Here is a 57671-nt window from a genome sequence, read left to right as displayed (position 1 = left end):
GGATCGTCGATGGAGACGAAGGTCGGCTCGCCCCCCATGGTCAGGCGCACATCGCCTTCGAGCAGATCGGCATCAATTTGTCGGCCCAGGGCCTGGATCGCCAGCCATTGCTCCTCGGTGTAGGGCTTGGTGACGCGCGGCGCCTCCCAGATCCGCTCCACCGACATTTCATGGCTGAACTCGCACTCGCAAGGTTCCACCAGGCCACTGATTGGCGCCGCTGACGACGGATCGGGACTACAGGCCAACGGAATATGCCCTTCCCCGGCGAACAGCCCGGAAGTGGCATCCAGGCCGATCCAGCCGGCACCCGGCAGATAGACTTCGCACCAGGCGTGCAGGTCGGTGAAGTCGACCTCGGTGCCGGACGGGCCGTCGAGGGCTTTCACATCGGCGGTGAGCTGGATCAGGTAGCCGGAGACAAAACGCGCCGCCAGCCCCAGGTGACGCAGCAGTTGCACCAACAACCAGGCCGAGTCGCGGCAGGAGCCGGAGGCGTTGACGAGGGTCTGCTCGGGCGTCTGCACGCCCGGCTCCATGCGGATCAGGTAGCCGATGTCTTCGCTCAGGCGCTGGTTGAGGGCCACGAGGAAGTCCACGCTGGGCAACGGCGTGCGGTCGATGCCGTCCAGGTAGGCCTGGAACTTGGGCGTCAGCGGCAGCTTTTCCAGATAGGGCGACAGCTCGTGCTTTTCATCGGCGGCGTAGGTGAACGGGATTTTCTCGGCGTAGGGCTCGAGGAAAAAGTCGAACGGGTTGAACACCGCCATCTCGGCGACCAGGTCGACCTCGATACGCAGTTCCGTGGTTTTTTCCGGGAACACCAGCCGCGCCAGGTAGTTGCCCTGGGGGTCCTGTTGCCAGTTGATGAAATGCTGCTCGGGCTGGACCTTCAGCGCATAGGACAAAATCCGCGTGCGACTGTGGGCCGCCGGACGCAGGCGAACGATCTGCGGACCGAGCTCGATGGCGCGTTCATAGCGGTAATGCGTGACATGGTGCAATGCGACATGGATCGACACGGCGTGCCTCCTGCGAGCCTGGGCTTATACCTGTGCGCGCAAGACTTATGCCACTTGGCCAAGTCCTGCGCTTTCGGCGTGAGTCGTGCTCGCTCAGCTAAGCACAGCACCAGAATGGCGCCAGCTTGAGGGCGTAGTGCAGAGAGTCGCACAGAAACGGGGCGAATGGTCGAACGACGTTCTCAGCGTGGTTTGCGCCGGGCCTTCAGGGCATTTTTCAGGGCTTCGCGTTGGTGGCGAATATCGACGAGCTTGCTGCGCATTTCGCGGTGGCGCTTGCTGTTGAGCAGCAGCAGGCCAATAAGCGGTGCAAAGACAGCCAATCCGTAAATGACTCGATGAGGGTGAGACTCGATGGTCGGCAACACACTCAAAAAACAAAGCGCGAATAACAGAACCAGTCCCCGAACCCATTGAGGACGACCGCGTACAATCATGAAATTGCAGTGAACCACCACCAATGCCAGTGCCACGACCGCGATAAACATGCCGGTCGCCTGCTCGCCTAACGAGGAGTCAGGGAAAAAGTGGTCACCCACCAGCGGCACGCCACAGGAGACGGAGATCAACGCCGCAAAAATCCCGCCGATGAAGGTGGGGAAGTAGTGTGCCAAGAAACGCGGCAGGCTCAGATCTTCCATTATTCCTCGATCTCCTCGTAAAGCCCGACGGCGATGGTTTTCACGTTGCCGGACAAGGCGCTGCCAGTCAGTCCAATGGCGGCCCCCAGGGAGTCCTTGATCTGGGTCACTGTGGCATGTTTGATCTCCGTGGGCGTGAAACGCTTGGGCAACTCGCCGGCCAGCTGTTTCAACTTGAGCATTTTCGGGGTCAGCCTGGGATCGTTGATACTCAACAGTTCCTTGGTCAACTTCGAACGCTCCTGACGGTTAAGCCCGCGCAGCACCTCACGAACGGTCTTGCCGGTGGTGGCCTTGGTCATGCGTACCAGCTTGAGGGTCGTCAGGGATGATGCCCCAACCCCCATCAACGAAGCAGCATCCAGGGCTATCGAGGTGTACTGATACCAGGCCTCGCTATCCAGATTGTCATTGCGCGCAGGATTGACCGCTTCGTTGACCGTTCGGTATCCCCCGATGGCGCATTGCGCGGTACTGGCGACGGCTGCGGTGTAGCCAATGGCAACCACCACCGAACTGGCCCCGGCCGAAAAGGGAACCGCCACCGAGCCACTCAACACCACCACCCAGCCGATCACCGCCCCCGCGCAGGACAAGGTGGTATTGATCGCTTCTCCGACCAGACGCGACTCACGGGGATTGTCCTGCACCTGCTGGGCAAACTGCACCGGCGCGATGTACTTCTGCGCCTCGCGCAGGATGATGCGCTTGGGCTGGATACTGCAGATCGGCTGGAATTCGCGCAGGGTGACGACGTTGAAGTCGGCGTCGATATAGACCACGCCGGCCCCGACGATGCCAGGGTCGGCATCAATCGCCGCAAAGAGCTTCGGCAGGTTGATCTGGCTTTCGATGCGTTGGCGGGCGAGGAATTGCGAGGGGCTGGAATCCATGCCGATGCCAGGGAGCGGGTTGCTCATGCAGTGTTCATCCTTGAATCGAGCGCTGGGAAATTCGCCGCACCTTAGCAAACGGAACAGGTCTCCGATAGAAACCAAAACGCCAGCACCAAGCTAACGCCCGGCTTTCAACGAGGACTTCGAAACTCGCGACGCTCTCCTGAGGGCTCGCAGGTTGACGTAGAGAAATCCGCTGACAAGGTCGAGGCATATTCCATATGGGCGCGATGATATTCTTACGGCCTTCACGATAAAGGTGGGCAACGATGGTCGGCTCAGGAACCTCGATTATGACGCGGCCAATCAAGGCACTCCTCACAGGAAGGATTCGATTGGCATGAGTGAACACCAACAGCGGGAATGGAAGGCCACGTGGCGAGACGATTATCTGAAGTGGATATGCGGTTTCGCCAATGCCGAGGGCGGAGTGCTGGAAATTGGGCGCAGCGACTCTGGAAACCCCGTCGGTCTGGCCGATGCCGCCCGCCTGCTGGAGGATATTCCCAATAAGGTCCGCGACGTACTCGGCATCATGGTAGATGTGAATCTGCGTGAAGAGGCAGGTAAAGACCTATTGGAAATTGTGGTGCCGGCCTATCCCAGCCCAGTCAGTTACAAGGGTGAATACCACTACCGCAGCGGTAGTACCAAGCAGGAGTTGAAAGGCCCTGCGTTATCGCGCTTTCTACTGCGCAAACAGGGCCTGCACTGGGATGGCGTGCCTCTACCGGGCCTGACTCTCGACGACTGCCAAGCCACCGCGTTTCAAGGGTTCCGTGCCAGAGCCGCCAAGAGTGGGCGGGTGGATGAAGCCGTGCTTGGAGACAGTGACATCGTCTTGCTCGCCAGCCTGCAACTGGAAGAAGGCCAATACCTGAAGCGGGCGACCGCGCTCCTGTTTGGCACTCAGCCCGAGCGCTTCGTACCTGGTGCCTATATCAAACTCGGTTTTTTCATCACCGACGACGATTTGCGCTATCAGGACGAAATCCACGGCGACTTGTTCAGCCAAGTGGAAAAGACCCTGGAACTACTGCACAGCAAATACCTCAAGGCGTATATCCGTTACGAAGGTATCCAGCGCGTGGAGCGATATCTGTTCCCTTTGCAAGCCTTGCGTGAAGCTCTGCTCAACGCGGTGATCCACAAAGATTACGCCAGCGGCATCCCAATCCAGATAAGCGTCTATGAACATCAAATCGTGATCTGGAACCCAGGCCAATTGCCGGATCGCTGGACGCAGGAGCAACTGCTGGCGAAACATCCGTCCCATCCATTCAATCCACTTCTGGCGTCAGCATTTTTCCGCGCTGGCTATGTGGAGTCCTGGGGACGGGGGATCGAAAAGATCCTCAGTGAGTGTCGCAAACACGGTATTCCGCCACCTCTATTCGATGACGGTTTGTCTGGACTGATGCTCACTTTCCGAGCCGATCCGGTACAACTGGCAGCGAACCGAGTAGATGCTGCGCTGACCACCCAAGAAACTACCCAAGAAACTACCCAAGAAACTACCCAAGAAGTTCGTCCGGGGACGGTGCGAGAGAAAATTGTAGAGCTATTGCGCCAGCAACCTGCCGCTACCCGCTACGAACTGGCAAGGCAGCTCGGACTGAGCTCTGATGGGGTCAAATATCATCTGAACAAGCTTCGGGTATCCGGGACTATCCGACATGTAGGCCCAACTAAAAGCGGATACTGGGAAGTGCTCAAATAATCAATACCGGCAAAGCTAACGTGGAACACAGGCTCCTGTGACCTGATGCTGTCGAAAAAACCACGTTGAACACACAGCAAAACGCCAGCGCGATGCTGGCGTTTTGTATTTCACTTAGCGTTTGAAGCTAGCGCCTCAGCGCGGCACCACCGGCTTGCGGGTCGGCTTCTTGCCTTTGCCCTTGGCTGCGTCGGAACGCTCCTTGGCGGCTTGCTGGTTGCGGGCAAACGCGGCGGCCTTGGCCTGTTCGCGTTTGTCCCAGGCATTGCCGCCATCGCTGCCACGGGGCGGCAGGCCGGTGTGCTGGGTGAGGATCTTGGTGGTCGTGTCCTTCGCCACCTTGTGGCTGCCGGCCGGTGTCGAGTTCTTCCGGCGCGCGCTCTGGTAGCTGTCGGTCGCCGGCTGGTGCAGCGGAATCAACTGGTCCTTGCCCGGCCCGATCAGGTCGCCACGGCCCATGCGCTGCAACGCCTCGCGCAGCATCGGCCAGCCCTTCGGATCGTGGTAGCGCAGGAACGCCTTGTGCAACCGGCGCTGCTCCTCGCTCTTGACGATGGTCACCGCGTCGCTCTTGTAGGTGACCTTGCGCAACGGGTTCTTGCCCGAGTGGTACATGGCCGTGGCGGTGGCCATCGGCGACGGATAGAACGCCTGCACCTGGTCGGCCCGGAAGCCGTTGCCCTTGAGCCACAGTGCCAGGTTCATCATGTCTTCGTCGGTGGTGCCCGGGTGCGCGGCAATGAAGTACGGAATCAGGTACTGCTCTTTCCCGGCTTCCTTGGAGTACTTCTCGAACATGCGCTTGAACTTGTCATAGCTGCCGATGCCCGGCTTCATCATCTGGTTGAGCGGACCTTCCTCGGTATGCTCCGGGGCGATCTTCAGGTAGCCGCCGACGTGGTGGGTCACCAGTTCCTTGACGTACTCCGGCGACTCGACCGCGAGGTCGTAACGCAGGCCGGAAGCGATCAGGATCTTCTTCACACCCGGCAAGGCACGGGCGCTGCGATACAACTGGATCAACGACGAGTGGTCGGTATTCAGGTTCGGGCAGATGCCAGGGAACACGCACGACGGCTTGCGGCACGCGGATTCGATTTCCGGGCTCTTGCAGGCAATGCGGTACATGTTCGCGGTCGGACCGCCGAGGTCGGAAATCACCCCGGTAAAGCCCGGCACCTTGTCGCGGATCTCTTCGATCTCGCGAATGATCGACTCTTCGGAACGGTTCTGGATGATCCGCCCTTCGTGCTCGGTAATGGAGCAGAAGGTACAGCCGCCGAAGCAGCCACGCATGATATTTACCGAGAACCGGATCATGTCGTAGGCCGGGATCTTCTCCTTGCCATACGCCGGGTGCGGGACACGCTGATAAGGCATGCCGAACACATAGTCCATTTCTTCCGTGGTCATCGGAATGGGCGGCGGGTTGAACCAGACATCGACATCGCCATGCTTCTGCACCAGCGCACGGGCGTTGCCCGGGTTGGTTTCCAGGTGCAGTACGCGGTTGGCGTGGGCATAGAGCACCGCATCGCCACGGACCTTTTCCACCGACGGCAGGCGGATCACGGTCTTGTCGCGGGTCATGCGCGGGCTGGCCAGGATCTGCACGACCTTGGCTTCCTGCGGGTCTTCAACCGGGCCCTTTTCCTGCTCGATGGCGCAGGCCTGGGTGTCCTGGGTGTTGACGTACGGGTTGATGATCTTGTCGACCTTGCCCGGCCGGTCGATGCGCGTGGAGTCGACTTCGTACCAGCCCGCCGGCGTGTCGCGACGGATGAACGCGGTGCCGCGCACATCGGTGATGTCTTCAATCTTGTGGCCGTAGGACAGGCGCTGGGCGACTTCGACAATCGCCCGCTCGGCGTTGCCGTAGAGCAGGATATCGGCGCTGGCGTCGATCAGGATCGAGTTGCGCACGCGGTCCTGCCAGTAGTCGTAGTGGGCGATCCGGCGCAGCGAAGCCTCGATGCCGCCGAGGACGATCGGCACATGCTTGTAGGCTTCCTTGCAGCGCTGACTGTAGACCAGGCTGGCGCGATCCGGACGTTTACCGGCCAGGCCGCCTGGCGTGTAGGCGTCATCGGAGCGGATTTTCTTGTCGGCGGTGTAGCGGTTGATCATCGAGTCCATGTTGCCGGCCGCGACCCCGAAGAACAGGTTCGGCTCGCCGAGCTTCATGAAGTCGTCCTTGGACTGCCAGTTCGGCTGGGCAATGATCCCGACGCGGAAGCCCTGGGACTCCAGCAGCCGGCCGATGATCGCCATGCCGAAGGACGGATGGTCAACGTAGGCGTCACCGGTGACGATGATGATGTCGCAGGAATCCCAGCCAAGCTGATCCATCTCTTCCCGGCTCATGGGCAGGAAGGGCGCGGGCCCGAAACATTCGGCCCAGTACTTGGGATAGTCAAATAACGGCTTGGCTGCTTGCATGGCGATGACCGGTGTCGAGATGAAAATTCGCGGGCGCGGAATATAGCACAAATTTTGATCAAGTCCGACGATAACCGTCGGGTTTTACCCGCGCCCATCCGCCGAGCACAGGCCGACAACTATCTAGTGCAGCCATACATCCACCTTGTCGTTAGCTGGAGCCTCAAAAACCCGGCAAGGCTACCGTCATGATTCCATCCCCTCCCCCGCTCCCGAACCCACAGTCTCATTTCGAGGTGATCAAAGATCATTTGCCCCCCTGGCTGCTCCTGGCTTCCCGCGAACAACGCGACGCCCTGCGCCAGAGCCTGATAGCCAGCAGCAATTCCCGACATGAAGTCCGGCAGATGATGGCCAAACTGCAATCGCCCGTGCAATTCGTCAAACCGTTGCTGGAGCACGCCATCACCGTCAATTTCCAACTCACCCTGGATGTCGAACAGGCGACTTTTGTTCACGAGCATAAAAACGACTATTTCTTCGGATTGATATCGGTCCAGGGCACGACCACCGAGCAAACGCTTCTGTCAGCGGCCCTGCACAATTTCGACGAATCGCTGGCCAGCGCCGAGGCCTTCGGTGCCGGCTCGGGGATTTACCTGACGTCTGGAGCCCGAGACGGCAAAACCCCGATCAAACCCGAGGAGTTCGCCCTGGTCTGTCGCAACCTGGACTTCGGCAGCCTCTATCAGAGTCACCTGCGTTCTATTCTCTCGGAGCCAGCCCAACCCGATGGTGCTGTCGACAGCAGCACCCAGGATGCGTTGATCAGGAGTTACAAGGACGCCTTCGCCGTAGCGATACACTTGGCCATCCTCCAGCACGAGATCTCGGTCGCCTCCCACCGGGTGCTGCTCGACGTACTGCAGGATCGTTATGTTGTCCGCTATGGCACCCAAGCCTGCTCGCTGCTCGAGTTCCTCGGCATGGACGTCAGCGAAGTGCTGGTGATCGGCCTGGACGCCGAAGACGGGACAAATCCGTGCATCGTCTACATACCGCAGGACCCGATCCGTCCCCTGGCACGCTACGGCTCAATCAAGGATTTCGAAGACGAGTTGAACCGCCGGCTGCTGTCGCCCGGCTACCGGCAGTTCTTTTCACGATTCCTCCCGCTCAGCCATCAGGGAAAGCTGCTCGACCAGATGATCAGACGGGCCCTGCGGCAAAAATGGGCGCCGAAGACCGGTCCCGTTCCTTGGCCCAATCCAGTGTTTCTGGCGCTGCACCCGATCAAAGGCAACGTATTCAAAAGCCTGCGCGACCGGCGCGTGCGACAGATCGAGCGACATGGGCGGGAGGTTGTGGTCCCCACGGCGGATATCGATACCCAAGCCCGCCAAGAACTGCGGGCGGCCTACGCAAAGGCCGGCCTCAGTGCCTTGCTCCTCGCGGCCTCGTTCATCCCCGTGATAGGCGACGTCCTGCTGATCTTCACCGGGGCACAGTTGATCCAGGAGGCCTATCTGGGATTCGATGCCTGGCGGCGAGACGAAAAGGTGGAAGCCCTCAACTACCTGATGGACGTCGCCGAACAGGTCGCATTCATGGGCGCGAGCGCGGGCGCCGTCAAGGCCGGGCGCTTCGTCAACTCGTTGCTTCCCGTCAAGCTGTCATCCAATCGATTTGGCTTGTGGAAAGAGGACCTGAGCCCCTATCGCCAATCCCTTGAACTCCCTGAAACACTGCTCCCCGATGAACAGGGCCTGTACCACTATCAAGACAAGCACTACCTGTCGCTGGACGAACAACTCTATGAGGTCGGCACTGTCGGGGCCCCGTCCGGGTGGTCCATTCGCCATCCCGACGCCCCATGGGCGTATTCACCGCCCTTGCTGCAAAACGGCAGCGGGGCCTGGCGTACCGTGCATGAAAGACCACAAGACTGGAGCGACCTGAAGCGGCTCAGGCGCTTGGGCCCGGTCGCAGCGGGTACCCAACCCGAAGATCTGGCGCCGATCCTGCACGCCAGCGCCAGCGATTCGAACCTGCTGCTTGAACTTCACCGCGAGAACCAGGCGCCGCCGGCGCAATTGATCGACACCTTGAAACGCTTCCAGCTCGACCGGAAACTCCAGCATCAGCGATTGCTGGGAAGCCCCCCGGACAACGACAGCGCTGCCCTTTCCCTTACCTCCAGGCAACACACATCGGAACAATTCGAGGACCTTTATCAACAGAGCGAACAGATCGAAGGCCCCTTGCCCGAGCAGATCCGCCAGGACTTTCCGGACCTGCCGAAAAGTTATGTGCAAGCCATGGAGAAATCCATCAGCCCTGCCGAAGCCCGGCAGATCCTGGACCAGAAAGGCCTGCTGCCCTATCTGAAAGACGAAGCCGAGCTCTCCCTGCAGAACGTGGATACCGCCCGACTCCATGAGGGCCTTTATCTGCACACGACCTTCAATCCAGACTCGGACCTACTGGCGTTCCAGACCCTTGAAGCACTGCCGGGCTGGTCGGGCAACGTTCGCCTGGAACTGTATTCGCAGACACTGGTCGAACCGCCTGCCGCCAGTGTCGGGAATGACAGCGCGACGACCGTCAGGCGCCTGCTCCGTGAAGGTTCACGCTATCGGGTCTACGACGCCGACGGCGAACAGATCCTGGCCCCGAGTGACCTCTACTCGGCCATCGGGCAAGCCCTGCCCGAAACCGAACTCGACAACCTGGGCTTCAGCGGTCCGAATCGAAACAACCTCCTCAAGCAATCGCTGGCTCACAGAATCACCCAATTGAGCGCTTCACCGGTGATCGTACGGCGGATTCCTGCCTCCCCCCCCTCACGGTCTTACCAACCTGGCAGCGCACTGGATATTCACTTCGCACAGGAAACACCACCGAGCGACCTGACGCCCATCGGCGATGGCCTTTATCGGGGCGCCCTTTCCCGACACTACATCGAGGAAGAAAGGCGCTATTACCAGGTCGAGTCTTCGGATCTCGGCTGGAAGCTGATCGACGCCCGCAATCCTTTCCGCTGTTATCGCCCGGTGCTGCAGCGCAGGGACGGGCACTGGGAAATCAACACCAACATCGGTTTGAAAGGCGGCGCTCCGGGGCCGGGGCACAGCAAGATCCAACTGAGTGAAACGAGCATGGTGTCGGCACTTGAGTACGTCAAGCCAGAGCCCTTCACCCGCGAAGACCTGCTGCGCATGAAAGCCATCAAGTCCTATCAGCGCCAGCCCAACCGGATGGGCGAGTATGACCGCGTGAACAATGGCCGCTATCCCTTGCGGGACCTGTCGGGTAACCCGTTGCGCATCAGAAAAATCCAGCACATGAGCGAAATCACCGACTCGGGAGTGCGTTACCAGGCCAAGGACATCCTGCCTTACTTGAAATGGGAGAACCATGAAGCGGTTGCCCAGCTCTACGAGGAAAAGCTGCTGCTGCGCCAGTTCACCGCGGAGGATGCCAAGTTTCCCCAGGAAAGCAGCATGATCGGCCAAGCCATGGTGGTGGCCAGAAGGCCGTTGAAAGCCGGGGAGGCCATCGGCGTGTATGGCGGTAACTTCATCCCGTTTCACGTCAGCAATGCCCGTCGCGATCCGTTCGTGATCGATGTGCTGCCCGGCCCCCTCCCCGACAAGCCGACATGGGATCGGCTGGTGCTGACGGGGGACAACATCATTTCACGCATCAATTCCATTTTCGAATACGAGGGCCGCCTCCCGGTCCGGCAAGCCGGCAGCGGCTACAACGTCGAAGGGGCAAGCTTTCCCGTCGATGTGGAGATCGCCGAGGGGCGTCTGGAACCCTTCGTCCTGAGCGGCTTTTTTACCACCCGGGACATTCCCGCCGATGAAGAGCTGCGCTGGAATTACGGTTATAGCGAAGCGGGGACGCGCATCACCTTCGCCGCGCCCGAGACGAGCCTGGAAACCCCAAGCCCCAGCCAGCCACCGTCAAGCCAGGAATGAGCCGCGCCATGCCCACGACATCGGAAGAAAACGATCACGAGGCGCTGCCCCACGCCACCTTCATCAGATCCCGCCTGCCGGCCTGGCTGAAAAACGCCACCGCCGAACAGTACGCAGGCCTGCGCTCGGCCATGCTGGAAAATCATGCATCGAGGACCCTGGCCATGAACATCCTGAGTCAACTCAAAAGCATAGAAATCTTTGCCGAGCCCATTCTGGAGCTTGGCCTGAGCCCCCTCTCTCCCGATCTCACCGACATGCAGGCCGCCACCCTGGCCAAACGCTGGAAAAAGGACAGCCTGCTGGGCATCCCCATCTACGACGCCAGTCCCGAGCACTCATTGCTGGAAGCTGCGCTTTACAACTTCGAGCAATGGGAAACCCACAGCAGTGCTTTCGGCAGCGGCTCGGCCATCTATCCCTCGGGAAAAGCGGCAGGCCTGAAAAGTCGCCTCACCGTCGAAGCATTTGCCCGGTACTGCCGCAATCTCGATCTCGGGTTGCGCTACCGCCATCACCTCAAGCAGATACTGGACCTGGACCGCCCAGCCGACGAGGTCATGCTCTTCGATAGCAAACTTGAGCATTTTGTGCGCCATGAGTGGAGCCGCTTCAAAGTCGCGTTCTGGATAGCCTTCATGAAAAAGGACATCACCTACGCGTGCAGGGCCCGCCTGAAATACTTTCTGTTGCCCGTCAGTAAGAGAACCGGAAAGCTCCCGCTCTATCAGCAAGTCAAACTGCTCGGCCACAGCTTACCCGGCGTCACTCATTTCGCCGCCGATCCAGAGAACAGCAGCGGGCGTTGCGCCGCCTATTTCCCAGGACACCCCGAATCGCCCCTCAAGGAATATTCGTCGCTTGTCGAGCTTCAGGAGGATTACCTGGAGCAAATGCGCTCGGCGGACTTTCGGCAATTGATCAGCCAACTCATGCCGATCGACTATCAGGGCAGCCTGTTGACGGTCAAGCTCAACAACGCCGCCCGCGGACGCTCGCCCACCCAATTGAGGAGCCTCATCAGCCTTGCAAGTATTGAAGGTGAGCTGTTCGAAGAGATTCATTGGCAGCGCCTGCAACGCCTTGAAAGCGATGTCGGCAGACTGGCGCCTCCCAGCGCGCGGGCCAATGCCATCACCCGCGAACAATTGCTGGATGACTACCACACGGCGCGCCTGGACCTGCTGTCCGGCCTGAAGGCATTCATTCCCCGATTCAAGCAGACCCTGTTGGCGCCGCCAGGCAGCCAACTCGCGGCCGCCGTCTATCAGGACCTCTTTACCTGGAGCCCCGGGGAAGTGAACGCCGGCTTGATCCATTTGCTGAATGTGGCCGAGGCGGAGCCAAACAGCCAGACAGCCGCCACGGTAGAGGGGCTGCCCGAGTTGATCCCCGTCCGTTTTCAGGGCCGCACGCTTCTCTGGAAGCCGGACCTGACGCCTTATCAGTCGGCGATCAAGCCCCCCGATGAGCATTGGCAGGCGAACGCACTGGGTTTGTACCCATGGGCGCGGGCGACCGTCCTGAAACTGGACCAGCAGTATTACAAGGTCGAGCACAACGAAGACACCGGCCACTGGCATATCGTGCTGATGGGTTATCCGGACAGTTACTCGCCTCCCTTGCGGCACAACGGCGTCGGCGCCTGGCGGACGATTCACGAGAACGTCTCGACCTGGTCGCAACAGCAGTTGATCGCACGCCTGGAACCCCGCGCCGCCCGGCTGTCCGAACCGCTGGCGAGCGCTGCCCTGACGTTCAGCGGCACCCGCCTCGAGACGCTGCGACAGATTCATCAGTTCAGCCGCCGGACACCGCCCCTGCTGCTCGATAGCCTCAAGCGCCTGTGGATCTTTCAGGAAATCGAACACTTCGATCTCGACCGGGCCAAGGGCGATGTGGTCTCGCAATTGTCTCCCAGGATCCAGTCCTATCTGTTGACCCGACTGCCGGGATGGCCGGCGTACAAATTGCTGGAAGTCTTGCGCGCGGGTTCGCAGGTGGTTATCCAGTATGGCGCCGGGTTGAATCCAGTGAGTATTCCCGAACCGCTCTGGATGGCGGGGAAGTTGCTCGATGCGGTGCTCGCGGAACTCGACCTGGAAGAGATCGACACCTTGCTGGAGAACCCCATTCCCCATCTTGATCAACGCAACCAACTGGCGCTGAATCTGCTGGCCCAGGTGAAACTGAACAGCCTGGCCCTGTTCGAGCACTTGTATAGCGAGACCGAACAACCCGACACCGCGCCGCAACGACGCATGCGCCAAGAGAACACCGAACTGCCCAAAAGTTATCTGGCCGACGCCGTTTTCTCATTGGACATACAGGAGCAAGGCGCGTCCGAAACAGAGCCGACGCTAAAAAAGGAGATTGGCCGGGCCCTGGAGCAGGTTCGCATCTCACGGGTATTCGAAGGCCTTTATCCGAGTTGGCCACACCCCCAGCAAAGTGACCGCCTGGCTTTTTCATTGCTGGAAACCCTGGAAGCCTGGCCGCAGGATATTCGTCTTGAACTGTGGGATCCGGACATCGACACCGCCGCCGTGGAGGCCATCGGCGAGCACCACAGCCTGACCTACAGGCGCCTGAAGAAAACAGGCGCTTTCTACCAGCTTCAAGACCGGCAGGGCAACACGCTGTCCGGCCCGCGAGACCTGTACACGAGCGCCTGGCTGGCGATGCCGAAACTGACGCAACTGGCCCTGAACAACGCACATCACATCAGCCTCGACGAAAAGCGCGCGGCGATGGATCTGAAACAGACCGTCTTCGGTAAAGCCTCGGCACTACGCAGCCAGACGCCGGCATTGCGCGTTCCCTGCCACGCACTGGAGAGACCCGGGCCGGACGCCGACACCCGGCTCCCGGAGAGCTTCGCCGTGCGCGGCACAACCGTGTCCGGCCTCGACCTGCGCGACGACGGTGTTTACTGGAGTCTCCACCACAAGCCCCTCGCCGCCCATGCTTACTCGCACTATATCCGCGACGGCGACCACTACTACCCCGTCAGGCGGACACCCGAGGGTTGGCGGCTGCTGAACGCCAGGAGCCCCTACAGCTTTTATCAACCGTTACTGCAACGCAAAGCCGACGGTGAGTGGGTGTTGCATCAAGATGCCGCCCCCTCAGATCTCACCACGACAGGTAGCCTGCCGGTCCAGGCAACAGACGGTACGCCGTCCAGCCCTCTCGATAACAAGACCTTCACGGCACTTGAACGGCAGCGCATGCGCAGCCAGAAATCCTACCGGTCCCATTTGAATTCCCCCCTCACCTACGACCGTGCCGACAACGGTCGCTATCCCTTGCGCGATCTGGACGGTTACCCCATGACCGTTGTCGCCATTCACTATTCCGACGCTGAAGGGAGTCAGCAGTCAAAGGCTCGCGCTCAACTGATCGTGCCTTATCTGCAATTGCACGGCTATGAACAGGTCGCGCAACTCTACGAAGACAAACTGGAAATAGAACGCTTCGAACGCGAATACATTCGCGCCACGCCGGAAGAGCATCTGGTCGGGAGGTTTCTGGTTTCAGCCAGGCACCACCTCAGGAGAGGCGAAATACTGGGGGTTTATGGCGGCATGCTGATTCCGCTGATCGTCAGCCACCAGCGCCGCGACCCTTTCGCGGCCACGGTCCGACAGGACGCCACGCTGGACCTGATCCGCTTTCGCAACGGCCGACCGGAACCGGCCGCCGTCTGCCTGTCCGGCGATAACATCCTGTCGAGAATCAATACGCGCTACGAATACGACAACGCCGTGCCCATCCGTCAAGCCGCGACCGGCTACAACGTCGAGTCGGTCGCCTTCGCGGTCGACGTCCAGGGCCGTGACGGCAGCATCGAAAAAAACCGCTATTTCATCACGGCCCTGTTCGCCAGCCAGACCATCTTCAGTCTCGCCGAGTTACGCCTGAATCACGGCTATACCCAGGAACAGATTCATACACTGGAGGTTTTATCGCGCGCTCATCAGAGCGCCAAATGAATAACGCGCCTCAACCGCAACGCCCTTACTCGTCGTCGTCGAAGTTGTAGCTACCCGGCGCCAGGTTCTCGAAGCGCGTGTACTTGCCGATAAAGGCCAGGCGGATAAAGCCGATCGGGCCGTTCCGCTGTTTGCCGATAATGATTTCGGCGATGCCCTTGTGTTCGGTCTCGGGGTGATAGACCTCATCGCGGTACACGAACATGATTACGTCGGCGTCCTGCTCGATCGCTCCGGATTCCCGCAGGTCGGAGTTCACCGGGCGCTTGTTCGGCCGCTGCTCCAGGGAACGGTTGAGCTGGGACAGGGCCACCACCGGGCAGTTGAATTCCTTGGCCAGGGCCTTGAGGGACCGGGAGATCTCGGAAATCTCGTTGGTCCGGTTGTCGCCGCTGGAACCGGGGATCTGCATCAACTGCAGGTAGTCGATCATGATCAGGGCGATATCGCCGTGTTCACGCACCAGGCGACGGGTCCGCGCACGCATTTCCGACGGGCTGATACCGGCCGTATCGTCGATAAACAGCTTGCGGTCGTTGAGCAGGTTGACCGCCGAGGTCAGCCGTGGCCAGTCGTCGTCTTCCAGGCGACCGGCACGGACCTTGGTCTGGTCAATCCGGCCGAGGGAGGACAGCATACGCATGATCAGCGATTCGCCTGGCATCTCCAGGGAGTACACCAGCACCGCCTTGTCGCTGCGCAGTACCGCGTTCTCCACCAGGTTCATGGCGAAGGTGGTCTTGCCCATGGACGGACGACCGGCGACGATGATCAGGTCGGACGGTTGCAGGCCGCTGGTCTTCTCGTCGAGGTCGGTGTAGCCGGTGGACAGGCCGGTGATGGCGTTGTCGGTGTTGAACAGCGTATCGATCCGGTCGATGGCCTTGGTCAACAGGTCGTTGACGCTGACCGGACCGCCGGTCTTGGGCCGCGCTTCGGCGATCTGGAAAATCTGCCGTTCGGCCTCGTCGAGAATCTCCGCCGCGGTCCGACCTTGCGGGTTGAACGCGGTGTCGGCGATTTCGGTGCTGATGCCGATCAACTGGCGCAGGGTCGCCCGCTCGCGAACGATCGCGGCGTAGGCCTTGATGTTGGCCACCGACGGAATGTTTTTCGCCAGTTCCGTCAGGTAACCCAGGCCGCCGACCTGGGAGGTCTGCCCTTCCTTGTCCAACTGCTCGGCCAGGGTCACCACGTCGATCGGCATGTTCTGATCGGCTAGCTTGGCGATGGCGCGGAAGATCAGGCGGTGGTCATGTCGATAGAAGTCGCCGTCCGAGACTTGATCGAGCACGCGCTCCCAGGCGTTGTTGTCCAGCATCAGACCACCGAGCACGGCCTGTTCGGCCTCGATGGAATGGGGCGGCACTTTCAGCGCGGCGGTTTGCAGGTCGTATTGCTCGGGAGCGGAGATATCGTTCATGGCCACTTGGAATCAGGGGGTTTGCAAAAGGACGTTACCAAAAAACAAAAGGCACGACCTGAATGAACAGAGTCGTGCCCGATGTTAACCGCCTGGCGCGCAAGTCGCCAGACGATTGGGTACTGCTTAAGCAGCCACCACGACAACGCGTACGGTTGCTTCGACTTCGGCGTGCAGATGCACGGCCACGTCGAATTCACCCACGTTGCGGATGGTGCCGTTCGGCAGACGAACTTCGCTTTTTGCCACTTCAACGCCGGAGGCGGTCAGGGCATCAGCGATGTCGTGGGTGCCGATCGAACCGAACAGCTTGCCTTCGTCACCGGCGGTGGCAGTGATGGTCACTTCCAGCTCAGCCAGTTGGGCGGCACGCGATTCAGCCGAAGCTTTCTTGTCTGCTGCGGCTTTTTCCAGCTCGGCACGACGCTCTTCGAACGCAGCCAGGTTGGCAGCGGTCGCAGCGGTGGCTTTGCCGAATGGCAGCAGGTAGTTACGACCGTAACCGGCCTTAACGTTTACCTTATCGCCCAGGTTGCCCAGGTTGGCGATTTTTTCCAGAAGGATCAGTTGCATGTGGAAATCCTCTTAACTTTTAACCTTCACCGTTCGCGGAACCGTTATCGGCCTCTTTCGACGCCAGGCGTCCGCGAAAATCAATCAGGCTGTCGACAATGGCCAATACCATGAGCAACGGACCGAGCAAGTGCATGAATGGCACGAGCGTGACGTACATCCCCACCAGCCAGAAACTGGCCAGTTTCTTCTTCGCCACCAGCCCGTGAATCAGGGACAGGCCGGCGAAGACCAGCGGAACACTGCACAGCGGCAACAGAATCAATGCATGCAGGCCGATAAACGGCGCGACAAACATGATGGCCAGCAGCGACAGCGCCACCTTCTTGGGGATCCGGATTTCGCGAAACTCGCGTCCGAAACCACCGGGGTTGTACAACAACGCTTGCCAATAGCGCCCAAGAATCAGGCACATCACACTAAAGACCTGCAGCGAGATCGCCGTCGAGGTGATCAAGAGGGGCACGGCCAGTGACGCGAGGAACGCTCGCTGATCTACCGACAACTTCTGGTAGACCTCACCGAGAGCCAGCGGCACGACTTGTTCAAACGTCTGCGCCAACCCTTCGATGAAGGGACTGAAAATCGTCCCCAGACTCACCGCACATACCAACCCTACTGCCATGCTGACCAGCAGCACGCGGTTCCAGGAGTAGCCGGCGCGTAAAACCAGCGCCAGGCTGCAAGACCCGAGCAGCACCAGAAGGGCCGTGGGGTCTTTCTGGATGTTGAAGTGCCAGAACAGCAGCACCGACAACACACCCAGACCAATGACGCCAAGGGCGTCCGAACCGCGCCGCAGGAGCACAAGGCACCCGGCGGCGGCACTCAACCAGAACAACAGCGGCAATGCCGCAGATCCGGCCACGACGAGCATGGCCTGCATACGTCCGCGCATGATGAAACCAGCTAAGGCGCGCATGCATTCAATCCTTTACTGCGTGTCGACTGCCCGGTCTCAGCGGCCGTGGCTGTCGGTGTAGGCCAGCAGGGCCAGGAAGCGGGCGCGCTTGATAGCGGTGGCCAGCTGACGCTGATAACGAGCTTTGGTACCGGTGATACGGCTTGGAACGATTTTGCCGGTTTCGGATACGTAGGCTTTCAGGGTGTTGAGATCTTTGTAATCGATCTCTTTCACGTCTTCAGCGGTGAAGCGGCAGAATTTACGACGACGGAAGAAACGTGCCATGTAATTGGCTCCTCAAAAGGTCCGTGGATTACTCGTCAGCGTTATCGCTGGCGTCGCTGTCATCACCCTCAACGCCATCGGCGTCGGAGTGCTCAGGACGGTCGCGACGCTCACGGCGCTCACTGCGGTTTTCTTCAGCCTTGAGCATCTCGGACTGGCCGGTAACGGCTTCGTCGCGACGGATGACCAGGTTACGGATCACAGCATCGTTGTAGCGGAAGTTGTCTTCCAGCTCAGCCAGGGCCTTGCCAGTGCATTCAACGTTCAGCATCACGTAGTGAGCCTTGTGAACATTGTTGATTGCATAGGCCAGTTGACGACGGCCCCAATCTTCCAGACGGTGGATTTTGCCGCCGTCTTCTTCGATCAGCTTGGTGTAACGCTCTACCATGCCGCCGACTTGTTCGCTTTGATCCGGGTGGACCAAAAAGATGATTTCGTAATGACGCATGAATGCTCCTTACGGGTTGTAGCCTGCCGCTCAAAAACGGTCAGACAAGGAGTGAATGACACTTGTGTGTCTTGCCTGGAGTAGGCACGGATGCGCCAGCCATCACGGCAAGGGGCGCAATTGTAGAGAAGGGGGGCGAGGGGCGCAAGACAATTGGTGATTATTTGAACAACCCATCGCAACAAGCACCGCCGCCTTGACCCTTGAATCACAACCGAGGTGAATGCGATCACTGTGGGAGCCGGCTTGCTGGCGTTGCAGACGCCGCGGTGCTTCAGGAAGACCGCGTAATCGTTCATCGCCAGCAAGCCGGCTCCTGCAAGGGAGGTGCGGATCAGGCCTTTTTGGTGGCGGCCTTGACACTGCGCTGGCGCAGCGCTTCGAACAGGCACACACCGGTGGCCACGGACACGTTGAGGCTGCTGACGCTACCCGCCATCGGCAGGCGCACCAGGTAGTCGCAATGCTCGCGGGTCAGGCGACGCATGCCCTTGCCTTCGGCGCCCATGATCAGGATGGTCGGGCCGGTCAGGTCCTGCTGGTACAACTCCTGCTCCGCCTCGCCCGCCGTGCCGACAACCCACAGGCCGCGCTGCTGGAGTTTTTCCAGGGTCCGCGCCAGGTTGGTCACCGCCACCAGCGGAATCACTTCCGCCGCGCCACAAGCCACCTTGCGCACCGCCGGCGTCAAGGTCGCCGACTTGTCCTTGGGCACCACCACCGCCAACGCACCCGCCGCATCGGCGGTGCGCAGGCAAGCACCCAGGTTGTGCGGGTCGGTCACGCCATCGAGCACCAGGATCAACGGTGCGCCTTCGGTGCGATCGAGCAGCTCGTCGAGCATTGCCTCACCCCAGACCTGGCTCGGACTCACGTCCGCCACCACGCCCTGGTGCACGCCTTCGACCCAGGCATCCATCTCGCGGCGCTCGGCTTGACCGACCGACACGCGGTTTTCCGCGGCCAGCCCCAGCAACACCTGGACCCGCGGATCACTGCGGCCTTCGGCCAACCAGATCTGCTTGACGCGTTTCGGGTGATGACGCAACAACGCCTCTACGGCATGGACGCCGTAGATTTTTTCCAACTGACTCATGACTTGCCCTTGGGTTTACGCGCCCCGCCGCTTTTCGCGGGACCAGCGCCCGCTTTTGGCGGGCCTTTACGATGCTTGCTCGGTTTTTCCGACGACGTCCCGCGCGCGGGCTTTCCCTCGGTCTTGCCTTTACCGCCGTTCTTGGCTTCGGCCAACAACGCCTGCTTCAGTTCGCGACTGCGGCGCACTTCGGCGTTTTTCGCCGCTGCATCGCTGGGGCGATAAGCCTCGTCCGACTTCTTCGCCACCGCGCCACGACGCCCGGCCTTGGCCGGCTCCGGCGCTTTCGCGACAGGCGCGGGGGCAGGAGCGGTGGCTTCAGTGCCACGTTTCTTGCGACCGATCGGCGCGCTGAGGGTTTTCTCTGCCATTTCGAAGTCGATCTTGCGCTCGTCGAGATCGACGCGCATGACCTTCACTTCCACCGTGTCGCCCAGACGGAAGCTGCGACCGGTGCGCTCGCCCGCCAGGCGGTGATGGACCGGATCGAAATGGTAGTAATCGCCCGGCAAGGCAGTGACATGCACCAGGCCTTCGACGTAGATATCGGTCAGCTCGACGAACAGGCCGAAACCGGTCACGGCAGTGACCACACCCGGGAACGACTCGCCCACGCGATCCTTCATGAACTCGCACTTGAGCCAGTTCACCACGTCACGGGTGGCTTCGTCGGCACGCCGCTCGCTCATCGAGCACTGTTCGCCCAACTGCTCCAGCGCCGCCTCGTCGTACGGATAGATCCGCGCCTTCGGAATGGTCATCGCGCCGGCACGACGCACGTGCGGGGTGTCCTGCTTGGAGTGGATGACACTGCGGATCGCGCGGTGCGTCAGCAGGTCCGGGTAACGACGGATCGGCGAGGTGAAGTGGGTGTAGGCCTCGTAATTCAGACCGAAGTGGCCCTGGTTATCAGCGCTGTACACCGCCTGGCTCAACGAGCGCAGCATCACGGTCTGGATCAGGTGGAAATCCGGGCGGCTCTGGATACTGGCCAGCAACGCCTGGTAATCCTTCGGCGACGGACCGTCCTTGCCCTTGTGCAGGGACAGGCCCAGCTCACCGAGGAAGGCGCGGAGTTTTTCCAGGCGTTCCGGCGGCGGACCGTCATGCACCCTGTACAACGCCGGAATCTCGTGCTTCTTGAGGAACTCGGCGGTGGCCACGTTGGCCGCCAGCATGCATTCTTCGATCAGCTTGTGGGCATCGTTGCGGGTGGTCGGACGGATTTCCGCGATCTTGCGCTCGGAACCGAAGATGATCCGCGTTTCCTGGGTTTCGAAGTCGATGGCGCCACGGGTATGACGGGCCGCCAGCAACACCTTGTACAGGGCGTAGAGCTGCTTGAGGTCCGGAACCACTTCCGAATACTCGCCACGCAGCTTCTTCGCTTCGGTGGTTTTCGGCTGCTCCAGGATCGCGCTGACCTTGTTGTAGGTCAGGCGCGCATGGGAGTGGATCACCGCTTCGTAGAACACGTAGTCGGTCATCTGCCCGCTTTTGTTGATGGTCATCTCGCAGACCATCGCCAAGCGGTCGACATGAGGGTTCAGCGAGCACAGGCCGTTGGACAGCTGCTCCGGCAGCATCGGGACCACGCGCTCGGGGAAGTACACCGAGTTACCGCGGACCTGGGCCTCGGTGTCCAGCGCCGAACCGATCTTCACGTAGCTGGAAACGTCGGCAATCGCCACGTACAACTTCCAGCCGCCGGAGAACAGGCGCAGCTTGCCGGGCTTGGCTTCGCAGTAGACCGCATCGTCGAAGTCGCGGGCATCTTCGCCGTCGATGGTGACGAACGGCAGATGGCGCAGGTCGACGCGCTTCTCTTTGTCCTTGTCCTCGACTTCCGGCTTGAGCTTCGCCGCTTCCTTGAGCACAGCCTCGGGCCAGACGTGGGGAATGTCGTAGGTGCGCAGCGCGACATCGATCTCCATGCCGGGCGCCATGTAGTTGCCCACCACTTCGATCACATCGCCCTGGGGCTGGAAGCGCGGCGTCGGCCAGTGGGTGATCTTCACCTCGACGAACTGACCGACACGGGCGTCGGCGTTGCGGCCCGGGGTCACCAGCACTTCCTGCTGGATCTTCGGATTGTCCGCGACCACGAAGCCGATACCGCCCTCTTCGAAGTAACGTCCGACGATGCTCTCGTGAGCACGGGACACCACTTCGACGATCACGCCTTCACGGCGTCCACGCCGATCCAGGCCGGACACCCGCGCCAGGGCACGGTCGCCATCGAACACCAGACGCATTTGCGCCGGGCTCATGAACAGGTCGTCGCTGCCGTCGTCCGGGATCAGAAAACCGAAACCGTCGCGGTGGCCGGCGATGCGGCCGAGGATCAGGTCGAGCTTGTCCACCGGCGCGTAGGTGCCGCGGCGGGTGTAAATCAGTTGCGCATCGCGCTCCATGGCACGAAGGCGGCGGCGCAGAGCCTCGATCTGATCTTCAGTGGTCAGACCAAACTCATCCACCAGCTCCTCGCGACTGGCCGGCGATCCACGCTCGGACAGGTGCGCCAGGATCAGCTCGCGGCTAGGAATGGGGTTTTCGTATTTTTCCGCTTCACGAGCGGCCTCGGGATCGAGGGACTGCCAATCGGCCATTAGATAAATTTCACCTTGTCTATATGCGGGTTAGTTTGGCATACGCGTATTGAAACGGGAAATTTCAGGCACACAGGCGGCCTTAAAACCCATTTGTCCGCGTGAAAAATGCCGGCTGATGCACATTGAAGCGTTTTTTTTGGTTTTTTTCATGACAGGGGTTTACAGTTAAAAGGCGCCTCCGTATAGTGCGCGCCATCGACGACGGAGACGTTGACGATACTGCCCAGATGGTGAAATTGGTAGACACGCCAGCTTCAGGTGCTGGTGACCGCAAGGTCGTGGAAGTTCGAGTCTTCTTCTGGGCACCAATTCAAGTTTCAGGGTAACACTCTGGAATCTCACAGAAACCCGCGAAAGCGGGTTTTTGCGTTTCTACCTCCTGCAAATCTTCCGGCTCCGCCACCCGCCCCTGGCGGATACCGAGCCGCACCCGAGATTTAATTAAAAGCAAAAACAGGGGTTTACAGATCAAAAGGCTCTCCGTATAGTGCGACCCATCAACGGCGCGCAACGCTGCTGATGCTGCCCAGATGGTGAAATTGGTAGACACGCCAGCTTCAGGTGCTGGTGACCGCAAGGTCGTGGAAGTTCGAGTCTTCTTCTGGGCACCAATTCAAGTTTCAGAGTATCACTCTGAAATCTCACAAAAACCCGCGAAAGCGGGTTTTTGCGTTTCTGGGGTTCAATCATTTCAACTCACTCTTACCCCTACTCTCAGCGGCATTGATGGCGCGGCTAAGGCCAGGAGCATGCCTGAAAGTACTTTGGCGCTCTTGAGGCCCTCTTCGCGGGCAAGCTCCGCTCCCACAGTGTCCGCGCCTGACCGTAGATTGGCGGCGCGGCACAAATCCCGTGGGAGCGGAGCTTGCCCGCGAAGAGGCCAGCACTGACACCCCCGCATCAGGCCCGGAACTGCCCCAGGCTCGCCTTGAGCTGCCCCGCCAGGCTGTCGAGCACCTTGCCGCTGGCTGTGGTCTCCACCACCGCCTGCGCCGCGCGCTCGGCCTGGGCATGGATCACCTCGACCCGCCCACGCACCGCATGCGCGCCTTCGGCCTGATGGGCCGCCGCCTTGGTCGCCAGGCCAATCGCCGCATGCACCTGCTCCACCGACGACTGCACGCTCTGCTGCAATTTCACACTGCTGCGCAACACCGCCAAACCTTCACTGGCCTGACGCCCCGCCTGTCCAATAGCCGCCACCGCCTCCCGCGCGCCCTGCTGCAAAGCACCGATATGCGCCTGGATATCGCCGGTGGAGCTTTGCGTCTTGCTCGCCAACGCTCGCACCTCATCCGCCACCACGGCAAACCCGCGACCGGTTTCACCCGCCCGCGCCGCCTCGATGGCCGCGTTCAGGGCCAAAAGATTGGTCTGCTCGGCAATCCCGTGAATCACCGTCAGCACCACTTCAATCTGCTCACTCTGCTGCGCCAGCCGCTCGATTACCTTGGAACCGGTATCCACCTGTCCAGCCAGGGCCTCGATCAGATTGCCGACCTGATTCGAAGTCCGGGTGTTTTCATCGGTCGCCTGGCGAATATCCACCACCTGCTTCAACGCCGCCTGCATCGCATGGCTTTCGGTCTGCGCGTCATCGGCCATCTTCGACAATTCGCGCAAGCTCTGCGCCACTTCGTCACGCTGCAAATTTGCGGCGGCATCGGCACCGGCGTTGCGCAAAGTCATCTGGCCGATTTCCACTCCGGTACGCTGGGCCACATCACCCGCTTCCCGCACGATAGGCTGCAGCTTTTCGACAAAACGGTTCACCGCCGAAGCCATGTCACCAATCTCGTCATTACTGTTGAGCTGGACACGCTTGGTCAGGTCACCCTCTCCCGCCGCCAGATCATTCAAGGCCGCAATCAGCAGGTGCAGCTTGTTGACCACCCGCCGCCCGAGCACCACCGCCAGTAACAGCAGCACGCCGAGACCGACCAGGGCCAGACCCATGCCGATCCGCCAACGCAGGGTCTGCGCCGCATCCTGCACGGTTGCAGTGGTATTGGCCTGCATTTGCGAAGCGGTGGCCTGAGCCGATTGCAAGCGCGCCTGCATGGCCTTGGAACTGTCCGCCGACGCCCCTTGCAGGCTATCGCCCACCAGCTTGTCGCTGCTGGCGATCAAGGCCGTGAAACGCTGGTCCAGCGCCTTCAGTTCGGTCTCGACCGAGGCTGTGGAAACCCCCATCCGCACCTTGCCGATCTCCACACCGTTAGGGCTGATCGACGCTTCGACGTAGTAGACCGATGGATCGTTCTTCGCCGCACTGAGCACCTTGTCCAGCGCCCGCTCACCCTCACCCTTGGCCAAAAGAGCCTGGTTGATCGGGTTTTCACGGTTCAGGTAGCGGGTCAGGTGTTCGCCAGCCGCATCGTCATAGACCACGAACAGAACATTCGGATTGCGCTGGGCGCGACGGGCGAATTCGGAAAGGGTCGGTACATCGTTATCCCACATGGCTCGCGGGGCCACGGAAGCCAATAGCTGCGCCATGTCGTTGGCCGAATCCTGCAGATCCTTCTCCAACGCCGTACGCAACTGGACCTGCTCATCCTTCAGTCGCGAGGACAAGCCGCTGTTCAGACGCTGGCGCGTATTGACCGAAAGGCTATCGAGACTCGACGTCACCTCTTTGCCCGCCTGCTCCAGCTCCCCGGACAGCTTCTGGCTGTCGATACCCAGGCGAGCGCCCAGATCAGCCTCCAGCGCAGTGACCGTGCTTCGGGTCAGAGCGACCGCCACCAGCACCTGCACCAAAAGAGCGATACCCAGAGTAACGAACACAGGCCGCAATAGACGGCTTTGTAACAGTGAGAGAATGGCCGACACTGGAGATTCCTCGACTTTGGCGCCATTAATTTGATAGCACCCTTTTTAGAGGATAATCCCAGCAAGGCCCGTGCCGAACAACAGGCAGAAACGACAAAGACCCCCAAAAGGGGGTCTTTGTGATCTACATCAACGGCTTATCAGGCGAACGGGTGACGCAGAACGATGGTTTCGTTGCGATCCGGACCTGTCGAAATAATGTCGATCGGGGCACCGACCAATTCTTCGACGCGCTTGATGTAAGCACGAGCGGCCGCCGGCAGCTCTTCCAGGGTCTTGGCCCCCAGGGTCGACTCGGTCCAGCCCGGCATTTCTTCGTACACCGGCTCCAGGCCGATATAGCTGTCGGCATCGGTCGGCGCGTCGATGACCGCACCGTTTTCGTTCTTGTAACCCACGCAGATATTGATGGTTTCAAGACCGTCGAGCACGTCCAGCTTGGTCAGGCACAGGCCCGAGATGCTGTTGACGTCGATGGCGCGACGCAGGATCACGGCATCGAACCAGCCGCAACGGCGGGCACGACCAGTGGTTGCACCGAACTCGTGGCCACGCTTGGCCAGGAACGCGCCGACATCGTCGAACAGTTCAGTCGGGAACGGGCCCGAACCGACACGGGTGGTGTAGGCCTTGGTGATGCCCAGGATGTAATCCAGGTACATCGGACCCACGCCCGAACCGGTGGCGATGCCGCCGGCGGTGGTGTTGGAGCTGGTGACGTACGGGTAGGTACCGTGGTCGATGTCCAGCAACGAACCCTGGGCGCCTTCGAACATGATGTCCTTGCCGGCACGACGCAGGTTGTGCAGCTCGGCGGTGACGTCAAGCATCATCGGCTTGAGCATCTCAGCGTATTCCATGCACTCATCGAGCGTCTTCTGGAAGTCGATGGCCGGCTCTTTGTAGTAATTGACCAGCACGAAGTTGTGGTAGTCGAGCAACTCGCCCAGCTTCGCGGCAAAACGCTCGCGGTGGAACAGGTCGCCGATACGCAGGCCGCGACGCGCGACCTTGTCTTCGTACGCCGGGCCGATACCACGACCGGTGGTACCGATCTTCAGCTCGCCACGGGCTTTTTCGCGCGCCTGGTCCAGGGCGACGTGATAGGACAGGATCAGCGGGCAGGATGGGCTGATACGCAGGCGCTCGCGCACCGGTACGCCTTTCTCTTCCAGCTTGGTGATTTCCCGCAGCAGGGCGTCCGGTGCAACCACCACGCCGTTGCCGATCAGGCACTGGACGCCTTCACGCAGTACACCCGACGGGATCAGGTGCAGGACGGTTTTCTCACCGTCGATCACCAGGGTGTGGCCAGCGTTGTGGCCACCTTGATAGCGCACCACGGCGGCAGCATGTTCGGTCAGCAGATCAACGATCTTGCCTTTGCCCTCATCACCCCACTGGGTGCCCAGGACTACGACATTCTTACCCATAACACTTGTCCTCATTCGCGCAAACTTGGTGCCGGCAGCCGCCGGCGGGAAAACTCAAGAAGCCAGCGGCAATACTTGCCAAAGCCCGTTCTGCTGAATCAATTGCCGGTCGCAGTCCGCTTCGCGGGCGGCGGCCGATGGTTGTCCGGGCAAGGCCTGGACCACACGCTGACCCTCGCCGCGCAACTGGCAGACCAACTGCCAGAGTGCCGCATCCGTGCTGTCAGGCATCCAGATACCGCCAGACGGTAGCTCGATTTCGGCACGCCCCAGGGTCACCAGGGTTTTCAAATCGGTGGAAAAGCCTGTCGCCGGACGTGCACGGCCGAAGTCCGCGCCGATATCGTCGTAGCGACCGCCCTGGGCGATGGCCTGGCCGACACCCGGAACGAACACCGCGAACACCACACCGGTGTGGTAGTGGTAACCGCGCAACTCGCCCAGGTCGAAATACAACGGCAATTGCGGGAAGCGCGTGGACAGCCGCTCGGCAATCGCCAGCAGGTCATCCAGCGCCGCCGCGACCTGCGCCGGGGCACCCGCCAGGCGCTCACGGGCCGCCACCAGCACTTCGCGGCCGCCACACAGATCCACCAGCGCCCGCAGCATCGCGGCCAGATCGGCCGGCAAACCTTCGGTCAGTTGGATCACTTCATCGATCGCCTTGCGTTGCAGGGCATCGAACAACTGTTGTTCCACTTCACCGGACAAACCGGCGGCGCGAGCCAGACCACGGTAGATACCGACGTGACCGAGGTCCATGTGTACATCCGGCACATCGGCCAGTTGCAGCATCGCCAGCATCAGGCTGATGACTTCGACGTCGCTGCTCGGGCTGGCATCGCCGTACAACTCGGCGCCCAACTGGATCGGGCTGCGCGAGGACGACAGGGCCCGCGGCTGTGCATGCAGCACACTGCCGGCGTAGCACAGGCGGCTCGGGCCTTCGCGACGCAGGGTGTGGGCGTCGATACGCGCCACCTGCGGCGTGATGTCCGCGCGAAACCCCATCTGCCGACCCGACTGCGGGTCGATCACCTTGAAGGTGCGCAGGTCCAGGTCCTGGCCGGCGCCGGTCAACAAGGATTCCAGATACTCGATATGCGGGGTGACAACGAACTCATAGCCCCAGCTCTGGAACAGGTCCAACACCTGACGCCGCGCCACTTCGATGCGCGCCGCTTCAGGCGGCAGTACTTCTTCGATGCCATCTGGCAGAAGCCAGCGATCTACCGTTGCCATTAACGCCTTTCCCCTATGATCTGGGCAGCAAGCCCACAGGCGAGCCTTGAGTGAAGCAGAAAATGGTTAACACGCGCGCAAGAACGACGCGACGAACAGCCTGAAATCGGCTTCGCCTACCACTTTCCTCGAAAAACCTGTCGGGTCGATCAACCCGCCGTCCGCCAATCAAACATACAGACGCAAAAAAGCCGGGAATTTCCCGGCTGCCGCATCATACACCCGTTTTCCGAAAGGATCACCCCGCCCGGCATTTTAGCTGCCGGGCGGAGGGGGGACACGATACGTCTTGGATCAGGGCTTGGCTTTTTCCAGATAACGGAAAAAGTCGCTGCTCGGGTCCAGCACCAGCACGTCGCTCTTGTCCGCAAAGCTTTCACGGTAGGCGCGCAGGCTACGGTAGAACGCGTAGAACTCCTGGTCCTGGCCGTAGGCCTTGGAATAGATTGCGGCGGCCTGGGCATCACCATCACCGCGGGCTTCTTCCGACTGGCGATAGGCTTCGGCCAACAATACACGGCGCTGGCGATCGGCGTCGGCACGAATGCCTTCGGCCAGTTCGTTACCCTTGGCGCGGTGCTCACGAGCCTCGCGCTCACGCTCGGTGCTCATGCGTTCGAAGACGCTGCGGTTGACTTCCTTCGGCAGGTCGATGGCCTTGACCCGGACGTCGACCACTTCGATACCCAACTCCTTGGCGGCCATGGCGTTCAGCGAGGCGGTGATGTCAGCCATCAGCGCATCACGTTCACCGGAGACCACTTCGTGCAGGGTGCGTTTACCGAACTGGTCACGCAGGCCCGACTCCAGACGCCGGGACAGACGCTCGTCGGCGATCTGCTTCAGACCGGAAGTCGCGGTATAGAAACGCTCGGCGTCCTTGACCCGCCACTTGGCGTAGGCATCGACCATCACGGCTTTCTTTTCCAGGGTCAGGAAGCGCTGCGTCGGAGCATCCAGGGTCATCAGGCGGGCGTCGAACTTGCGCACCTGGTTGACGTAGGGCAGCTTCACATGCAGGCCTGGCTGGACATCGGCCTCGACCACACGGCCGAATTGCAGCAGGACGGCCCGCTCGGTCTGCAACACAATGTAGAAGCAGTTCCAGGCAGCCACTGCCACGATGACCCCGAGGACCAGGGCGATCAGTGATTTATTGCTCATCAGCGGCTCTCCCGGGTGCGAGTGGGTTGCGGCTCGGTGATGTGCGGCGTGACATCAGTGTTGCCACTGGCCATCGACCCCACCACCTTGGCCGGCGTACCGGCGCCGGAACCGCTCTGGATCATCTTGTCCAGCGGCAGGTAAAGCAGGTTGCTCTGGCCGTTCTTGTTACCGGTCACGAGCACCTTGCTGGTGTTGCTGAAGACTTCCTGCATGGTGTCCAGGTAGAGGCGTTCACGGGTGACTTCCGGCGCCTTGCGGTACTCGGCCACCAGCTTGGTGAAGCGGTCGGCCTCACCCTTGGCGCGGGACACCACTTCGTCGCGATAACCGTTGGCATCCTCGAGGATACGCTGGGCCTGGCCACGGGCTTCCGGGACCACGCCATTGGCATAACCTTCGGCCTGGTTGCGCGAACGCTGTTCGTCTTCGCGAGCGCGGATCACGTCGTCGAAGGCTTCCTGGACTTCACGGGGCGCGGCGGCGCTCTGGACGTTCACCTGGGTCACGGTGATACCGGTACGGTAGGTGTCGAGGAAGCGTTGCAGACGCTCCTTGATCTCGCCGGCCATCTGCACGCGCCCTTCGGTCAGCACCTGGTCCATCGCGGTGGAACCCACCACGTGGCGCAGGGCACTGTCGGTGGCCTGTTGCAGACTGATTTCCGGCTGGTCGACGTTCAACACGAAGTCCTGCAGGTTGCTGATCTTGTACTGCACGGTCAGCGGCACTTCGACGATGTTCTCGTCTTCGGTCAGCATCTGGCCCTGCTTGGTGTACGCCCGCTCACGGGTGACGTTCTCCAGGAACTTCTTGTCGATCGGCGGGAAATAGATGTTCAGGCCCGGCCCTACGGTTTCGTAGTACTTGCCGAAGCGCAGCACGACAGCCTGCTCCTGCTCATCGACGACATAGACCGCGCTGTACAGCCACATGGCCGCGAGCACGACGAGGCCAATGCCCAGCAGGCCGAAACCGCCGCCCTTGCCACCGCCCGAACCGCCATCGTCACCGCGTTTCTTACCGCCACCGAACAACCCGTTCAGGCTCTCCTGCAGCTTGCGGAAGGCTTCGTCGAGATCCGGCGGCCCCTTGCGGTCGCCGTTGTTACGGCGCTTGCCACCCCAAGGATCCTGATTGTTCGAGTTGCCACCCGGCTCATTCCAAGCCATAGCGCTCTCCATCTGATAAAGCAAAGACGCGCCCGCGGCGCGCCGACCAATGCTACAGAATGCCTGTCAACGCGGCACAACCGCTTTCCCAGGCTTTTATTGCAAAGTGTGTTGTTCGATGAATTCCGGCGCCTTCATCCCTTCGCGCGAGACCACTCGATTGAGCTCGGCCCTGGGCAAACGGACGGACAGCAGACAACTGCCTTCTTCGTCGTGTTCTTCCTTCTGCACCGCGCCCATCTCGAAGAACTGTGCACGCAGTCGAGCAAAACGCTGCGGCAAGCGCAAGGTGCCGACGAACAAATCGTTGCCCAGCAACTCGGCAATCGCCTGTTCGAGCAGCTCCAGCCCCTGCCCGTCCCGGGCGCTGAGCCAGACACGCTGTGGCTTGCCGTCTTCATCGCGCTGGATCTGCGGCTCGACGCCCTCGAGCAGATCAAGCTTGTTGTAGACCTCGAGGATCGGCAAGTCCTGGGCCCCGATCTCGCCGAGTACCACCATGACCTGCTCGATCTGCAGCATCCGGTCCGGTTCCGCGGCGTCGATCACGTGCAGCAACAGGTCGGAGTTGCTCGACTCTTCGAGCGTAGCCCGGAAAGCCTCGACCAGCTTGTGCGGCAAGTGGCGGATAAACCCCACGGTGTCGGCCAGCACGATCGGCCCGAGGTCGTCGAGTTCGAGACGGCGCAGGGTCGGGTCGAGGGTGGCGAACAGCTGGTCCGCCGCATACACGTCGGATTCGGTGACCGCATTGAACAGCGTCGACTTGCCGGCGTTGGTATAGCCCACCAGCGACACCGTCGGGATATCGGCCCGCTTGCGCCCGCGGCGAGACTGCTCGCGCTGGCTGCGGACCTTTTCCAGGCGCCCCTTGATCTGCCGCAGGCGTACCCGCAGCAAGCGCCGGTCGGTTTCCAGCTGGGTTTCACCCGGACCGCGCAGGCCGATACCGCCTTTCTGCCGCTCAAGGTGAGTCCAGCCGCGGACCAACCGCGTGCTCATGTGCTCAAGCTGGGCCAGTTCGACCTGGAGCTTGCCTTCATGGGTGCGGGCGCGCTGGGCGAAAATATCGAGAATCAGGCCCGTGCGATCCAGCACGCGACACTCGAAGACACGTTCGAGGTTACGTTCCTGGCTGGGCGTGAGGATGTGATTGAAAATCACGATATCGACCTGCTCGGCCTTGACCAGGTCGCGAAGCTCCTCGACCTTGCCAGTGCCAATCAGATACTTGGCGGTTGGCCGATGACGCGGCACGTTGAAGAACGCGACGGTCTCGGCACCTGCCGATACTGCCAACTCCTGAAACTCCTGCGGATCTTCGCGCGCCTCAGGGTCCTGACCTTCCAAGTGAACGAGAATGGTCCGTTCACCACCACCGTGGCGCTCAAAGAACAAAGGAGACTCCTATCAGGCGTTACCTGGCTCAGCGTCACCCTGTTCGGTTTCGGTTGCGCTAGGCAGACGAATTGGACGAACCGGCACCACTGTCGAGATGGCGTGCTTGTAGACCATCTGGCTGACGGTGTTCTTCAGCAGGATCACGAACTGGTCGAAGGATTCGATCGTGCCTTGCAGTTTGATACCGTTGACCAGATAGATGGAAACCCCGACCTTCTCTTTACGCAAGGTATTCAAGTAAGGGTCTTGTAGCGAATGCCCTTTTGACATGTGCCGCACTCCTTTAAGGATCAATAATAAAAAATGGGTAAATGGATGGCTTGTACCGCCTTTCCCCCAAGGATAGACGGCAATTGCAAGGACTCAGCCCAATATGGAGATCGTCCCAAGGTATTTCAAGGCGCGTGGCAGATTGTCGCAGTCCAGGCTGTCGAGCCAGTGCAGATCCGTCCAGCTGCGCAACCAGGTGAACTGGCGCTTTGCCAACTGGCGCGTGGCAATGATGCCGCGCTCCTGCATTTCGGCTGACGTCAGCTTGCCCTCCAGATGCTCCCAGACTTGCCTGTAGCCCACAGCACGTATGGACGGCAACCCGACATGCAGGTCACTTCTCCTACGCAGAGCTACGACCTCGTCTACGAACCCCTGTTCCAGCATTTGTGTGAATCTTTGTGCAATTCGGTCGTGCAGAACCTGGCGATTCGCCGGGGCGATAGCCAGGTTGGCAACAGTATAGGGCAATTGCGGCCGTCCCGAAGCGGCTGCGTCAGTACTTTGCGCAGATTGTCGCTGGCGGTGGGCGGTCATGCTCGATCCGCTGACCCGATAGACTTCCAGCGCCCGACTCAGGCGCTGGGGGTCATTGGGGTGGATGCGCGCCGCCGAGACCGGGTCGATGACCGCCAACTGGTCGTGCAGGGCCTGCCAGCCCAAACGTGCGGCTTCTTCCTCGATTTCGGCACGGATCTGCGGATCGGCCGCCGGCATCTCCGCCAGGCCCTCCAGCAACGCCTTGTAATAGAGCATGGTGCCGCCCACCAGCAGCGGAATCTTGCCGCGCGCGGTGATCTCGGCCATCGCCGCCAGGGCGTCGCTGCGAAACTCCGCCGCCGAATAACTCTGTGCCGGGTCGAGAATATCGATCAGACGGTGGGGAAACTCCGCCAGCAGTGCTTTCGAGGGCTTGGCCGTGCCGATATCCATGTCCCGGTAGACCAGGGCCGAATCGACGCTGATCAGCTCGCACGGCAGCACCTTGGTCAGCTCGATGGCCAGGTCGGTCTTGCCCGCCGCCGTCGGACCCATCAGGAAAATGGCCGGCGGTAGTGCCTTGGAAGCCATCATCAGCGACCGCGCAAGAACAGTTTGTCCAGATCATCCAGCCCGAGCTGGGTCCAGGTGGGCCGACCGTGGTTGCACTGGCCGCTGCGCTCGGTGTTTTCCATATCCCGCAGCAAACCGTTCATTTCCGCCAGGGCCAGGCGCCGGTTGGCGCGAATCGCGCCGTGGCAGGCCATGGTTCCGAGCAATTCGTTCAGGTGCGCCTGGATCCGGTCGCTGGTGCCGTATTCCATCAGGTCGGCCAGTACGTCCTGGACCAGGCGATTGGCCTCGGCCTGCTTGAGCAGGGCCGGGATCTGCCGGATCGCCAGGGTTTCCGGGCCCAGGCGCTGCAATTCGAAGCCCAGGCGCTGGAACCAGCCGACATGTTCTTCGGCGCAATCGGCTTCGCGCTGGCTGACCGCCAGGGATTCGGGCACCAGCAACGGCTGGCCGCTCAGGCCTTCGCTGGCCATGGCGATCTTCAGGCGTTCGTACATGATCCGCTCATGGGCGGCGTGCATATCCACCAGCACCAGGCCCTGGGCGTTTTCGCTGAGGATATAGATGCCCTTGAGCTGCGCCAGCGCATAACCCAGGGGCGGCACATCGCCCTGGCTGTCGGGCAGGGTCGGCGATGCCAGCGCATCCGGCAGCGGCGCGAAAAACTCGCGATAGACGCCCTGGGCCTCGGCGGCGGGCGGCATCTGGGTCGATTGCGGGCGGTACTGATACTGATAACCGGCCCCCGAGCCCGATCCGGCCGCCGGCGCAAAGGCGGACGCAGGCTGCGACTGGGGTTGCTCCAGCAGATTGGCCGCCAGGCGCATTTCACCCTGGGGACCGAACTCGCCGGCCTCGATCCCTGTCGGCCGGACCATGCCGGCCACCGCAGCAGGCGCGGCCAGGTGATCTTCCGGGCGCACGTCGCCCAGGGCGCGGTGCAGGGTGCCGTAGAGGAAATCGTGGACCATGCGCCCGTCACGGAACCGCACTTCGTGTTTGGTCGGGTGCACGTTGACGTCGACCACCGCCGGATCGACCTCGAAAAACAGCACGAAGGTCGGGTGCCGGCCATTGAACAGCACGTCGCGATAGGCCTGGCGCACCGCATGGGCCACCAGCTTGTCGCGCACCGCGCGGCCATTCACATAGAAATACTGCAAGTCCGCCTGGCTGCGGGAGAAGGTCGGCAAGCCGACCCAGCCCCACAGGTGCAGGCCGTTGCGTTCCACTTCGATGGGCAGGGCCTGTTCGAGGAACCCCGCACCGCAGACCGCCGCCACGCGCCGGGCACGGGCCGCATCGTCATGGGCCTCGTGCAGACTGAGAATGCTTTTGCCGTTATGGCGCAGGTGAAAGGCCACGTCGAAACGGGCCAGGGCCAGGCGCTTGATAACTTCCTGCAGGTGATCGAACTCGGTCTTCTCGGCCTTGAGGAACTTGCGCCGCGCCGGGGTGTTGAAAAACAGGTCGCGGACTTCCACCGAGGTGCCCACCGGATGGGCCGCAGGTTGCACCCGGGCGTCCATGTCGCGACCTTCGGTTTCCACCTGCCAGGCTTGGTCGGCGTCACGGGTGCGGGAAGTCAGGGTCAGCCGGGCGACGGAACTGATGGAGGCCAGGGCCTCGCCACGGAAACCGAGGCTCATCACCCGTTCCAGGTCTTCCAGGTCGCGAATCTTGCTGGTGGCGTGGCGCGCAAGGGCCAACGGCAGGTCGTCGGCGGAGATACCGCTGCCATCGTCGCGCACCCGCAGCAGCTTGACCCCGGCCTGCTCGACATCCACATCGATGCGCCTGGCGCCGGAGTCCAGGCTGTTTTCCAACAGTTCCTTGATCACCGAGGCCGGGCGCTCGACCACCTCACCGGCGGCGATCTGGTTCGCCAGTCGCGGGCTGAGCAGTTCGATGCGCGAGTTGCTGTTCAAGGCTTCACTCATTGTTTGGCCGCCAGTTCCGCACCCGGAATCGTCAGGTTCTGCCCGACCTTCAGCTCGTCGCTGGTCAGGTTGTTGGCACTGCGCAGGGTCGACGCCGAGACCTGGTAGCGCACGGCGAGCATGGCCAGGGTCTCGCCCGGTGCCACGCGATGGTCACGCGGGCCCTCGGCGATCTTGCCGGAATCCCGCAGCCAGGCGATATAGGTGCCCGGTGGCGGGTTCTGCTGGAAGAACTGGCGGATGCCGGCACTGATGGAGCGCGCCAGGGCCTGCTGGTGATTCGAAGAGGCCAGCTTGGACGCCTCGTTGGAGTTGGAGATAAACCCGGTCTCCACCAGGATCGACGGAATATCCGGCGACTTCAGCACCATGAACCCGGCCTGCTCGACGCGCTGCTTGTGCAGCGGCGTAACCCGGCCGATGTTGCTCAGGACCTTCTGTCCGACGTTCAGGCTGGAGGTCAGCGAAGCGGTCATCGACAGGTCGAGCAACACGCCGGCGAGCATCTTGTCCTTGTCGTCGAGGCTGACGTTACCGGCCCCACCGATCAGGTCGGAGCGGTTTTCACTGTCCGCCAGCCAACGGGCAGTCTCGGAAGTAGCGCCGCGATCGGACAAAGCGAACACCGAGGCACCGAAGGCCGCGGCCGAAGGGGCGGCGTCCGCGTGAATCGAGACGAACAGATCGGCGCCTTTCTTGCGGGCGATCTCGGTACGGCCGCGCAGCGGGATAAAGTAGTCGCCGGTACGGGTCAGCTCGGCGCGGTAGCCCTTCATACCGCCAACCTGGCGTTGCAGTTCGCGGGCGATGGCCAGCACCACGTCTTTCTCGTGCTGGCCACGGGAGCCGGAGGCACCCGGGTCTTCGCCACCGTGGCCGGCGTCGATCACCACGATGATGTCACGCTTGCCCGCTGGCGCCGGTGGCAGCTTGATCGCCGGTTCCGTTGGCGTCACCGGGACCGCTGGCACGGTTGCCACCGTCGGGGCCGGTGCCGCGGGTGGCGCGGCATCGGCGGGGTTGTCGAACAGGTCGACCACCAGGCGGTTGCCATACTGCGCGTTCGGCGCCAGGACGAAGCTCTTCGGGGTGACCGCCTTTTTCAGGTCAACCACCACCCGCAGGTCGGTCGGTGTGCGCTGGGCCGCCCGTACGCTGTTGATCGGGGTGTTGGCGGTCGGCACATTCAACGGGCCACCCAGGGTCGCGCCATTGATATCGATCACCAGCCGATCCGGAGAAGTCAGGGTGAACACACTGTGCTGGACCGGGCCGGAGAGGTCGAACACCAGACGCGTGTTGTCCGGGGCCCGCCACAGGCGAACACTCTTGACCTGTGTCGCCGCAACGGCGTCAACGGCCAGTGCCGCCAGCAACAATCCCACGACAGCAACCAACGCGCGAATGCGCATACCAAACCCCATCATTTATTTGATTTCCAATGCCAGTTCGGCACACCAGGAGTCGCCTCGGGCGCCCTGGGACAACAGATACAGCGAACGACCGCCATTATGCGGGCTAATGGTAATGGTCAGGTCGGGCTTTGGCAAAAAGCCCTCGCCCCGCTGTGGCCACTCCACCAGGCACAGGGCCGCGCCGTCGAAATAATCACGAATCCCCATGTATTCCAACTCTTCCGGGTCGACCAGGCGATACAGATCGAAATGGAAGGCGCGGATATCACCGATTTCGTACGGTTCAACCAGGGTAAAAGTCGGACTTTTCACCGCGCCGGCATGGCCGAGGCCGCGAATGATGCCCCGGGACAAGGTGGTCTTGCCGGCGCCGAGATCGCCTTCGAGGAAAATCACCCCGATGCCACGGGTGACTTCGGCGATTTTCCGGCCGAAGGCGACCATGGCCTCTTCATCCGGCAGTTGAAGGGTTAGTTCAGACACGGTGATTGCTCCTCCAGCAACTGTCGAATGACCGGGATCAGATCGCTGGCTGCCAGTCCTCGGCCGTTTTTACCCGACTGCTCGCCGGCACTGGCGTGTAGCCATACCGCCAGGCAGGTGGCGTCGTAAGCCGGCAAGCCCTGGGCGCGCAGGGCGCCGAGCAAACCGGAGAGGACATCGCCCAGCCCGGCGGTGGCCATGGCCGGATGGCCGCGCTCGCAGATCGACAAGCGCCCGTCCGGCGCGGCAATCAGGCTGCCCGCCCCCTTGAGCACGCAGACCGCCTGGTACTGCCGGGCCAGCCGGAGGGCGGCGGCGGGACGATCCGCCTGTACAGCGGCCGTGGAAATCCCCAGCAAGCGTGCCGCTTCGCCTGGATGAGGGGTGATCACGCTGTCCGCCGGCAAGGTAAAGCTGCCCGTGGCCAGCAGGTTCAGGGCGTCGGCATCCCAGACTTGCGGCAACCCGGCATTGGCCGCCAGTGACAATAGGCTGCGACTCCACGCGGATTGACCGAGCCCCGGGCCGACCACCAGCACGCCGGCCTGGGCCAGCACCATCATCAGTTGATTGGCCGACTCGATGCCCAGCGCCATCACCTCCGGCAGCCGAGCCAGGGAGGCCGCCACATGTTCCGGACGTGTCGCCAGGGATACCAGCCCGGCACCACCGCGCAAGGCCATTTCAGCCGCGAGCAGAATGGCGCCGCCAAAACCCCGGTCGCCGCCGATCAACAGCACATGGCCGAACTGCCCTTTGTGGGCGTCCAGTTCTCGTGCGGGAAGGCTCGGCAGGGTGGCGAGGGTCAATGACTGAATATCGGAAAAAGGCGGTTTGGTCTGCGGCATGCGTCGTCGAGCTCTGATGTCTGGCAGAATTATACGCACCAAAGCCTAGGTTTCTCCTGTCTCATGCCTGTAAATAGCGTCGACCTCCCCGCCCTCGCCCAATCCATCAAGGAATGGGGCCGTGAACTGGGCTTTCAGCAAGTCGGCATCGCCGGTCTGGAGCTGGGCGAGCATGAGCGGCACCTGCAACGCTGGCTCGATGCCGGCTATCACGGCGACATGGATTACATGGGCGCCCACGGCAGCAAACGCTCACACCCCGACGAGCTGGTGCCCGGCACGTTGCGAGTGGTGTCGTTGCGCATGGACTACCTCCCGGGCGACACGCAGATGGCCCAGCGCCTGGGCCAACCGGAAAAAGCCTATGTCTCGCGCTATGCCCTGGGCCGTGACTATCACAAATTGATCCGCAAGCGCCTGCAACAGCTCGCCGAGCGTATCCAGCAGGTTATCGGCCCCTTTGGCTACCGCGCCTTCGTCGACAGCGCCCCGGTGCTGGAAAAGGCCATTGCCGAACAGGCCGGGCTCGGCTGGATCGGCAAGAACACCCTGGTGCTCAATCGCAAGGCCGGCAGCTACTTCTTTCTCGGCGAGCTGTTCGTCGACCTGCCGCTGCCGGTGGACGCCCCCCACGCCACGGAGCATTGCGGGCGCTGTACGGCGTGCATGGATATCTGTCCGACGGCGGCGTTTGTCGGGCCCTATGTGCTGGACGCACGGCGCTGTATCTCGTACCTGACCATCGAGCTGAAAACCGCGATCCCGGAAGAGTTGCGGCCGCTGATCGGCAACCGGGTGTTCGGCTGCGACGATTGCCAGATGGTCTGCCCGTGGAACCGTTTTGCCCGACCCTCCGATGAGGGCGACTTCAAGCCCCGACACAGCCTGGACAATGCCGGGCTGGCCGAGCTGTTCCTGTGGGACGAAGAGACCTTTCTGAAAAACACCGAGGGCTCGCCGCTACGGCGGGCGGGTTATGAGCGCTGGTTGCGCAATCTGGCGGTCGGGCTGGGGAATGCGCCCTCGACGATCCCCGTGCTTGAAGCCCTCAATACCCGCCGGGACCATCCGTCGGAACTGGTCCAGGAGCATGTGCAGTGGGCGCTGCGCCAACATGCCGAGCGCAGTGCCCTGGGTCCAGTCCCGCTCTGACCTGGAGATTCAAACAGAAACCGCAAAACCGCTGACCGACGCCTGTATCTCAATCTCGCAACGACGAACCTCCCGCCTTAGCAGCAGCAGCGAACGTCCCGTCGAGTTTCTCAGCGTGATCCGTGAGCCCTCCCCCACCACCGCCATCACCGGGTGGGTTTCTCCGCTCTTGAAGCGGATATAGGACGGCAGTTGGACGGTACGTACCACCTGCTCCAGCGCGCAGGCGCCGTGGTCAGCGGCATTCACCAGATCAAGCTTGAACGCACTCTTGTCCTTGAACTTGGCGACCTCCAGCGAAGAGCGGGACAAGTCCAACTCCGCTACGGTCTCGCGGGCATCGTCCTGGCCGGACAGGTCCAGGCTCACTTGAGGCAACCGCTGGAACTCCCCGTCGGGCACGATCAACTCCGTTTGGCTGCCAAAGTTCGAGTCAAAGTCTTTTGAGGTCAGTACGCTCTTTTTGAACTGCAGGGTGTAGGCGGTCTCGGGGTGCAGCCTGACCTGGTATTTGTTGAGGGCCTGCTCCTGCGGTGACTCTCCCGCTGCCCAGCCGAACGGATTGGCCTCCAGCAGCAGATGAGGCGTGGCACCGAACAGCAGGATCGTCGGTGTCGGACCGAAATCCAGTACCTCCAGCCGTGTGCTCGGCGTGGAAGGCATCGTCACCATCAGCTTGCGCTCTCGCCCCCGGCGAGCCTCCTGGCGGCGCAGGTACCAGCCCTTATGGACCTGTTCGGTCTTTTCCTTGTCCTTGGCATCCGCCCAGAACGTCAAGTCATCCGAGGTCAACCCCGACGGCGACAACGTATAACCCCTGGGCTGCTGGCGAACGCTGGTGTCCTGGCTGACCGCACCAATATCCTTGAGCGGGTTGGTCTGATCGTGATCGTCCGCGTCATTGATCATCGGCGTCAGAAGAAGATCAATGCCCTCTTCCCGCAAGCCGGTGAACAATCGATCCGCCGCCTGACGCATCTGCTGCTGGGTCAGGATCCCCGGCAGCGTTGAGGCGCCGAACAGGTTGCTGAAGAACAACCCCACTTTTTCGTCCCAGCGATAGTTCTCCAACTGGGAAAGACTGACGATGGCATTCAAAAGGATGTTCACCACCGCCAGGGCCATCCCCACCAGGATCAGCGCCACCCCCACCCCGGGCACACCCAGCAAGATAAATCCCGCCAGGCTCACCCCAAACGAGGCGCCATCGATCACCGTCATGGTGATATAGAGCGCCTGCTCCTCGGCGGTTTTCGCCAAGCGGGCACCCTCGACGTTGCGGTACAGACTGACCGCCGTGAACAGCACATCCAGGGGCAGCAACACCTTGTTCATCTTGAAGAACAGATGATCAAGCCTCGGCTGCCAGAGCGCTCGCGAAGCGCTGGAGGCCAGGCGCAGGGCCAGCACCGGCCCGATATCCGTGGTGAAATCAAAAACACCCTTGACCACCGCCAATGAATCGCTGGTAGTAAACAGTCCCGATTTGAGCGAAGAAAAATCGAGGTGGAAGGGCTGGGTACGGAAGTCCACAAAGACCCCGAAGGCCCCGAGCAATCGGCTGGAACCGGCGGTCACGCGGGCGGTGGTCTTCAGGACGGCGGGGGACAGCTGCTTTTTCTCGATGGCGGTCTTGGCACGACCGAGGTTTTCCTGGGTCTCTTGCAGGTGTCTCAAGGACGTCGAATCCTGCAGCAACGCCTTCTTTCGTTTCAGACTGTTTTCCAGCTGATCGATGGCGGGAAGAATCTTGGTTTCCTCGCCTGATTCGAGCAGCGCTCTCAGGTCTCGCGTCGACACGCCAAATTGCTCGCTGCCCAAAAGACTGAGATAGAGTGGTGCACCAATCACTATTGCCCTCATGGTCAAAGCGTTAAAGTGCTGCTGAACCTTAGTGAAGATAGAGTCCGGCACACTACTTTCAGGGGACATGTGAATCCTGTCCACCTCAATCCCTGTCATCTCCCTGTACTCTTGCTTGGTAACGACAAAGAGAATCTGCGCCAACTGCTGACTGTAGTAGGACGTCGTTGCATAATTATCAGGTTGCACACCATACAACGGGGAATAGTGCGCACTGTAGAACGGGAAATCCTGAAACTCCCGATAGGCAATACCTAAATGCTCACGAAAGCCCTTGAGTATCAACTGCCGTTTGTAATGATATCCAGGATCGAACGGATCAATCAGAATCTTGATTCTGTTTTCTGCTCTCAAATCCTCCAAGGCCCTCTTGTACTGTTGACTATTGACCTTCGCATCGGCATCAATGGTTCCATCCGGTTTGCGAGAGAGATAGCGATTTTTTATTTCCGCATAATACTCGTGCAACTGGCGCATGGTTTCAAATGTGTTGACCCGTAAAAACGCTTCCGCGCCCTTGGGCCTGATGGAAACCATCTCATAAGCCAAGTGTTCCATGCGGGCAATATGCCGCGCCTCTGCCAAAGGCCCAAGCAGCAACGACGGCATTTCACCAATCGCAACTGTCTCAGCCCTTCTCCTCTTTCGTTCCTCTTCCAGATCGCGCTCATAAACACTATAACCAGACGCTTTTTCCTGCTTGGCCTGGTCAAACTCAGCCTCTGATACAACACCGCCTTGAAAAGCCTCCTTGACCAGACCGGCGACGGAAAACACATGGGTTTCCTGCAAGAAGCGCTGAACCGCGGGCGCAGCAAAATCCCAAGCGCCAGTCTTCGATATAAAATCAATAAACTCGGTCGATTGCATCTCCTTCATGATTCTTAGCACGACACCAGGAAGAGGAGCCATTCTATCCTTTATATCCGTCGCATTGAACGGCACCAGGCCTGAGCTTGCGGACGCCACCAAAGAAGCGTGAGGACTGCAAATAACGGTTATATTCGGGATCCAGCGTCTTTCTACACCGTCCCCGCCCCGTACATTAAAGCGCCCCGCCTCCAGGCAGCGCTCGACAAAAAGCGCCGCGACATACTCCGCCATGGCCTTGGGGAAATTACACGCGGCAAAATTAAGATACCTGATTTCCTTGAACCTGGCAGGTTCCCTTCCAAATACGCTCGTAACATTACTGTATATCCAGCCGGCTACTCTCTCAGCACTGGAGACGCCGGCCAAACCAAAAATATCCGCATGACCGACGATGTTGATGATGCCGTCAAACGGAGCACCTGCCGCCCGTGGGCTGATGTAATCAATCGATAGGACATTAATCGGACTGGGTCGGCCGCGACCGAAGAACGTATCGATATCATGTGATCGCGCCTGATGGTAGCTGCTGATGCTGTGGACGCCCAAGTCCTGATCAAGCCCAATCAACCGATCCAGATTTTCCTTTCTGAAACGTACAAACTCCTTATCCAGATTGCCGATATATCGATGAGCGTCCTCTGGATCCATGGGGATTGCCGCACTGGGGTTCAAGACATCGACAATGGTGGGAAAAGCGATTGCACTGATCTGCCATTCGCTGCCATAGATCCGTCGAAATACCTCTTTAAACGAAATGGAGAACTTGATTAAATCATCGGGATCTTTCAACGCACCTCTATTTTTGTAGGAAAAATAAAAATCGATCAGCGTCAACGGATGTTGATTTTCATAGGTTATAAGTGATTGATACAGCAGGGTACTGGCAATATCCTCACCAATCAGCAGATTGAGCGACGTGCCCACAGCACGTTTCACACGCACACCCGGTCGGGAGGGGCTCACCGGTAAGTTGACACCCTGAAACACCCGCCATTTTTTTTGGACGACACCCAGATAATAGAGTGAGATCAACCCCTTCAAAAAGCTCAACTCTTCCCGCTTTTCAGTCAGGTGATTGCCCTCGGCCTTGGCCATTGCGATGAAATCCTTGAGCAAGGCCAAATGGACCCGCGCGTGCGCAACGCCCTCTCTTGCGGTCAACAAATCCGACTCAAGCTCCGAATAAGTCGCTCTCAGCGATTCATTCATCTCCCGCCAAAGCACAAAGGACTGAATATCCCGGGTAAAATCAAAGCTCCACTGATGTCGAAAACAGGGATAGATCACTCGCTGCTCCCCGCTCCCCTGGGTATAGATTTCGCCCAGGGTGTAAGTCTTCCCGAACAGCGTTGCCCTGATCGTTGTATCCTCCAAATAAAGACTTGGAAAAACAACCGCGTAGCGCTTCAAGACCTTCAGGATGGACTCAAGATAGGCCAGCTTTTCCTTGTCCAGCCCAGCGCCTGATATCTCATATTGATTCAGGCTGTAGTCAAACGATAACTTTTGCATACACCCACCTAAACCTTCAAAGATTTCTTATATTGTTCGACCAGAGGATTGAGCGAACCGGAAAAGCTTAAGTGGGCCAATGTTTTCACGTTATAGTCCTTGTCGACCTTATCCCCGACCGTCAGCACCCCCTCACGGCGCCACAATGCACTACGCCAAAAACTCAAATCCTTGATCGAGATCATCGGGCCGCCTCCCCCTGTACTTCCCAGGCCGAGCGTCAGCATGACTTCATTGATGGTTTGATTGTCTTGAGGCTTGGTTTGATCGGCGGTGGGGGCAATCGCATACGTCAAAGAAGCGTCCAGCCCGCGGGAAAGATCGCTGTCAGTACGGGCAGCGCATACATTGAAGGCCTTTCGATCATCACTCAGAGAAAGCAGCAGGAAACACGGGAAATCCTTCAAGTCTATCGCCCCACGGTCGTTACCCTGGTCGTCATGGAAAACCATTTTCTCTTCATGACTCAGTTCCCCAGTCACTGAGTCGACCTTCATTCGCCTTAGCATTTGCACAGTGAATACGATGCTGTTCTGTGGTACGGAGGTCTTGCAGGTGAGAACGCCAATATCGGCTCGACGGGTGTAAAGGGCCTTTTTATCTTCGTTCAGTTTGGCCTGAAGCTGACTCATGGTTGCCTTCAGTTGCCCCGTCACCTCAAAATTCGACACCCGCAGCTGTTCCATAAAGAGCGGAAGCCTGCTCGCCAATGCGCCGATCTTGATCATTTCCGCAAGGGTTCGATCTTTATAGTGAGCACCGGGAACAAAGGTCGCGGCCGGATCAAAACGCTCCACGTCCTCCACAATTTTCTTAAAGTTCAACCCGTATTGCCGCTTTGAAAAGACCGGCTCCTTGCGACTCCACGTATCAATCAACGAGCCGACCGTCGTGATCTCAAACAACCTCGGCTCCTTCAACAACACATTCAACATAAAACTGCCCGAGGCCCCTTGGCCTGCCGAAGGCGTTAAAGAAAGGGAGACTTTATTTTTAAATGCATCAAAGCACAGCCCCTGAGTCGTTTCGATATCGAAATGGGTATTTTCCACGGCGTAAAACAGCTCGTCATTGAGTGTGCCCCATCTGTTTTTCTGAAACGGATAATAGGCAGACAAGCGTTCCAGAGGTAATTGCCGATATCCAAAGCACTTCAATACCTGATCTTTTTCTTCCAGATAATCCCTGAAATTTTCCACCCCCTCTGGCTGGGCGTTGCCCACCCAGGCCGCCACTCTCTCCAGGCGCAAGGAGTGCTGACCATTTTTAATGGCCACGGGAATGGTATTGAACTGAAACTCACTAAAACCAGAGAAAAAATCATTAAATGCGTCACCGAAATCACTCAGAATATAGGGCGCTTCCGCGTTTTTTTTAGTGTTCCATACCTTGACGGTCGAGAGCCCCTCCCTGGTTTCCAGTTTGATGACACAGGGATCCTGATGGGAGAACATCAGCGGTTCGACTTTTCCCGAGACCACGCGGGTGGCAACTTTCACCGCGCTTTTATTACGCCGACTCGCCGCTGAAACCTTGCCCTCCTTATCTTCCTCCCAGACCCTGAGCATCAGATACAACTGATCGTTCAGGCAGACCAATGTAAAACTCCGGCCTAGCCGATAAGAAAGCACCCGTTCCTCAGCAGCCCCTGGCCGTTGTTCAATAACATAATGATCTTCTTTCTCTTCACCCATCCAGATATTCGGTTTGGCGACAAGACTGGCGGAATCGGCATCATGTGCCTGCCAGACCGCGTGAACAGCGGTAAATTTGAACGTGAAGGCATAGTCCTTTTCTCCATAAAAAGGGCACGCTACCTTATAACGGTCTTCGTTCATCTCCAATAACTTGACTTGCGCAGACATCAGGGCTTCTCCTTATTCCTTTTCGACCACGTCATACCGGTTGATCTGATCCTTCAGATACGCCTTGGAGTGCTTATCCTCAGCCACCCTATCGGCCAATTGAGTAAAGCCTTGTTGAAGAGCCGGCTCCGGTAGAGCCGACTGGAACCGATAAGCCTCCTCTCGATGACTCCACTCCGACTGTTTCAAGAATTCAATCAACTGATCGGCGCTGAACATCCCCTCCTCAAGCAGCAGGCTGAGTCGTTTTTGCGCGGAGCGTTGCCACGCCAGAATGCCTTTCAAGCAAATCGTCAGCAGGTGCTCGTCCGTTTCCAAAAAAAAGAACAGGTCATCCTCTTTTATTTGCGCCGCTCTGAAACTGACAGCGGGGGCTGAAATAAAGTTGACCGCCTCTTTCTTTGTAGACAGGAAGAGCACCTTGTCCCCGCCCAATACGTCGGAAATTTCAATGGTATTTCTATAACCGTTGGCAATCACATTGTCGGTTCCACCCTGGTTGAGGTAGAAAAAGTTCTCGGGTAAATTTCCGACCAGCAGGGTTTCATGCCGACCGCCATGCAGATAGGCCACGTCACCCCGCGCGATCAAAATATCCTGACCGTCTTCGCTGGGATAAAGGGGCGTATTGGCCTGCCCCAGAATGCTGTTGCGCAACACGTACTCTGTCTTGCCACTCCACTGACGCAGAACGGTTTTCTCACCCAGCGTTTCACGACTGAGGTCAACGTGTCGCCGCCAATGGACCTTTCCGTCGTTTTGCGACACTTCCAGGCTGTACCGGCGTCCCCTTATCTCGATTTCCAGAAACTCGCCGATCGGCTCCTTCAAGAAATTGACCAGCGTCAACGAGCCTTCCTTGAGCGACGTCTGGCGCCCCCCCAACCTGGCCAGAAGCACGGAATCCTGAGTCGCGGCCAGCTCCTTTTCAGGATCGACCAGCACGGCCCACTCTAAAACGATACTCCCCCAACGCTCATCCTCCGGCCCCGGGACCTGCATCGTGATGTGCTCCAGTTCGACCCCCATCAGCTTCAGACGAGAAGGCGCCATGCCCTTGCGAAGGTCTTCCTCCGCGGCGAAATCAAAGGTGGTGTGGGAGTCCCACATCAGATAAATCGTATTCGATGAGCCGCGACCTTGAACCTTGCTGCGCCCCTGCCCCACATACAGGATGTTGGAAAAGAGCGGATCCAGTTCATATTCATGGTTGCCTTTCAGGCAGGGAATGTAGGTATACGGATTGAATTTCCCTTCGACGGTCAGAAAATACGGTGCGTCATAAGTGCCCCCTTCAAACTCCCTTTCCGCGCGGTATGTGTAAGGTGAAGGGGTTGCCGAAAGGGCACTCTTTTTCATCCAGATACAGAGCACCAGTATTTCCACACCCTGCCACCAGGCGGGTGTTTCTTCGAGGCTGGCCTTTTTCAGCCAGGCGCTACTGAATAGCTTTCTTCCGCTTTTCGAATAGCCATGAACAGAGACATTCTTCGCCACCGCTTCGGGAAAGCCCCCGCGCATGAACACATCTTTCGCCATTCTTTCAAAAGAGAAAGGAATCTCCGTATAGGCCAAAACATGTTGTTCAAGAAACGCTTCCAGCTTGGAATCCTCGACCACGGGATCTATATCCAGGTCCTCATGGGGGAGATCCGCCCCTTGGGCAATCGCTGAAAATGTCAGCGCGCGATCAAAGTAAAAGTCAATTTCGGAGAAAAACACCTGATCCATTGCCGCCAAGGGAAAGAGAGGCGTCAGAAGGATTCGATAATAACAAACCGAGGTATTTTCTTTTAAAGGGTCCTTGATATCCAACTGAAAAAAGTAGGGATCGCCCTGCCTGTCCAAATTGAACAATCGCGTCGCGTCAGCGTCTTCGATGACTTTTCTAAAGTGACCACGACCTACATAGGGTTCCTCGCTCAACGGCTGATAATGTGCGTCGAGCATCTCATAGGAAAAATTGACGTTTTCCGGTGGCGCCTGTTCAAAATACGCCAATCCCTTCATGCGTAAAAAAGATTTCTGATCAAGATAAGTAACCGATGCGAGCGACGCCATATCAATCAGCAGCCCATGCTCTATTTTCTTGACCGCCGTCGAAAGTTCAAGGTGGTGCACACTGTTATAGGACACTTCACTTCCCGAATCATAAAAGACCCTGAACCGAGGAACGGCGATATTCAAATACTTGAACAGGTCCTGGCCATTCAATAGACATTTCATCTCCAAAAAGTCGAGGCTATGGGTCTTGTTGATGGCCTTCATATCGATAAGCTGATGGCTTGACGCGCGAGCCATGATCAGCAGGAAATCTTTTTTTTCGTCCTCCAAAGAGCTGACTCGAGCGCCCCCACGCGTCGTAATACGGTAGGAAAACTGCAGGGAGCTCAAATGGAAGGCTGACATCGGAACACTCGGAAGAATAACGAAACCTTTTGCTTTGGCTTTCTTTATCTCCTCAAAACTCAGATACCCTGTTGTCGGGATCGTCGGCTGCCCGTCATGCCGGGTCAGCTTGATTTCGTAATTGACCAGGGTGTCGCCTGGGTATCGATCGAGATCCGCCTCCTTCTCTGCATTGAATACCAGCGCTGTCGAGTCATAGGGCCGACTGGCGGCGCTCCCCAACATCACCGGCTGGTTATTCCCGGGAATGGGAAGTTCCGGCAAATCCATTTCCAGAACATTATATAAACGATTTCCGTAATAGAGATCGGGATTCAAGGTAATGGTCTGGTTTTGCAGAATGAGCTTTAAATTATTCTCTATGTTCTTTCTTAGAATCAACTCATCATCTTTGACTTCGCTGACAAAAAAATTGCCCTCCAACGACACCTGCAGCTTGGCTTGATCACGATCCTCCACCTTGAACGATTGCCTGTTAACAGATGTCACCCGTGGGTCCAGCCGGGTGATGAGATCATAATATCTCAGCGAAGTATCCGTCAGAATCAACTCGACCTTTTCCAGCTTCGAGTCCGCCGCGGCGGCATGCCCGGTAATCTTTATTACTTTCCTGTCACTCATCACTTATATTCCCTTAAAGTGCTTAAACTTTATTGAACCGTCAGATTCGTACCTAAACGGAAACTGCAAAACCGCTGACCGATGCCTGTATCTCAATCTCGCAACGGCGAACCTCCCGCCTTAGCAGCAGCAGCGAACGTCCCGTCGAGTTTCTCAGCGTGATCCGTGAGCCTTCCCCCACCACCGCCATCACGGGGTGGATTTCTCCGCTTTTGAAGCGGATATAGGCCGGCAGCTGGACGGTCCGCACCACCTGCTCCAGCGCGCAGGCGCCGTGGTCAGCGGCATTCACCAGGTCGAGCCGGAAAGTACTCTTGTCCTTGAACTTGACGACCTCCAGCGAAGGCAGGGACAGGTCCAACTCCGCCAGCGTTTCGCGGGCATCCTCCTGGCCGGACAGGTCCAGGCTCACTTGAGGCAAACGCAGGAACGCCCCCTCGGGCACGATCAACTCCGTTCGGCTGCCAAAGTTCGAGTCAAAGTCTTTTGAGGTCAGTACGCTCTTTTTGAACTGCAGGGTGTAGGCGGTCTCGGGGTGCAGCCTGACCTGGTATTTGTTGAGGGCCTGCTCCTGCGGGGACTCTCCCGCCGCCCAGCCGAACGGATTGGCCTCCAGCAGTAGATGAGGCGTGGCACCGAACAGCAGGATCGTCGGTGTCGGACCGAAATCCAGTACCTCCAGCTGCGTACCCGGCGTGGAAGGCATCGTCACCATCAGCTTGCGCTCTCGCCCCCGGCGAGCCTCCCGACGGCGCAGGTACCAGCCCTTGTAGACCTGCTCGCTTTTGCCCTTGCCCTTGGCATCCGACCAAACGGCCAAATCAGCCGGACCAAGCCCCGCCGGCGACAACGTGTAGCCCCTGGGCTGCTGGCGAACACTGGTGTCCTGGCTCACCATCCCGATGTCCTTGATCGGGTTGGTCTGATCCTGATCGTCCACGTCATTGATCATCGGCGTCAGAAGAAGATCGATACCTTCTTCAGACAAGCCGCTGCTGATGGCGCCTTGCGTGTGATCAGCATTCCCCTCGAACAGCCGATCCGCCGCCTGGCGCATCTGCTGCTGGGTCAGGATCCCCGGCAGCGTCGAGGCGCCGAACAGATTACTGAAGAACAGCCCCACCTTCTCATCCCAGCGATAATTCTCCAGCTGGGCGAGGCTGACGATGGCATTCAAGAGGATATTCACAACGGCCAGGGCCATGCCCACAAGGATCAGAGCGACTCCTACCCCGGGCACGCCAATCAGGATAAATCCCGCCAGGCTCACACCAAACGAGGCCCCATCGATCACCGTCATGGTGATATAGAGCGCCTGCTCTTCCGCGGTCTTCGCCAACCGCGCGCCTTCGATGTTGCGATACAGACTGACCGCCGTGAACAGTACATCCAGGGGCAGCAGCACCTTGTTCATCTTGAAGAACAGATGATCAAGCCGGGGCTGCCAGAGCGCTCGCGAGGCGCTGGAGGCCAGGCGCAAGGCGAGTACCGGCCCGATGTCGGTGGTGAAATCAAAGACCCCCTTGACCACCGCTAGTGAGTCGCTGGTAGTGAACAGGCTCGACTTGACCGAAGAAAAGTCCAAGTGGAAGGGCTGGGTGCGGAAGTCCACGAAGACGCCGAAGGCCCCGAGCAATCGACTGGAGCCAGCGGCCACCCGCGCGGTGCTCTTCAGGACGGTGGGGGACAGTTGCTTTTTCTCGATGGCGGTTTTCGCGCGGCCGAGGTTTTCCTGGGTCTCTTGCAGGCTTCTCAAGGACGCCGAGTCCTGCACCAGCGCCTTCTTTCGTTTCAGGCTGTTTTCCAGCTGATCGATGGCGGGAAGAATTCTGTTTTCCTCGCCCGACTCGAGCACCGCTCTCAGATCCCGCGTCGACACGCCAAACTGTTCGCTGCCCACAAGGCCCTGCCGCAGGGCCGCGTCCACCACGATAGTATTCGACTGCGGACTCGCCTCTTGAAAAGAATGGAACACCGCCGGAGTGAAATTGACATAGGGTATATTCTTGAAAAACTCACGAGCGGCCGCATCGATATTGATGTTGGTCATCTCGAAGTAATCCTGTTTATCGAGTAAAAACATCTTCCTGTAAGCAAGCTGGTAATTCGTCTCGCTGCTAGGTACCGGGCTACCACACAGCCTGAAAATCACATCCGTAAAACTCCTTATTTTTAACGGACCGACAGGATCATAAGGGTCGATCAGAAATTTTAATTTCGTGCTTGTATACAGATTATAGCCGCCCACGAAATCACGCCGCGCCCTGGCCAGTTTCAAACTCGCCAGAAAAAACACTACTTTTCTGATTGTCTTGACTTCACCGACGGGCAATAACTGTGATCCCTCCGCTATAGAGGCGACCGTGACCAATGAGCGAATTGCGTCAACGCTTTCGGGAAAATGTTCGCTGATGAGCCGGGTATATTCATCAACACCGCGCTGCCGAACATTAAAATACTCCGTTACAACCCCCCTCAAATACCTGAGCGATACGTTTTCCAGCTCAGAACCGGCGATGGGAGATATCCGACTCACCTTGAGAACATTGGTACTCCTCAAGTACTCAACGAATGAAGGATTACTCAAATCGGGATCATGACCCGGCCATTCAAAATGTTCTTTGACCGCCAACTGAATAGTGGGGTAGGTATTGATGAGATACCTGAACGCCTTGAGAACGTGGCCCGGAAAAACCAGATATTGCGCTTGCCAGCGACTCGACAGATGTCCGAGGGGTGGCTCGGCGGTCAATACAAGAGGCGCGGTGGGACTGCTGACGACAAGCACATTGGGAATCTTGTCCGTTTCAAAATGAGGCAGCGCCTTCTCCAGAAGAAGAAGCGTGATGTGGGTGGCCAGACTTTGAGAAATATGGCAAGACTGAAAATTGACAACCTTTAATTTTTTAAACCCAGCCTCGGCATAGGTCGCGAGTAAATTGCTGTATAGCCAACCCGCTACCTTTTCTGCGTCCCCGAGCACACGACTCTCTATATCGATGCCATGCCCTATAATGTTGACAACCCCATCAAAAGGCAGCCCCCCCGTGGTGGGAGAAGCATAGCCTATCAGCAGACGACTATTGCTCAGGGTATAAGCCGCGTCCCAGGTTAAATAAGGACGAGCGCCAGGACTGAGTATACCGGCCAGGATTCTTCCTCTAAGCGTCGTAAACTCCTCGTGGACACTGAGCAACACCCGCCGCCATTCAGCAGAGTTTACGTTAGGTAGAGAAAGAAGCGTTTGGGCCAGGTTATGCTCTCTCAATGCCGTTAATTGGTGAAGCCCGCTAAGGTAACCAAGGGGAATTGAGCGAAGATTGATGGCTGACAAAAAATCAATAAAGTTTTTCCGTGTCTTGATACGCCCTTTCCATCGCCTGTAGTAGGTGGAAAGCAACTGCATGGACGCACGGTCGGTAACACTTTGCGAAGCGATAACCTGATAGAGCCTGATATCGGCAACATCATCACCCACCAGGAGATTCAACGAATGCTCGACGGCTCGTTTGCGTCGACTGTTTTTCGTAGCCGACACCCCGGCATCCGTCAGGACCACCCCTCGCAATGCCCTCATCCTTGCCTGTGCGACGCCCACCTGGTAAAGAGAAAGCAGTCCATTCAGAAACCCCAGCTCTTCTTTTTTCCCCCTGAAATCCCCGCCCTCCAGACTGGCCTGGGTCGTGAAATCCTGGGTCAGCACAAAGTTGATCCGCTGTTCTTCGGCGGCGGGCGCCTTTATCAATTTCGACTTGAGATCTGCATACTCCGCCTTTGACTCCTCACTCATTTCTTTCCAGAGAGAAAAGGTCGATATTTCCTGCATGAAGTCGAATACAAAACGTTCTCTAAAGCAAGGATAAATAATGCGCCGCTCATTCACTCCTTGCGTATAAATCCGCCCCAGGAGATAGGCCTTTTCGCCCAGGGCCGCATAGATTTCCCTATCCTGCAGATAAAGACCCGGCAAAGAAACATCATACTTCTTCAACGTGCGCCGAACCGTTTCCAGATAGATCAGGCTGTCTTTGTTCAAGACGCCACCCGAAATCTCATAGTGATTCAGGTCCGGGTCGAACAGTAGCTTTCCGCCCTGCGCAAGGGGGCGCGAAGGGAGGCTGCCAGGTGGAAAAGACTCAAGCATCGCAATATCCTTATTACTCCTGATGAGTCACAAGGCTACGCGCAGTCCTTTTCTAAATAAAAACGGAATTTATTGATCCGATGCCTGCGAAACAGATCAACAATAAGAGATCAAACAATAGATATATAGGTCCACTATCAGGCCTGATCGTTATAAACAAACTTCGGCATTTCCCAGTGAAAGCGAATGGCCAATAAGCGCAGCAGAAAACCACCGGACAGTGTGATCAAGATCGCCTGTTCGCTGGGCAACTGCCAATAGGTACAACCCAGGAAACACCAGGCGGCGGCGAACGAGACGCTGGCATAGAGCTCACGGCGGAAGACCAGGGGAATATCGTTGCAGAAAATATCTCGCAGCACCCCACCAAACACCCCTGTGATCACCCCGCTGACCGAAGCCACCATCATGCCTTGCCCCATTTCCAGGGCGGTCATGCAGCCGATCAGGGTAAAGGCCACCAGGCCCAGGGCATCGAGCACCAGGAACAGTGAGCGCAAGTGACGCATCAACGGCGCGATAAACACCGTCACCAAGGCCGCGACCGAGGTCAGTACCAGATACTCCGGGTGCTTGACCCAGGTCAGCGGGTAATGCCCCAGCAACACGTCGCGCACCGAACCGCCGCCGAGGGCGGTGACACAGGCGATCAGCACCACGCCGAACCAGTCCATGCCACGACGTCCGGCCGACAGGGCGCCGGTCATGGCTTCAGCGGTAATGGCGACGAGGTAGAGCATCAGCAACATGATGGCGATCCGGGCAGGTGAAGGCCGGCAGTCTACTGATTTGCGCCGCGCCCCAAAAGGGCGCAGCGCGCTAATCATCGGTGTGACTCAGAACTTGATGAAGTGCTTGCGGTAGTGCTGCAGCTCGGCGATCGACTCGCGAATATCGTCCAGTGCCAGGTGCGTGCTGCCCTTCTGGAAGCTGTCACGCACTTCCGGCGCCCAGCGTGCGGCCAACTCTTTCAAGGTGGACACGTCCAGGTTGCGGTAGTGGAAATAGTTTTCCAGGGCCTTCATATGACGCGCGAGAAAGCGTCGATCCTGGCAGATGCTGTTACCGCAGATCGGCGACTTGCCTTTCGGCACCCACTGTTCCAGGAAGGCGATGGTCTGCGCCTCGGCTTCGGCCATGTCGATACGGCTGTCACGCACGCGCTGGGTCAGGCCCGAACCGCCATGCTGACGGGTGTTCCACTCGTCCATGCCGGCCAGGATCGCATCGCTGTGATGGATCGCGATCACCGGACCTTCGGCCAGGGTGTTGAGGTCGCTGTCGGTGACGATAGTCGCCATTTCGATGATGACGTCGGTGTCCGGGTTCAGGCCGGTCATCTCCAGGTCGATCCAGATCAGGTTCTGTGGGTTTTGCATGGGTTGGCTCCTCGGCGTAGCCGCACAGTTTAGCGCAGGCCGCGCTTGCCGGGCGTGCTAAACTCGCGACCGCTTGACCCTCCCCGCCGATTCAACGACACGGAACACCCATGGCCAAACGCCAGCTCAACCGCCGCCAGAACTGGCGCATCGAAAAGATCCAGGGCGAACGCGCCTCACGCGCCGCCAAACGCGAATCCCAGGCCGTCGAGGCACTGGAAGGCGGCGACCTGGGGGCCGAGCAGACGGGCCTGGTGATCGCGCACTTCGGCGTGCAGGTCGAAGTCGAGGCGCTGGAAGGCGAGCTCAAGGGCCAGGTGTTCCGCTGCCACCTGCGGGCCAACCTGCCGGCGCTGGTCACCGGCGACCAGGTGGTCTGGCGTGCCGGCAACCAGGGCATCGGCGTGATCGTCGCGCAACTGCCGCGCACCACCGAACTGAAGCGCCCGGACAGCCGTGGCCAGCTCAAGCCGGTGGCGGCCAACGTCGACATGATCGTGATTGTCTTCGCGCCGCTGCCCGAGCCCCATGCCAACCTGATCGACCGCTACCTGGTGGCGGCCGAGCATGCCGGTATCCGACCGCTGCTGCTGCTGAACAAGTTCGACCTGATCGACGAGCAGAATGCCCCGGCGCTGAATGCGTTGCTGGCGGTCTATCGGCAGTTGGGTTATCCGTTGCTGGAAGTGTCGGCCCATCACGGCAACGGCATGGAACAGCTCCAGCAACAACTGGACGGGCGCATCAGTGTGTTTGTCGGCCAGTCCGGGGTCGGCAAGTCCTCGCTGGTCAACAGCCTGCTGCCCGAGGTGGACACCCGTGTCGGCCCGCTCTCCGAGCTGTCCGGCCAGGGCACCCATACCACCACTACCGCGCGGCTGTTCCACTTCCCGGGCGGCGGTGAGCTGATCGACTCCCCGGGGATTCGCGAGTTCGGCCTGGGTCACGTCAGCCGCGCCGATGTCGAGGCGGGTTTTATCGAGTTCAACGACCTGATCGGCACCTGCCGCTTCCGCGATTGCAAACATGATCGCGAACCCGGCTGCGCCCTGCTCAAGGCCCTGGAAGACGGCCGTGTGCAGCAGCAGCGGATGAACAGCTACCGCTCGATCATCGCCAGCCTGCCGCAAGACAGCTATTGAGTTGACCGAAACAACAAGGCCGCGATCATCGCGGCCTTGTTGTCTGACTTATGAGCCTGTCTTGGGCTTGCCCGGCTCATCCATCTTCAGCACACCGTCCTCGAAGATGTTCAAGCGTTGCCGCAGCTCATGAGCCGGTAGCGGTTGCTTGTCCGCCGGCAACGCGTTCGGATCGGCGGGCACTTCACCCGGTGCGCCCTGGCCCTCGGTCGGGGTCGTGGCCGGCGGGGCATCATCCGAGCCCTGCTCACCTTCGATGGCCTTCTGGGCCTTCTTGGTCAGGACCACGATATCGATACGGCGGTTGACCGGATTGAACGGATCGGCCTTGTCGAACAGTGACGACGAGGCGTAACCCACCACCCGCGCCACTTGCGTGTCCGGATAGCTGCCGGCCACCAGGGCACGGCGGGCCGCGTTGGCGCGGTTGGCCGACAACTCCCAGTTACTGAAGCCGCCGGTACCGGCGTACTGCTTGGCATCGGTGTGGCCGCTGACGCTGATCTTGTTCGGCACCGCCTTGATGGTGTCGGCCATGGCCAGCAGGATATCTTCGAAGTAAGGCTTCAGGCGCGCACTGCCGGAGTCGAACATCGGCCGGTTTTCCGCATCCATGATCTGGATACGCAAGCCATCCGGAGTGATCTCGAACTTGATCTGGTCCTTGAACTTCTGCAGTTCAGGGCTCTCATCAACCTTTTTATGCAGCTCCTGCATCAGCAATTCCAGGCGCTCTTTCTCCACCTGCTCGGCCATGCTCTCGACCTGGTCGGTGTCGACCTTGACCTTGTCCGGCTGTGGCTCGGATTTGACTTCCGGGTTGAGGGTCTTGTCCGGTGCCAGCACCGGCGAACCGCCCAGGTCTATTATGTAGGGCGTACCGCTCTCGGAGAAGCCGATCGGGTCCTTGAAATAGCCGGCGATGGCGATCTTCTGTTCCGGGGTCGCGGTGGACAGCAGCCACAGCACCAGGAAGAACGCCATCATCGCCGTCGCGAAGTCGGCGAAGGCGATTTTCCAGGCGCCGCCGTGATGCCCACCGGCAAAGCGCTTGACGCGCTTGATTATGATCGGCTGATTGTTTTCCATGACTCAGCGACCGCGAACCGCTTGTTCCAGCTCGGCGAAGCTGGGACGGTGCTTCGGATACAGGACCTTGCGCCCGAACTCCACCGCCAGCGACGGCGGCATGCCGGAAGCCGAGGCCACCAGGGAAGCCTTGATCGCTTCGTAGATGTTCAGCTCTTCCTTGGCGTCGTGGGTCAGGGAAGTCGCCAAGGGGCCGAAGAAACCATAGGCGGCGAGAATACCGAAGAAGGTACCCACCAGTGCCGCGCCTACGTGCAGGCCGATGGACTTCTGGTCGCCCTCACCGAGCGAGGCCATGGTCACCACGATCCCCAGTACCGCCGCGACGATACCGAAGCCGGGCATGGCATCGGCGACGCCGGTCACGGCATGGGCCGGATGCTCGAGTTCTTCCTTCATGGAGAACAGCTCCATGTCGAACAGCCCTTCGAGTTCATGGGGCGCCATGTTGCCGGAAGACATGATCCGCAAGTAGTCGCAGATGTACGCGGTCATGCGCTCGTCTTTGAGCACCGCCGGATACTTGGCGAAGATCGGGCTGGCGGCGGCGTCTTCGATATCACCTTCAATCGCCATCATGCCTTCGCGACGGCTCTTGTTGAGGATCTCGTAGATCAGCCCCAGGACCTCGAGGTAGAAGGTGTGGGTAAAACGCGAACTGAACATGCTCAAGGATTTCTTGACCACGTGCATCGTCATGTAGCCCGGGTTGGCCTGCAGGAACGCACCGAAGGCCGCACCGCCGATGATCATCACCTCGAAGGGTTGGATCAGCGCGGCAATCTTGCCGTGGGAAAGCACGTACCCGCCGAGCACGCTCGCGAATACGACGATGATGCCGATAATTTTAGCCATAGGTAGAGAGCACTTACTGAGTCGGGTTCAAGGTCATATTCGGAAGTTAATAAATCTCTTCTTCTCCTTATCGGCGAATCTGCGCCAGACTATAGCCAGTTCAGGCGAAAAGCCAGAAAACCGGCCATGTGCCAGCTTGCACGGTCGATTGCGCGGCGCCTGCCCAGCCCATTACGGGCCTGTTAACAGTGATGATGATCGCGCTCGAATATGGCTAACGAAACGACTGTCTCCACACAAAAACCCAACACGTTGCAGGGCTGGGTCAAGCTGCTGCAAGCCGTGCGTTTGCCCGTCCCCCAGGACAGTCACGACCGGGTCTGCCGCGCCATCCGCGACAATCGCAGCTCATTGCGCGATATCGCCGAGCTTATGCAGGACAGCCCGGCCCTGGCGCTGAGTGTGATCTGCGAGGCCAACCAGCACACCCATGGCAGCATGACCGAGCCTGCGGAAAACCTTGAGGTGGCGATCAATCGCCTGGGCCTGAAACGCACCGAAGAGCTGCTGGCGCGCCTGCCGGCCAAGGCACCGGAAGAGATTCCCATCGCCTTGCGTCAGCTCCAACTGATCAGCCAGCACGCCAGCCAACAGGCCAACGGCCTGTTCGCCGCGCGCCTGGCGCGGCTCTGGCAGGACATCCATTGGGGCAGCCTGTTGTTTCTCTCGCCCCTCTGGCCATTGGCCCTGACGCATCCCAACCTGCTCGAAGACTGGGAGCTGCGGGTGATTCACAAGAATGAATCGGCCGCGGCCGTCGAACAGGAACTGTTCGGCGTACGCCTGCTCGACCTGTGCCAGGCAATGGCCGATATCTGGCGCCTGCCGAACTGGGTGACCCAGGGCTATCATCTGCTGAAAACCGAATTGCGTACCCTGGCCAGGGCGCTGCACATCGCCCGTGACAGCGAGCACCGCCTGCATCAGCAACAGCAGCTCGACGCCGATCCGGAGCTACGCCGCTGGCTGAACCAGCCCTCCAACACGGTGCTGCTGGCCAACGGCCTGGCCCTCTCGGCGCAACAGGCCTGGGACAGTCCGCACCATCTGCGCTGGCAATACCTGACCAGCCTGTACCTGCAACAGCCCATGGATGAGTTGCAGCAGCAACTGCACCAGCAGGCGGCACAAAGCGCCAACCAGCACAGCATGCCGGATCTCTGGCACCCGGCCGAAGCCCTGATCTGGCGCGGCAGCATGCGCCGTGTCCACAGCGGCCTGCTACCGGCAGTGGATCCTTCGCCCGAAGCCCTGGCCCTCTGGCGCAAACATTGTGCCGAACTGCTCGCCGAACCCAGCCGGTTCACCAATGCCATGCACCTGACCGGCATCGCCCGCGACGCCCTGAGCACCTGCGGCCTGCGCCGGGTGATGATCCTGATGGCCGACCGGACCCAGAGCACCCTGCGAGTGCACCAGATCGCCGGGTTGGCGAAAGAGTCGGCCAGCCTGGTGCTGCAGGTCAGCTCGAGCCCGGTCCTGCAACGACTGCTGAGCCAGCCGGCGCAGATTCGCCTGACCCCGGCCA

At 59.6% G+C, this 57671-nt stretch carries 38 protein-coding genes and 2 tRNA genes (2 of these 40 running past the window's edge); 8 read left to right on the top strand and 32 right to left on the bottom strand.

Going from position 1 to position 57671, the window contains the following annotated elements; all coding sequences use genetic code 11:
* The 3 genes from M5C71_RS13375 to M5C71_RS13365 all read right to left on the bottom strand — a co-directional run.
* Positions 1-1022, bottom strand: partial view of a transglutaminase family protein gene (locus M5C71_RS13375; RefSeq protein ID WP_248768013.1) — the 5' portion only. It extends 2254 nt beyond the left edge of the window; only the first 1022 of its 3276 coding nucleotides appear in the window; the start codon lies at positions 1020-1022; the stop codon falls past the left edge of the window.
* Positions 1023-1204: 182 nt separating this feature from the next.
* Entirely contained in the window at positions 1205-1663 is a 459-nt protein-coding gene (locus M5C71_RS13370) for a hypothetical protein (protein WP_103495662.1), read from the bottom strand.
* Positions 1663-2583 (bottom strand): NAD synthetase, encoded by a 921-nt coding sequence (locus tag M5C71_RS13365; RefSeq protein ID WP_103495661.1) that lies wholly within the window; start codon positions 2581-2583, stop codon positions 1663-1665. The genes M5C71_RS13370 and M5C71_RS13365 overlap by 1 nt, the downstream gene beginning before the upstream one ends.
* A 316-nt stretch (positions 2584-2899) precedes the next feature.
* Here M5C71_RS13365 and M5C71_RS13360 point away from each other — a divergent pair, with 316 nt between their 5' ends.
* Complete coding sequence (locus M5C71_RS13360) at positions 2900-4279, top strand: ATP-binding protein (protein WP_103495660.1); 1380 nt, start codon at positions 2900-2902, stop codon at positions 4277-4279.
* A 135-nt stretch (positions 4280-4414) separates the two neighbouring features.
* Here the strand turns inward: M5C71_RS13360 and M5C71_RS13355 are convergent, their stop codons facing one another.
* Positions 4415-6718 carry a YgiQ family radical SAM protein gene (locus M5C71_RS13355; RefSeq protein ID WP_103495682.1) on the bottom strand — a complete coding sequence of 768 codons (2304 nt, stop codon included), beginning with the start codon at positions 6716-6718 and terminating at the stop codon, positions 4415-4417.
* A gap of 251 nt (positions 6719-6969) precedes the next feature.
* On the opposite strand from M5C71_RS13355, the gene M5C71_RS13350 reads away from it, so the two are divergent.
* Both M5C71_RS13350 and M5C71_RS13345 read left to right on the top strand, forming a co-directional pair.
* Complete coding sequence (locus tag M5C71_RS13350) at positions 6970-10644, top strand: SET domain-containing protein (RefSeq protein ID WP_248768012.1); 3675 nt, start codon at positions 6970-6972, stop codon at positions 10642-10644.
* Positions 10645-10652: 8 nt separating this feature from the next.
* On the top strand, positions 10653-14639 hold the full coding sequence (locus tag M5C71_RS13345) for a DUF6543 domain-containing protein (protein WP_248768011.1): 3987 nt from the start codon (positions 10653-10655) through the stop codon (positions 14637-14639).
* A 25-nt stretch (positions 14640-14664) separates the two neighbouring features.
* On the opposite strand, the gene dnaB is transcribed toward M5C71_RS13345, so the two are convergent.
* The 7 genes from dnaB to rnr all read right to left on the bottom strand — a co-directional run bounded on the left by dnaB (position 14665) and on the right by rnr (position 21980).
* The gene (gene dnaB / locus M5C71_RS13340) at positions 14665-16062 is read right to left on the bottom strand and encodes a replicative DNA helicase (protein ID WP_103495657.1); all 1398 of its coding nucleotides are present in this window, start codon (positions 16060-16062) and stop codon (positions 14665-14667) included.
* Positions 16063-16188: 126 nt separating this feature from the next.
* Positions 16189-16635, bottom strand: coding sequence for a 50S ribosomal protein L9 (rplI, locus tag M5C71_RS13335; protein ID WP_017125059.1), 447 nt, complete (start codon positions 16633-16635; stop codon positions 16189-16191).
* A 19-nt stretch (positions 16636-16654) separates the two neighbouring features.
* Positions 16655-17557: a hypothetical protein gene (locus M5C71_RS13330; RefSeq protein ID WP_103495656.1), complete on the bottom strand. Its 903-nt coding sequence runs from the start codon at positions 17555-17557 to the stop codon at positions 16655-16657.
* 36 nt (positions 17558-17593) lie between these two features.
* Entirely contained in the window at positions 17594-17824 is a 231-nt protein-coding gene (gene rpsR, locus M5C71_RS13325; protein WP_002551829.1) for a 30S ribosomal protein S18, read from the bottom strand.
* Between the two features lie 28 nt (positions 17825-17852).
* Positions 17853-18275, bottom strand: coding sequence for a 30S ribosomal protein S6 (gene rpsF / locus M5C71_RS13320; RefSeq protein ID WP_040063859.1), 423 nt, complete (start codon positions 18273-18275; stop codon positions 17853-17855).
* 334 nt (positions 18276-18609) lie between these two features.
* Entirely contained in the window at positions 18610-19371 is a 762-nt protein-coding gene (rlmB, locus tag M5C71_RS13315; protein ID WP_100939697.1) for a 23S rRNA (guanosine(2251)-2'-O)-methyltransferase RlmB, read from the bottom strand.
* Positions 19368-21980 (bottom strand): ribonuclease R, encoded by a 2613-nt coding sequence (rnr, locus tag M5C71_RS13310; protein WP_103495654.1) that lies wholly within the window; start codon positions 21978-21980, stop codon positions 19368-19370. The genes rlmB and rnr overlap by 4 nt, the downstream gene beginning before the upstream one ends.
* Before the next feature lie 224 nt (positions 21981-22204).
* On the opposite strand from rnr, the gene M5C71_RS13305 reads away from it, so the two are divergent.
* Positions 22205-22291, top strand: a tRNA-Leu gene (locus tag M5C71_RS13305).
* A 2-nt stretch (positions 22292-22293) separates the two neighbouring features.
* On the opposite strand, the gene M5C71_RS13300 is transcribed toward M5C71_RS13305, so the two are convergent.
* Positions 22294-22533 (bottom strand): hypothetical protein, encoded by a 240-nt coding sequence (locus tag M5C71_RS13300; RefSeq protein ID WP_248768010.1) that lies wholly within the window; start codon positions 22531-22533, stop codon positions 22294-22296.
* Here M5C71_RS13300 and M5C71_RS13295 point away from each other — a divergent pair.
* Positions 22508-22594, top strand: a tRNA-Leu gene (locus tag M5C71_RS13295). The two genes, M5C71_RS13300 and M5C71_RS13295, sit on opposite strands and share 26 nt — an antisense overlap.
* 289 nt (positions 22595-22883) lie before the next feature.
* On the opposite strand, the gene M5C71_RS13290 is transcribed toward M5C71_RS13295, so the two are convergent.
* The 12 genes from M5C71_RS13290 to M5C71_RS13235 form a co-directional block, all read right to left on the bottom strand.
* Positions 22884-24818 carry a methyl-accepting chemotaxis protein gene (locus tag M5C71_RS13290; RefSeq protein ID WP_248768009.1) on the bottom strand — a complete coding sequence of 645 codons (1935 nt, stop codon included), beginning with the start codon at positions 24816-24818 and terminating at the stop codon, positions 22884-22886.
* 140 nt (positions 24819-24958) lie between these two features.
* Entirely contained in the window at positions 24959-26251 is a 1293-nt protein-coding gene (locus tag M5C71_RS13285) for an adenylosuccinate synthase (RefSeq protein ID WP_103498401.1), read from the bottom strand.
* A 54-nt stretch (positions 26252-26305) separates the two neighbouring features.
* Positions 26306-27493 (bottom strand): ATP phosphoribosyltransferase regulatory subunit, encoded by a 1188-nt coding sequence (locus M5C71_RS13280; protein WP_103498402.1) that lies wholly within the window; start codon positions 27491-27493, stop codon positions 26306-26308.
* Between the two features lie 294 nt (positions 27494-27787).
* Positions 27788-28657, bottom strand: coding sequence for a protease modulator HflC (gene hflC / locus M5C71_RS13275; RefSeq protein WP_103498403.1), 870 nt, complete (start codon positions 28655-28657; stop codon positions 27788-27790).
* The gene (gene hflK, locus M5C71_RS13270; RefSeq protein WP_152737686.1) at positions 28657-29829 is read right to left on the bottom strand and encodes an FtsH protease activity modulator HflK; all 1173 of its coding nucleotides are present in this window, start codon (positions 29827-29829) and stop codon (positions 28657-28659) included. The genes hflC and hflK overlap by 1 nt, the downstream gene beginning before the upstream one ends.
* Before the next feature lie 96 nt (positions 29830-29925).
* A complete protein-coding gene (gene hflX, locus M5C71_RS13265) occupies positions 29926-31227 on the bottom strand; it encodes a ribosome rescue GTPase HflX (protein WP_103498405.1) in 1302 nt (433 codons plus the stop codon).
* A gap of 12 nt (positions 31228-31239) precedes the next feature.
* Positions 31240-31500, bottom strand: coding sequence for an RNA chaperone Hfq (gene hfq / locus M5C71_RS13260; protein WP_040063849.1), 261 nt, complete (start codon positions 31498-31500; stop codon positions 31240-31242).
* 93 nt (positions 31501-31593) lie between these two features.
* Positions 31594-32574 carry a tRNA (adenosine(37)-N6)-dimethylallyltransferase MiaA gene (miaA, locus tag M5C71_RS13255; protein WP_177098566.1) on the bottom strand — a complete coding sequence of 327 codons (981 nt, stop codon included), beginning with the start codon at positions 32572-32574 and terminating at the stop codon, positions 31594-31596.
* Positions 32574-34493, bottom strand: coding sequence for a DNA mismatch repair endonuclease MutL (gene mutL / locus M5C71_RS13250; RefSeq protein ID WP_248768008.1), 1920 nt, complete (start codon positions 34491-34493; stop codon positions 32574-32576). The genes miaA and mutL overlap by 1 nt, the downstream gene beginning before the upstream one ends.
* Positions 34490-35917, bottom strand: coding sequence for an N-acetylmuramoyl-L-alanine amidase (locus M5C71_RS13245; RefSeq protein ID WP_248768066.1), 1428 nt, complete (start codon positions 35915-35917; stop codon positions 34490-34492). Before M5C71_RS13245 ends, mutL begins: the two co-directional genes overlap by 4 nt.
* Before the next feature lie 3 nt (positions 35918-35920).
* Positions 35921-36391, bottom strand: coding sequence for a tRNA (adenosine(37)-N6)-threonylcarbamoyltransferase complex ATPase subunit type 1 TsaE (gene tsaE, locus M5C71_RS13240; RefSeq protein ID WP_248768007.1), 471 nt, complete (start codon positions 36389-36391; stop codon positions 35921-35923).
* A complete protein-coding gene (locus M5C71_RS13235; RefSeq protein WP_248768006.1) occupies positions 36379-37239 on the bottom strand; it encodes an NAD(P)H-hydrate dehydratase in 861 nt (286 codons plus the stop codon). The genes tsaE and M5C71_RS13235 overlap by 13 nt, the downstream gene beginning before the upstream one ends.
* 63 nt (positions 37240-37302) lie before the next feature.
* Here M5C71_RS13235 and queG point away from each other — a divergent pair, with 63 nt between their 5' ends.
* Positions 37303-38391, top strand: coding sequence for a tRNA epoxyqueuosine(34) reductase QueG (gene queG / locus M5C71_RS13230; RefSeq protein ID WP_248768005.1), 1089 nt, complete (start codon positions 37303-37305; stop codon positions 38389-38391).
* A gap of 9 nt (positions 38392-38400) precedes the next feature.
* Here queG and M5C71_RS13225 read toward each other — a convergent pair whose 3' ends face one another.
* From M5C71_RS13225 to orn, 6 genes are all read right to left on the bottom strand, one after another.
* On the bottom strand, positions 38401-42639 hold the full coding sequence (locus M5C71_RS13225) for a hypothetical protein (RefSeq protein WP_248768004.1): 4239 nt from the start codon (positions 42637-42639) through the stop codon (positions 38401-38403).
* An 8-nt stretch (positions 42640-42647) separates the two neighbouring features.
* On the bottom strand, positions 42648-44504 hold the full coding sequence (locus tag M5C71_RS13220) for a hypothetical protein (RefSeq protein ID WP_248768003.1): 1857 nt from the start codon (positions 44502-44504) through the stop codon (positions 42648-42650).
* 12 nt (positions 44505-44516) lie between these two features.
* Positions 44517-47534: a hypothetical protein gene (locus M5C71_RS13215; RefSeq protein WP_248768002.1), complete on the bottom strand. Its 3018-nt coding sequence runs from the start codon at positions 47532-47534 to the stop codon at positions 44517-44519.
* A 52-nt stretch (positions 47535-47586) separates the two neighbouring features.
* Entirely contained in the window at positions 47587-51678 is a 4092-nt protein-coding gene (locus M5C71_RS13210) for a hypothetical protein (RefSeq protein WP_248768001.1), read from the bottom strand.
* Between the two features lie 137 nt (positions 51679-51815).
* Positions 51816-52430: a trimeric intracellular cation channel family protein gene (locus tag M5C71_RS13205; RefSeq protein ID WP_177101505.1), complete on the bottom strand. Its 615-nt coding sequence runs from the start codon at positions 52428-52430 to the stop codon at positions 51816-51818.
* An 84-nt stretch (positions 52431-52514) separates the two neighbouring features.
* Positions 52515-53057, bottom strand: a complete 543-nt coding sequence (gene orn, locus M5C71_RS13200) for an oligoribonuclease (protein WP_103496860.1) — start codon at positions 53055-53057, stop codon at positions 52515-52517.
* Positions 53058-53167: 110 nt separating this feature from the next.
* Between orn and rsgA the strand changes: the two genes are divergently transcribed.
* Entirely contained in the window at positions 53168-54199 is a 1032-nt protein-coding gene (gene rsgA, locus M5C71_RS13195; protein ID WP_103496861.1) for a small ribosomal subunit biogenesis GTPase RsgA, read from the top strand.
* Positions 54200-54247: 48 nt separating this feature from the next.
* Here rsgA and motB read toward each other — a convergent pair whose 3' ends face one another.
* Together motB and motA are read right to left on the bottom strand one after the other, a co-directional pair.
* Positions 54248-55288 (bottom strand): flagellar motor protein MotB, encoded by a 1041-nt coding sequence (gene motB / locus M5C71_RS13190; protein ID WP_103496862.1) that lies wholly within the window; start codon positions 55286-55288, stop codon positions 54248-54250.
* Between the two features lie 3 nt (positions 55289-55291).
* Positions 55292-56143 carry a flagellar motor stator protein MotA gene (gene motA / locus M5C71_RS13185; protein ID WP_103496863.1) on the bottom strand — a complete coding sequence of 284 codons (852 nt, stop codon included), beginning with the start codon at positions 56141-56143 and terminating at the stop codon, positions 55292-55294.
* Between the two features lie 210 nt (positions 56144-56353).
* Here motA and M5C71_RS13180 point away from each other — a divergent pair, with 210 nt between their 5' ends.
* Positions 56354-57671: the 5' portion of an HDOD domain-containing protein gene (locus M5C71_RS13180; protein WP_248745298.1), read on the top strand. Its footprint extends 221 nt past the window's final position; only the first 1318 of its 1539 coding nucleotides appear in the window; it begins with the start codon at positions 56354-56356; the stop codon falls past the right edge of the window.

Origin of the sequence: Pseudomonas sp. MWU12-2345 (genome assembly GCF_023242385.1) — a bacterium.
Lineage (GTDB): Bacteria > Pseudomonadota > Gammaproteobacteria > Pseudomonadales > Pseudomonadaceae > Aquipseudomonas > Aquipseudomonas gingeri_D.
The sequence above is the reverse complement of the archived record's forward strand: the minus strand, read 5'-3'. Positions and strand labels throughout refer to the sequence as shown.

What these genes read in the sequence shown, in the direction of transcription:
- M5C71_RS13370 (WP_103495662.1), bottom strand. Translation starts at nt 1,663, where the DNA reads ATGGAAGATCTGAGCCTGCCGCGTTTCTTGGCACACTACTTCCCCACC.
- M5C71_RS13365 (WP_103495661.1), bottom strand. Translation starts at nt 2,583, where the DNA reads ATGAGCAACCCGCTCCCTGGCATCGGCATGGATTCCAGCCCCTCGCAA.
- M5C71_RS13360 (WP_103495660.1), top strand. Translation starts at nt 2,900, where the DNA reads ATGAGTGAACACCAACAGCGGGAATGGAAGGCCACGTGGCGAGACGAT.
- M5C71_RS13355 (WP_103495682.1), bottom strand. Translation starts at nt 6,718, where the DNA reads ATGCAAGCAGCCAAGCCGTTATTTGACTATCCCAAGTACTGGGCCGAA.
- M5C71_RS13345 (WP_248768011.1), top strand. Translation starts at nt 10,653, where the DNA reads ATGCCCACGACATCGGAAGAAAACGATCACGAGGCGCTGCCCCACGCC.
- dnaB (WP_103495657.1), bottom strand. Translation starts at nt 16,062, where the DNA reads ATGAACGATATCTCCGCTCCCGAGCAATACGACCTGCAAACCGCCGCG.
- rplI (WP_017125059.1), bottom strand. Translation starts at nt 16,635, where the DNA reads ATGCAACTGATCCTTCTGGAAAAAATCGCCAACCTGGGCAACCTGGGC.
- M5C71_RS13330 (WP_103495656.1), bottom strand. Translation starts at nt 17,557, where the DNA reads ATGCGCGCCTTAGCTGGTTTCATCATGCGCGGACGTATGCAGGCCATG.
- rpsR (WP_002551829.1), bottom strand. Translation starts at nt 17,824, where the DNA reads ATGGCACGTTTCTTCCGTCGTCGTAAATTCTGCCGCTTCACCGCTGAA.
- rpsF (WP_040063859.1), bottom strand. Translation starts at nt 18,275, where the DNA reads ATGCGTCATTACGAAATCATCTTTTTGGTCCACCCGGATCAAAGCGAA.
- rlmB (WP_100939697.1), bottom strand. Translation starts at nt 19,371, where the DNA reads ATGAGTCAGTTGGAAAAAATCTACGGCGTCCATGCCGTAGAGGCGTTG.
- rnr (WP_103495654.1), bottom strand. Translation starts at nt 21,980, where the DNA reads ATGGCCGATTGGCAGTCCCTCGATCCCGAGGCCGCTCGTGAAGCGGAA.
- M5C71_RS13285 (WP_103498401.1), bottom strand. Translation starts at nt 26,251, where the DNA reads ATGGGTAAGAATGTCGTAGTCCTGGGCACCCAGTGGGGTGATGAGGGC.
- M5C71_RS13280 (WP_103498402.1), bottom strand. Translation starts at nt 27,493, where the DNA reads ATGGCAACGGTAGATCGCTGGCTTCTGCCAGATGGCATCGAAGAAGTA.
- hflC (WP_103498403.1), bottom strand. Translation starts at nt 28,657, where the DNA reads ATGAGCAATAAATCACTGATCGCCCTGGTCCTCGGGGTCATCGTGGCA.
- hflK (WP_152737686.1), bottom strand. Translation starts at nt 29,829, where the DNA reads ATGGCTTGGAATGAGCCGGGTGGCAACTCGAACAATCAGGATCCTTGG.
- hfq (WP_040063849.1), bottom strand. Translation starts at nt 31,500, where the DNA reads ATGTCAAAAGGGCATTCGCTACAAGACCCTTACTTGAATACCTTGCGT.
- miaA (WP_177098566.1), bottom strand. Translation starts at nt 32,574, where the DNA reads ATGATGGCTTCCAAGGCACTACCGCCGGCCATTTTCCTGATGGGTCCG.
- mutL (WP_248768008.1), bottom strand. Translation starts at nt 34,493, where the DNA reads ATGAGTGAAGCCTTGAACAGCAACTCGCGCATCGAACTGCTCAGCCCG.
- M5C71_RS13245 (WP_248768066.1), bottom strand. Translation starts at nt 35,917, where the DNA reads ATGGGGTTTGGTATGCGCATTCGCGCGTTGGTTGCTGTCGTGGGATTG.
- M5C71_RS13235 (WP_248768006.1), bottom strand. Translation starts at nt 37,239, where the DNA reads ATGCCGCAGACCAAACCGCCTTTTTCCGATATTCAGTCATTGACCCTC.
- queG (WP_248768005.1), top strand. Translation starts at nt 37,303, where the DNA reads ATGCCTGTAAATAGCGTCGACCTCCCCGCCCTCGCCCAATCCATCAAG.
- M5C71_RS13225 (WP_248768004.1), bottom strand. Translation starts at nt 42,639, where the DNA reads ATGCAAAAGTTATCGTTTGACTACAGCCTGAATCAATATGAGATATCA.
- M5C71_RS13220 (WP_248768003.1), bottom strand. Translation starts at nt 44,504, where the DNA reads ATGTCTGCGCAAGTCAAGTTATTGGAGATGAACGAAGACCGTTATAAG.
- M5C71_RS13215 (WP_248768002.1), bottom strand. Translation starts at nt 47,534, where the DNA reads ATGAGTGACAGGAAAGTAATAAAGATTACCGGGCATGCCGCCGCGGCG.
- M5C71_RS13210 (WP_248768001.1), bottom strand. Translation starts at nt 51,678, where the DNA reads ATGCTTGAGTCTTTTCCACCTGGCAGCCTCCCTTCGCGCCCCCTTGCG.
- orn (WP_103496860.1), bottom strand. Translation starts at nt 53,057, where the DNA reads ATGCAAAACCCACAGAACCTGATCTGGATCGACCTGGAGATGACCGGC.
- rsgA (WP_103496861.1), top strand. Translation starts at nt 53,168, where the DNA reads ATGGCCAAACGCCAGCTCAACCGCCGCCAGAACTGGCGCATCGAAAAG.
- motB (WP_103496862.1), bottom strand. Translation starts at nt 55,288, where the DNA reads ATGGAAAACAATCAGCCGATCATAATCAAGCGCGTCAAGCGCTTTGCC.
- motA (WP_103496863.1), bottom strand. Translation starts at nt 56,143, where the DNA reads ATGGCTAAAATTATCGGCATCATCGTCGTATTCGCGAGCGTGCTCGGC.